The sequence below is a fragment of the Streptomyces sp. WG7 genome, from assembly GCF_049975785.1.
GTDB lineage: Bacteria > Actinomycetota > Actinomycetes > Streptomycetales > Streptomycetaceae > Streptomyces.
On sequence record NZ_JBNGGE010000003.1, the window covers coordinates 287,243 to 330,195 of the forward strand.

Sequence of the window (42,953 nt, forward strand, 5' to 3'; positions counted from 1 at the left end):
CGTCGGGGGTGCCGCGGCCGGTTCCTCCTGCACCAGAGTGATCCCGCCCACGCGCCGCTCCCCTCGTCACACCTGCTCACAATTGCCGCCAGATGCGACAACTGCGAACAAGTGCGAAAAGTTACGGCGCGCAACGGTATCCCGCGGGGATCACTCGAACCGGTGAGGCCGCCGACGGCCGCTCAACGACCGTACGCGGCTTGCCCTTTGGCTACTTCTCGACCTCGGCGGCGAGCTTGGCCAGCATCGCGTCGTAGATCCGGGCGAGCCCCTTGGGCGCGAAGGTCTTCTCGAAGAAGCCGCCGATGCCGCCGGCACCCTGCCAGGTGGTGGCGACGACCACCCGGGACCTGCCCTCCCCGGCAGGGGTGACCCGCCAGGTGGTGACCATGGAGGAGTTGCGGTCCCTCTCGACGAGTTCACCGTCGGTCGGCTCGGTGACCTCCAGCAGGCAGTCGCGGACGCGCTTGCTGGTGGCCTGGAGCTTCCAGTGCACGAGGGTGCCCTCGCCGTCGCCGCCCTCGCGGACCTCGTACTCGCTGAAGTGCTCGGGCAGCAGCTTCGCGCGGGTGCCGCTGTAGTCGGCGAGGGTGTCGAACACCGTCTCCGCGTCCGCCGCGACGATCCGCTCCGTCTCCGCCTCGACCTGCGCCATCGGGTTCCTCCAGGGCCTGGTTCTCGGGGTCGGGGCAAGCCAACCACCCCACCGCCCGGCCACCAAATCGGGGGGCGCGAAGCGGCTCCGCGCGACTCGTCCGCACGATCAAGGGAACATGTGTTCTATTGTGTGGGCGCAGTACTACCGAGGAGGCGCCATGCGCTGGGAGAACCTCACGGACTCCGACCACGCCCGGGCCGCCGACCCCGCGCTTTTCGGCGCGGACGCGGTCACCACCCGCACGTTCGACACGCCCGAGTTCCGCGGCATCACCTTCCACGAGGTGCGGGCCCGCTCGATCCTCAACCGCGTGCCGGGCGCCTCGCGCATGCCGTTCGAATGGACGGTGAACCCCTACCGGGGCTGCACGCACGCGTGCGTGTACTGCTTCGCGCGCAAGACGCACGGCTATCTGGACCTGGACACGGGACTCGGTTTCGACTCCCAGATCGTCGTCAAGGTGAACGCGCCCGAGCTGCTACGACGCCAGCTGGCGTCGCGCCGCTGGCAGGGCGAGCACGTGGCGATGGGCACCAACGTCGACTGCTACCAGCGCGCCGAGGGCCGCTACCGGCTGATGCCGGGCATCATCACGGCCCTCACCGAGCGGGCCAACCCCTTCTCGATCCTGACCAAGGGCACGCTGATCCTGCGCGACCTGGACCTGCTGACGCGGGCGGCACGGGTGACGGACGTGGGGATCTCGGTCTCGGTCGGCTTCACCGACCCCGAGCTGTGGCGCACCGTGGAACCGGGGACGCCCGCGCCGGAACGCCGCCTGGAGGTCGTACGGACCCTCGGCGAGCACGGCATCGGCTGCGGGGTGCTGATGGCACCGGTCATCCCGTTCCTGAGCGACGAGCCGGCCCAACTGCGCGCGACGGTGCGGGCGATCGCCGCCGCCGGCGCCACGTCGGTGACGCCCCTGGTGCTGCATCTGCGGCCGGGCGCCCGGGAGTGGTTCATGGCCTGGCTCGGACAGCACCACCCGCACCTGGTACGCCGGTACGAGCGGCTGTACGCGGAGGGCGCCTACGCCCCGAAGTGGTACCAGCGCCGAGTCACGCGCCAGGTGCACGACCTGGCCCGGGAGTACGGCATCGGACCCACGCGCGCGGGGACGCCGCGGCGGATCACGCCGCCGGAACCTGAGGCCGAGCCCACGCCGGCCGAGCCGGTCCAGCTCTCCCTCATCTGAGAGCGGACACCCCGGCGCGTGGCCGCACGCCACGGCAGGCGCACCACTTTCCGCGGCGGTCCCTCCGCACCGGGCCGGTCGTTCTTCCGCGTCGCGGACCAGGAGCGGCCGGCAGGCCGTCAGGCCCGCGATGCGGCGACGGCCTCCTGTCCTGCTGTCCTGCTGTCCTGCTGTCCTGCTGTCCTGCTGTCCTGCCACCTTCGCCCCGGCCTCCGCCACCAGGGCGACGCCAGGGGGCAGGCCGGGCCCCGACGCGAACGGCCATCCGCGTCCCGCGCGCCCGACCACGGCCTCACCCCCGGCGGTCGCGTACCGGCGCTCCCCGGTGTTCAAAGGGTGGGAACACATCTGGACGGCAACCCGGTCGAAACCGCCGTAGTCGTCGAAGTCGGCGGCGTGGCCGCCGAGCTGCCGGTCTCCGCCGGTCCACCATGGACGCATGAGTGAACTGACCAGGATTCCCGCCCCCGAGGGCGTCGCGCCCGCCGCCCAGTACACCCATGTCGTCCTCGGCACCGGGCGGTTCGTGGCCGTCTCCGGCCAACTCGCGCTGGACGAGGACGGCAAGCTCGTCGGCGAGGACGATCCGGCGGCTCAGGCCCGCCAGGTCTTCGAGAACCTGCGGCGGTGTCTGGCGGCGGCCGGGGCGACCTTCGACGACGTGGTGAAGCTGACCTTCTTCGTCACGGACATGGCACACATGTCCGCGATCCGCGCGGCCCGCGCCGAGCACATACCCGACGACCGGCTCCCGGCCGCGTCGGCGGTACAGGTCGCCTCACTGGTCCGGCCGGATTTCCTGATGGAGATCGAGGCGTTCGCGGTCGTGGCCCCGTGAGCGGGCCCCGGGCCCGGGTGCGGGAGATGGAGCTCGTCGACTGCGACCGCGTGTCCGCGATCCGCGTCCGTGGCTGGCAGACGGCGTACCGGGGCCTCGTGCCGCAGCCGTACCTGGACGGGCTCGACGTGAGCGAGGACGCCGAACGGCGCCGCGACTTCCTCACCCGTGCCCCGGACGGCGTGGTGAACCTGGTCGCCGAGGACGACACGGGCCAGGTCGTCGGCTGGGCCTGCCACGGTCCGTACCGGAGCGGCGAACCGCACCCTGCCGACGCGGAGTTGTACGCCCTGTACGTCGACACCGCGTGCTTCGGCACCGGAGTCGGACAGGCCCTGCTCCGGGAGTCGGTGCGCCGGAGCAAGGCCGCCGGGCACGCCCGCATGCTGCTGTGGGTGCTCGAGGGCAACGCCCGCGCCCGGCGCTTCTACGAACGGGCGGGTTTCCGCGCCGACGGTGCCGAGGAGCCGTTCGAGGTGGAGGGGGTCTCGGTACCCGAGGTGCGGTACACCAGAGACCTGACCGGCTGACGGCTCACCGCTGCCCCGGAATGCGCGCCAGCGCCCGCACCGCCGCCTCGGCCAGCGCCGGGTGGGCGAGCGCGTCGTTCAGGACGGGGCCTGCCCGGTCGTCGCCGAGGGTACCGAGGCCCTCGACACAGGCGAGCGCCACGCGCCGGTACGGGTCGTGCGGGCGCAGCCGTCGCTCCAGCGTGGTGATGAGGGCGGGCACGGACTCGGGAGCCCGCAGTTCGACCAGCAGCCGCACCGGGTGCAGGGCGTAGGCGACCCGTAGTTCGTTGGTGGCGAGGGCGGCGGCGGCGCGGGCGGTGCGGGGGTCGCCGAGCCGGGCGAGGGCGTGGGCGGCGGAGGCGCAGCGGGGTGGGTCGCGGTGGTTCAGCAACAGCACGAGGGACTCGAAGGCCCGCCGGTCCCCCGCCACGCCCAGCCGGAACGCGGCCAGTTCCCGGGCCCACAGCGGGTGTCCGGGCTCGGTGAGCACCGCGGCCAGCTCGTCCGGGTCCCCGGTCGCCACGAGACGGTCGTACGCCGCCGGGGCACCCGGCGCGTCGACCGACTCGGCCCGTAAGCGCTCCGTGAGCGCTCGCAACTCTTCGTCCATGACACCGAGGTTAGGGGCGTCACAGGGCGCGTGGGACGTGCATCACGAACACCGGGGGCTGGCGCGCTCGTTACCCGCGAGTTAAGCTCAGACGAGCGAGTTACCCACTCGCCGCAACTCCTCCCGGTGGCCTGGTGACGCAGCCGCCGTGAGAGCAGTCGGTTCGGTATCCGGGTGTCCCCGGTACCGCAGTACGACTCGGCCTCGGGACAGGGCCGGTCGGAAACCGCCGTCGGACGGCGTGTGCACGCCCTCCGACGCGGCACCGGGCGTGTGCGCCAGTCGGCCCGGCACCACCCGCACTTCCTTCCTCACGCACCCGGTACGCCCCTTCGCGTACCCGGGCGTGTTCCCGTCGTCACCCTCATTCCTGGAGTCCCGCGATGGCCACTCCCCTGTCCGACACCCCTCTGTCCCCGCTCCGGACCATCGCCGTCGTCGGCCTCGGCACCATGGGCACCGGCATCGCCGAGGTCCTGGCCCGGGCCGGCCGTGACGTCGTCGGCATCGACATCAGCGAGGCGCAGGCCGCGACGGCCGTCGCCGCGCTGGAGTCCTCCACCGCCCGCGCCGTCGAGCGCGGACGCCTCACCGAGCGGGAGCGCGCCGACGCCCTCGCCCGGATCCGCACCTCCACCGACCTGCGGGCGGCCGCCGACGCCGACCTGGTGATCGAGGTGACCCCGGAGTCGTACGAGATCAAGCAGCAGGTGTTCCGGGACCTGGACGGGATCGTGCGTCCCGGGACGATCCTGGCGACCGGCACCAACGCGCTGTCCGTGACGCGGCTGGCCGCCGACTCGGCCCGCCCGGAGCGGGTGCTGGGCCTGCACTTCTTCAACCCGGCCCCCGCGATGAAGCTGGTGGAGGTCGTTTCCTCGGTGCTGACCGCGCCGGGCGCCGTCACGGCGGTCACCGACCTCGCGCTGGACCTCGGCAAGGAGCCCGTCGCGGTCGGTGACCGGCCCGGGTTCGTCGCCGACGGCCTGCTGTTCGGGTACCTCAACCAGGCCGCGGCGATGTACGAGGCGAACTACGCCTCCCGCGAGGACATCGACGCCGCGATGCGGCTCGGCTGCGGCCTGCCGATGGGGCCGCTGGCCCTGCTGGACCTGATCGGCGTGGACACCGCGCGTACGGTCCTGGAGGCCATGTACGCCGCCTCCCACGACCGTCTGCACGCCCCGGCGCCGATCCTGAGGCAGCTCAGCGAGGCGGGTCTGACGGGCCGCAAGGCGGGGCGCGGCTTCTACACCTACGAGGCGCCGGGCAGCGCGGCCGTCGTGCCGGACGCGCTGACCCCGAGCGCGGGTGGCGGTCCGGTGACCGGCCGTCCCGTCCGCGCGGTGGGCGTCGCGGGCTCGGGCACCATGGCGTCCGGCATCGCCGAGGTGTTCGCGAAGGCCGGCTACGAGGTCGTGCTCGCCGCCCGCAGCGCGGAGAAGGCGGTGACGGCCAAGGCCCGGATCGGCAAGTCCCTGGCCCGCAGCGTCGACAAGGGCAGGCTGACCGCCGAGGCCGCCGCGCGGACGCTGGAACGGATCACGCCGACCGGTACGTACGACGACTTCGCCGACGTCGACCTGGCGCTGGAGGCGGTCGCCGAGGACCTGGAGGTCAAGCGGCAGCTGTTCGCCACGCTGGACAAGGTCTGCAAGCCGGGCGCGGTGCTGGCCACCACCACCTCCTCGCTGCCCGTGGTCGCCTGCGCCCGCGCCACCTCGCGTCCGCAGGACGTGATCGGCATGCACTTCTTCAACCCCGCGCCGGCCATGAAGCTGGTCGAGGTGGTCCGCACCGTGCTGACGGCGGACGACGTGCACGCCACCGTCCGCGAGGTCTGCGCGAAGATCCGCAAGCACGCCGTGGACTGCGGCGACCGGGCCGGGTTCATCGTGAACGCGCTGCTGTTCCCGTACCTCAACAACGCCGTGAAGATGGTCCAGGAGCACTACGCGACGCTCGACGACATCGACGCGGCGATGAAGCTGGGCGGTGGCTATCCGATGGGCCCCTTCGAGCTGCTGGACGTGGTCGGTCTGGACGTCTCGCTCGCCATCGAGAAGGTCCTGCACCGCGAGTTCCGCGACCCGGGCCTGGCCCCGGCGCCGCTGCTGGAGCACCTGGTGGCCGCGGGCTGCCTCGGCCGCAAGACGGGCCGCGGCTTCCGCGAGTATGCCCGCCGCTGAATCCGGCCCCGGCGACCGGTTCCGGTCCGGGGAGGACTGGGGCGGACTGCTCGGTCCGGGCGGGTTTCCGCCGCCCTCCCCGGGCGGGTCTCCCCCGGCCTCCCCGGGCGGGTCTCCCCGGCCCTCCTCGGGCCGGGGAATCCCCGGTCACGCGCATGATTGCGGGCACATGCAGTACGTTCATGGCATGTCCCAGCCCGCCAAGTCCTCACGTACACCAGCCACGCCCGACGCGCCGGAGAGCGCGGCCGGCAGCCGAGCCGCCGCGCAGCGGCTCAAAATGCGCCGGGAGCTGGCGGCGGCGGCGATGGAGCTGTTCGCGACCAAGGGGTACGAGGCGACCACCGTCGACGAGATCGCGGCGCAGGCCGGGGTCGCCCGCCGCACCTTCTTCCGTCACTTCCGCTCCAAGGAAGAGGCGATCTTCCCGGACCACGACGACACCCTGGTCCGCGCCGAGGCGGTGCTCAACGCGGCGCCCGCGCACGAGCACCCGCTCGACACGGTGTGCCGGGGTATCAAGGAAGTCATGAAGATGTACGCGGCCCGGCCGGAGATCTCGGTCGCCCGCTACAAGCTGACGCGTGAGGTACCCACCCTGCGCGAGGCCGAGATCGCGTCGGTGGCCCGCTACGAGCGCCTGTTCACCCGCTATCTGCTCGGCCACTTCGACGAGCACGCGCACGACGACGACGCCAACGACGACCCGCTGCTGGCCGAGGTCGCCGCGTCCGCCGTGGTCACCGCCCACAACCACGTGCTGCGGCGCTGGCTGCGGGCGGGCGGGCAGGGGGACGTGGAGACCCAGCTCGACCACGCTTTCGCGATCGTCCGCAAGACGTTCGGCACGGGCATCGGTGCCGGGCGCGGCACGGCCTCCGCCGCGCGGCCGGCCGCCTCGTCGGCCTCCGTGCAGGGCGAAGTGCTGGTGACCGTCGCGCGTACCGACGCGCCACTGCACGAGGTGATGCGCACCATCGAGCAGGCACTCAAGGAGCGCTGAACCCGCTTCGTCCACTGTGACAACGGCCACCCGTCGGGTGGCCGTTTTTGCGTGCCCGCGCCCCTTTTAGGCGGCCCCCTGACCCCTGCCCGATCGATCATCGCTCATCTGTCGCGTAAAGATTTCATCTGAGAGCATTTTCTGGCACTCAGTGCCTTGCGGGGTGACACGGGGTGTCATACGTTGAAGGTGTTCGGGCTGTCCCCGCACCTCATCCCCTGCGCGCCCGAGCGCCTGCGTCACAGGCACCCTCACCCACCCTCATCAGCACCGACGTACCCCCCAGCGCCCCTCCCTCGGGGCGCTCACCGCCGGAGGCAACACCGTGACCGTGAAGGACATCCTGGACGCGATCCAGTCGACCGACTCCACGCCGGCCGACATCGCCGCCCTGCCGCTGCCCGAGTCGTACCGCGCGATCACCGTGCACAAGGACGAGACCGAGATGTTCGCGGGCCTCGAAACCCGCGACAAGGACCCGCGCAAGTCGATCCACCTGGACGAGGTGCCGGTGCCCGAGCTGGGCCCCGGCGAGGCCCTGGTGGCCGTGATGGCCTCCTCGGTCAACTACAACTCGGTGTGGACCTCGATCTTCGAGCCGCTGTCCACGTTCGGGTTCCTGGAGCGCTACGGCCGCACCAACGAGCTGGCCAAGCGCCACGACCTGCCGTACCACATCATCGGCTCCGACCTGGCGGGCGTCGTCCTGCGCACCGGGCCGGGCGTCAACGCCTGGCAGCCCGGCGACGAGGTCGTCGCGCACTGCCTCTCCGTCGAGCTGGAGTCGTCCGACGGCCACAACGACACGATGCTCGACCCCGAGCAGCGGATCTGGGGCTTCGAGACCAACTTCGGCGGTCTCGCCGAGATCGCGCTGGTGAAGTCCAACCAGCTGATGCCGAAGCCGGACCACCTCAGCTGGGAGGAGGCCGCCGCCCCCGGCCTGGTCAACTCCACCGCCTACCGCCAGCTGGTCTCCCGCAACGGCGCCGGCATGAAGCAGGGCGACAACGTGCTCATCTGGGGCGCGAGCGGCGGCCTCGGCTCCTACGCCACCCAGTTCGCGCTGGCCGGCGGCGCCAACCCGATCTGCGTCGTCTCCAGCGAGCAGAAGGCGGACATCTGCCGGGCGATGGGCGCCGAGGCGATCATCGACCGCAGCACCGAGGGCTACAGGTTCTGGAAGGACGAGCAGACCCAGGACCCCAAGGAGTGGAAGCGCTTCGGCAAGCGCATCCGCGAACTCACCGGCGGCGAGGACATCGACATCGTCTTCGAGCACCCCGGCCGCGAGACCTTCGGTGCCTCCGTCTTCGTCACCCGCAAGGGCGGCACCATCACCACCTGCGCTTCGACCTCGGGCTACATGCACGAGTACGACAACCGCTACCTGTGGATGTCCCTGAAGCGCATCATCGGCTCCCACTTCGCCAACTACCGCGAGGCGTGGGAGGCCAACCGCCTGATCGCCAAGGGCAAGATCCACCCCACCCTCTCCAAGGTGTACTCCCTGGAGGACACCGGGCAGGCCGCCCACGACGTCCACCGCAACGCCCACCAGGGCAAGGTCGGCGTGCTCTGCATGGCCCCCGAGGAGGGCCTGGGCGTGCGCGACCAGGAGAAGCGCGCCCAGCACCTCGACGCCATCAACCGCTTCCGGAACATCTGAGGACGGCGGAGGCCACACATGACTGAGCGTCAGAAGGACCGGCCGTGGCTCATGCGGACCTACGCCGGTCACTCCACGGCCGAGGCGTCCAACGAGCTGTACCGGCGCAACCTCGCCAAGGGGCAGACCGGTCTGTCGGTCGCCTTCGACCTGCCGACCCAGACCGGCTACGACTCCGACCACGTCCTCGCCCGCGGCGAGGTCGGCCGGGTCGGCGTGCCGATCGCGCACCTCGGTGACATGCGCCGGCTCTTCCAGGACATCCCCCTGGAGCAGATGAACACCTCGATGACCATCAACGCCACGGCCATGTGGCTGCTGGCGCTCTACCAGGTCGTCGCCGAGGAGCAGGGGGCGGACATCACCCAGCTCAGCGGCACGACCCAGAACGACATCGTCAAGGAGTACCTGTCCCGGGGGACGCACGTCTTCCCGCCGGCGCCCTCGCTCCGCCTGACGACGGACATGATCGCGTACACGGTCTCCCACATCCCGAAGTGGAACCCGATCAACATCTGCAGCTACCACCTGCAGGAGGCGGGCGCCACGCCGGTCCAGGAGATCGCGTACGCGATGTCCACCGCGATCGCCGTGCTCGACGCCGTGCGCGACGGCGGCCAGGTGCCCGAGGAGCGCATGGGCGACGTGGTCGGCCGCATCTCCTTCTTCGTGAACGCGGGCGTCCGCTTCGTCGAGGAGATGTGCAAGATGCGGGCCTTCGGCCGGATCTGGGACCGCGTCACGCGCGAGCGCTACGGCATCGAGAACCCCAAGCACCGCCGCTTCCGCTACGGCGTCCAGGTCAACTCCCTGGGGCTGACGGAAGCCCAGCCCGAGAACAACGTCCAGCGGATCGTCCTGGAGATGCTGGCCGTCACCCTCTCCAAGGACGCCCGCGCGCGTGCCGTGCAGCTGCCGGCCTGGAACGAGGCGCTGGGACTGCCCCGGCCCTGGGACCAGCAGTGGTCGCTGCGCATCCAGCAGGTGCTGGCGTACGAGAGCGACCTGCTGGAGTACGGCGACCTCTTCGAGGGCTCGAAGGTGGTCGAGGCGAAGGTCGACGAGCTGGTCGGGGAGGCGTTCGCCGAGATCGAGCGCATCCAGGAGATGGGCGGCGCTATGGCCGCCGTCGAGTCCGGCTACCTCAAGTCGCAGCTGGTCGCCTCGCACGCCGAGCGCCGGGCCCGGATCGAGTCCGGCGAGGAGAAGATCATCGGGGTCAACGCCTTCGAGGGCACGGAGCCGAACCCGCTGACCGCCGACCTGGACACCGCCATCCAGACGGTCGACCCGGCGGTGGAGGCCCGCGTCATCGCCTCCCTCCAGCACTGGCGCGACACCCGCTACCAGCCGCCCTTCAACCACCCGCGCCCCTGCAAGGCCCTGGACAAGCTGAAGGAGGCCGCCAAGGGCACCGACAACCTCATGGAGGCCACCCTGGAGTGCGCCCGCGCCGGCGTCACGACCGGCGAGTGGGCCGGGGCGCTGCGCGAGGTGTTCGGCGAGTTCCGCGCGCCGACCGGGGTGTCCTCGGCGCCGGTCGCGGTCGCCGCCGAGGAGGGCTCCGCCCTGTCCGGGGTGCGCCGGAAGGTGGACCTGACGGCGAAGGACCTCGGCGTCGGCAAGCTGCGCTTCCTGGTCGGCAAGCCCGGCCTGGACGGTCACTCCAACGGCGCCGAGCAGATCGCCGTGCGGGCCCGCGACGCCGGGTTCGAGGTGGTCTACCAGGGCATCCGGCTCACCCCGGAGCAGATCGTGGACGCCGCCGTCGCCGAGGACGTGCACGCGGTGGGCCTGTCCATCCTCTCCGGCTCGCACGCCCAGCTCGTCCCGGACGTGCTGGAAAGGCTCCGTGTGGCCGGTGCCACAGATATACCGGTGATCGCCGGTGGCATCATCCCGAACGGTGACGCCGAAGAACTGCGGGCCGCGGGAGTGGCCGCGGTCTTCACCCCGAAGGACTTCGACATCACCGGAATCATCGGCCGGATCGTCGACGAGATCCGGAACGCGAACAAGCTCGACCCCCTGGAGGTCCCCGCATGACGACAGTCGACCGCCTTCGCCCCCGCCGCTCCTGCCTGGCGGTCCCGGGAAGCAACCCGCGCTTCCTGGAGAAGGCCCAGGGCCTCCCGGCCGACCAGGTCTTCCTGGACCTGGAGGACGCCTGCGCGCCCCTCGCCAAGCCGGAGGCCCGGCACACCATCGTCAAGTTCCTCAACGAGGGCGACTGGACCGGCAAGACCCGCGTCGTGCGCGTCAACGACTGGACGACCGAGTGGACGTACCGCGACGTCGTGACCGTCGTCGAGGGCGCCGGCCCGAACCTCGACTGCATCATGCTGCCGAAGGTCCAGGACGCCCAGCAGATCGTCGCCCTCGACCTCCTCCTCACCCAGATCGAGAAGACGATGGGCTTCGAGGTCGGCCGCATCGGCATCGAGGCGCAGATCGAGAACGCGCGGGGCCTGAACAACGTCAACGAGATCGCGCAGGCCTCCCCGCGCGTGGAGACCATCATCTTCGGCCCGGCCGACTTCATGGCGTCCATCAACATGAAGTCGCTGGTCGTGGGCGAGCAGCCGCCCGGCTACCCGGCGGACGCCTACCACTACATCCTGATGAAGATCCTGATGGCCGCCCGCGCCAACGACCTCCAGGCGATCGACGGCCCCTACCTCCAGATCCGCAACGTCGACGGCTACCGCGAGGTCGCCCAGCGCGCCGCCGCCCTCGGCTTCGACGGCAAGTGGGTGCTGCACCCGGGCCAGGTCGAGGCGTCCAACGAGATCTTCTCGCCCTCCCAGGAGGACTACGACCACGCCGAGCTGATCCTGGACGCGTACGACTACTACACGTCCGAGGCGGGCGGCAAGAAGGGCTCCGCGATGCTCGGCGACGAGATGATCGACGAGGCCAGCCGCAAGATGGCGCTGGTGATCTCCGGCAAGGGACGTGCGGCCGGCATGCGGCGCACCAGCAAGTTCGAGATCCCGGAGGGCTGAGGGCGATGCAGTTCGGACGCACCTACGAGGAGTTCGAGGTCGGGGCGGTGTACAAGCACTGGCCCGGGAAGACGGTCACGGAGTACGACGACCACCTCTTCTGCCTCCTCACCATGAACCACCACCCGCTCCACATGGACACGAACTACGCCGAGACGACGACGGACTTCGGCAAGAACGTGGTGGTCGGCAACTACGTCTACTCGCTCCTGCTCGGCATGTCGGTCCCGGACATCTCCGGCAAGGCGATCGCCAACCTGGAGATCGAGTCGCTCAAGCACGTGGCGCCGACCTTCCACGGCGACACGCTCTACGGCCAGACCACCGTCCTGGACAAGTGGCCGTCGAAGTCGAAGAACGACCGCGGCATCGTGCACGTCGAGACCAAGGGCTACAAGCAGGACGGCACGCTGGTCTGCGTCTTCCGCCGCAAGGTGATGGTGCCCACCGAGACGTACGTCAAGGAGCGCGGCGGCGAGCAGCCCGGCCGGCCCGAGCTGAAGGAACAGGGGAAGTAGATGAGCCGCCTCGCCCAGACCCACGGCCTCACGGACGTCCAGCGGGAGATCCTCTCCACCGTCCGCGACTTCGTGGACAAGGAGATCATCCCGGTCGCCACCGAGCTGGAGCACCGGGACGAGTACCCGCAGGACATCGTCGACGGACTGAAGGAGCTCGGCCTGTTCGGCCTGATGATCCCGGAGGAGTACGGGGGCCTGGGCGAGTCGCTCCTCACCTACGCGCTGTGCGTGGAGGAGATCGCCCGGGGCTGGATGTCGGTGTCCGGCATCATCAACACGCACTTCATCGTGGCGTACATGCTCAAGCAGCACGGCACGCAGGAGCAGAAGGACCACTTCCTCCCCCGTATGGCCGCCGGGGACATCCGGGGCGCCTTCTCGATGTCCGAGCCGGCGCTCGGCTCGGACGTGTCGGCGATCTCCTCGAAGGCGGTGAAGGACGGCGAGGAGTACGTCCTGAACGGCCAGAAGATGTGGCTGACGAACGGCGGCACGTCGTCCCTGGTGGCCGTTCTCGTGAAGAGTGACGAGGGTCACCCCGAGGGCACGGCCCCGTACAAGTCGATGACGACCTTCCTCGTGGAGAAGGAGCCCGGCTTCGGCGAGGTCCGGCCCGGACTGACCATCCCGGGCAAGATCGACAAGATGGGCTACAAGGGCGTCGACACCACCGAGCTCATCATGGACGGCCTGCGCATTCCGGCCAATCGCGTGCTCGGCGGAGTCACCGGCCGAGGTTTTTACCAAATGATGGACGGTGTCGAGGTCGGCCGCGTCAATGTGGCGGCACGTGGTTGCGGCGTCGCCCAGCGCGCCTTCGAGCTGGGTGTGCGATACGCCCAGCAGCGTCACACTTTCGGCAAGCAGATCGCCCAGCACCAGGCCATTCAGTTCAAGCTCGCGGAGATGGCTACCAAGGTGGAGGCGGCTCATGCGATGATGGTGAATGCTGCACGCAAAAAGGACTCGGGCGAACGAAACGACCTGGAAGCGGGTATGGCCAAGTACCTCGCTTCCGAATACTGCAAGGAGGTCGTGGAGGACGCTTTCCGAATCCACGGCGGGTACGGCTTCTCCAAGGAGTACGAGATCGAGCGCCTCTACCGCGAGGCCCCGATGCTGCTCATCGGTGAAGGCACCGCCGAGATCCAGAAAATGATCATCGGCCGCCGACTGCTCGAAGAGTATCGATTCCAGGGTTAGATGTCCGGATACGGGGTGTTTTCTTGGAGAAGAAGGTCACACCCCGTAGGCACTGTTCGGCCGCCGACTCGGCTTCCTGGCTTACCCAGTTGCGGCAGGAAGCCGCTACGATCGCCGGAAAGCCGCCGTCCCCCGTCGAAGCGCGGCATCATCCGCTACGAAGGTCATCCATGCCCCACAGCCAAACCTCTGCATCTCGCGACAGCCTGGCCGGCGTACGCCTCGCGCGTGGAGCATCGCCGTGGCTTCTGCCGACCGTCGCCACCGCAGCCGTCAGCCTTCTCCGTGCCCGCCGTTCCGGCGCCGCCAAGGCCGTCGCCGTCCCCGCCACCGCGCTCGCGGCGGGGATGCTGTGGTTCTTCCGTGACCCCGAGCGCGAGATCACCCAGGGCCGGGTCATCTCGCCCGCCGACGGTGTGGTGCAGAGCATCATGCCGTGGAAGGACGGCCGTACCCGCGTCGCGATCTTCATGAGCCCGCTCAACGTCCACGTGAACCGGGCGCCGCTGGCCGGCGAGGTCACGTCGGTCGAGCACGTTCCCGGTGGTTTCGTTCCGGCCTTCAACAAGGAGAGCGAGAACAACGAGCGGGTGGTGTGGCACTTCGACACCGAGCTCGGCGACATCGAGATGGTCCAGATCGCCGGCGCGGTGGCCCGCCGCATCGTCCCGTACCTGCCGCAGGGCACGAAGGTCGAGCAGGGCGACCGGATCGGTCTGATCCGCTTCGGCTCGCGCGTCGACCTGTACCTGCCGGAGGGTGTGGAGGTCGCGGTCGAGGTGGGTCAGAAGACGGTGGCTGGGGTGACTCGAATTGACCGTGATTGATCCACAGACCCAGGCCGGGTGGGTGCCCGAGGCCGACGAGGTGGACGACGAGGAGGAGATGCCCCTCTCGCTCCGGCTGTCGATAGCGGACACGCTCACCCTCGGCAACGCCACGTGCGGCTTCATGGCGGTGTACTTCACCACCACCGGCATCCTCATCCCGCACCTCATGGGCAGCGAGGAGTCGGGCATGGCCCGGCACAGCGCGGCCACCGCGGTCATCCTGATGCTGTGCGCGGCGATCTTCGACCTGTTCGACGGCCTGGTGGCGCGCAAGCTGCGCAGCTCGCCGATGGGCGCCGAGCTGGACAACCTCTCCGACCTGATCAGCTTCGGGCTGGCGCCGGCGTACTTCGTCCTCGTCTACGGCATGGTCGCGGACGACGCGTACCAGCGGGTGGCGGCGGTGGGGGCGATCGTGGTGCTGCTGGCGGTGGTGCTGCGGCTCGCGCGGTTCTCCTGCGTCACCGTCAAGGACGGCACCTTCCAGGGCATGCCGTCGCCGTTCGGGGCACTGACGGTGGTGTCGATCGTCCTGCTGGAGCTGCCCTTCGTGGCGACGCTGCTGGCGATCATCGGTACGGCCTGGCTGATGGTGAGCCGGGTCGAGTACCCGAAGCCGCGGGGGCGCCTCGCCGTGGCGATGCTGTCGTGGATCGTCCTGTCGATGGGGCTGCTGGCCGGCTGGGCCTTCGACGCGCCGAGCGGGCAGCTGCTGCTGCAGACCGGGTGCGCGCTGCAGTTGGTGATGGGCGCGGTGATTCCGCTGTTCGCCACGGCGCGGCGGGTGAACAACTTCCGCGACAACCGACGGGAGGCGCGGGCGGCGCAGCTGCCGTGACGCTCCGCCGAGTGGGCCCCGGACCCGGGTTGGGTTCGGGGCCCTTTCGTTCGTCCGCGCCCGGCGCGGGGCCTTACTCGGGGCTGGGCCTTACTCGGGGCGGGGCCTTACTCGGGGCGGGGCCTTACTCGGGGCTCCGCCCCCAGCCCCCCGCCCTAGGCCCACCACCGCCCGACTCGGCCGGGACAGGGGCGAGGTCTCCGGCCTGTCCGGCGATCGGAGCACCCGAGTCGGTACGGGAAGGGGCGGGCGGGGCGAGGGACTCGTCCGGCTAGGCCAGGAAGTCCCGCGCGATGCGCTCAGCGACCCGCTCCAGGATCGGCCCGGCGTCGGCGATGCACTTCGCCACGTCCGGCTCGACGTCCGTCAGCGGGTACGCCCGCCGGATCCCGGCCCGCCCGAGCGCCTCGGCCGGCAGCGCGAGCCGCCCGCACACCGCGACGACCTCCTTGCCCGCCGCCCGTGCCGCCGCGGCGACGCCCGCCGGGGCCTTCCCGTGCAGCGTCTGCTCGTCCAGCGAGCCCTCCCCCGTGATCACCAGGTCCGCCCGCGCCAGTGCCGGCGCGAAGCCGAGCACGTCCAGCATCACCTCGATACCGGGCCTGAACCGCGCCCCGAGCAGCATCGCGCCGAAGCCGATGCCGCCCGCCGCTCCGGCGCCCGGCGAGGCGGCGTACTCGGCGGCGCGCGCGCCCACGGTCTCCGTCCCCTCCAGCACCTTCGCGAAGTGCGCGAGGGCCGCGTCCAGGGCGTCCACGTCCTGTGGGGAAGCACCCTTCTGCGGACCGTAGACCGCCGGGGCGCCCTTCGGCCCGGTCAGCGGATTGTCGACGTCGCTCGCGAGTACCAGCTCGACGCCGGACAGCCGCGGGTCGAGGCCCGACAGGTCGGCCGAGGCCAGGTCGGCGAGGCCGCCTCCGCCCGGCGCGACCGGCTCCCCGTCCCGGCCGAGGAACCGCGCGCCCAGCGCGGACAGCATCCCGGCGCCGCCGTCGGTGGTCGCGCTGCCGCCGACCCCGAACACGATCGTCCGCGCCCCGGCGTCCAGGGCGGCCCGCAGCAGTTCTCCGGAGCCGTACGTGGACGCGGTCAGCGGTGCGAGGACGCCGGCCGGCAGCCGCTGCAGGCCACTGGCCTCCGCCATCTCCACGACCGCGGTGTGCTCGCGCACCGCGAACGCGGCCGTCACCTCGTCGCCGAGGGGCCCGGCGACCCGTACCTCCCGGCGTTCGAACCCGGCCGCGACCGCGGCGGCGACGGTGCCGTCACCGCCGTCGGCCACGGGCAGGGCCTCGACACCGAGGTCCGGCACGACGCGGCGCAGACCGGCCGTCACCCGCTCGGCGACCTCGACGGCCGTCAGCGACCCCTTGAACTTGTCCGCGGCGACGAGTACCCGCCGGGCCCCGTCGACTGCAGCGTCAGCCACCTTGCTCTCCCCTTGCTCTCCGAGCCTTGCGCACGTCAAGGCAGTCGCGCCGCTGCGACCTTAACCGGAGGACGGCCGGACCGTCATGCCCCTGCCCACAAGGTGGAACCGCCGCTACTTGGCGAGGAAGGACAGCAGGGCGTCGGTCACCTCCTGGGCGTGGGTCCACAGCAGGCCGTGCGGGGCGCCCTCGACGACGACGTACTCGGCCTGCGGAAGCGCGGCGTGGAACCGCTCCCCCGTGGCCTCGAGGGGCAGGATGCGGTCGGCGGTGCCGTGCAGGATCAGCGTCGGCACGTCGATCTTGGGGATGTCGGCGCGGAAGTCGGTGGTCCAGGTCGCCACGGCCGCCAGGGACGCGTACCAGGAGGCGCCGGCGGCGACGTTCCAGCTGTTGCGGACGGCCTCCTCGCTGATCCGGGTGCCGAGGTTCTCGTCGAGGTTGTAGAAGTCCTCGTAGAACGAGGTGAAGTAGGCGTAGCGGTCGGCGGTGACGGCCTGCTCGATGTCCCTGAAGATGTCTCCGTCGACGCCTTCGGGGTTGTCGTCGGTCTTGAGCAGGAAGGGTTCCAGGGAGGCCAGGAAGGCGGCCTTGGCGATACGGGCGGAGCCGTAGGTGCCCAGGTAGCGGCCGACCTCGCCGGTGCCCATCGAGAAGCCGACGAGGACGGCGTCGTGCAGGTCCAGGGTCTCCAGGACGGTGTTGAGGTCGGCGGCGAAGGTGTCGTAGTCGTAGCCCGTGGCGGGCTGGCTCGAGCGGCCGAATCCCCGCCGGTCGTAGGTGATGACGCGGTAGCCGGCCTTCAGCAGGGCCGCGGCCTGCTTCTCCCAGGAGTGGCCGTCCAGCGGGTAGCCGTGGATGAGCACGACCGGCTGCCCGGTGCCGTGGTCCTCGTAGTACAGCTCGATGTCGGTGGAGTTCTCCTGGCCGACGGTGATGAACGCCATGGTGGTAGCTGCCTTCCGGTGGACGGGACGGATGAGTACTTCGGCCGGCGAGGCGGTGCTGTTTCGCCGACACGGAGAAACATAGCCACCAACTTGGTTGTGCGCAACTAGTTTGCGTACAACTCACTTGGTTTCGGCCCGGGTTCCCCCCGCGCCCGCCCGCGGGCTCGTTACGCTTCCGGGATGACCACTCCTGACTACGCCACCTACATCGCCGGTCTCCCCCGTGTCCTCGCCGGTGCGGCCGCGGTCTTCCGGGACGCGGAGGGACGGGTGCTCCTCGTCGAGCCCAACTACCGCGAGGGTTGGGCGTTGCCCGGCGGGACGATCGAGTCCGACGACGGCGAGACCCCGCGGCAGGGCGCGTGGCGGGAGACCGTCGAGGAGATCGGGCTGGACGTCCGGCTCGGCCGGCTGCTGGCGGTGGACTGGGTGCACGGGGCGGGCCGGCCCCCGATCGTGGCCTATCTGTACGACGGCGGGGTCCTGACCGAGGACGAGCTCAAGGCGATCCGGTTGCAGGAGGAGGAGCTGCTGTCCTGGCGGCTGGTGCGACGCGAGGAGCTGGGCGACCACCTGCGCGGCACCCTGCACGGCCGGGTCCTCGCCGCGCTGGACGTGCTGGCGGACGGGTCCGGAACGGCCGAGCTGGAGAACGGCGTCCGGGTCGACCGATAACCGTTCGCCGGTCGCGCACCGTCGCCCTACCCTCGACCGCATGACCAGCAAGCCCCTCGTCGCCATCCTGAGCGGTGCCGGCGTCTCGACCGACTCCGGCATCCCGGACTACCGCGGCCCCAGCGGGCTGTGGCGGCGCGATCCGGAGGCCGAGAAGCTCGTCACGTACGAGTACTACATGGGCGATCCGGAGATCAGGCGCCGCTCCTGGCTGATGCGGCGCGACAGCGGGGCGCTGCGGGCCGAGCCGAACGCGGCGCACCGCGCGGTGGCCGAGCTGGAGCGGTCGGGGGTGCCGGTCCGGGTGATCACGCAGAACGTGGACGGACTGCACCAGCTCGCCGGGCTGACCGCCCGCAAGGTCCTCGAACTGCACGGCACCGCGCGCCGTTACGTGTGCACGGGCTGCCGTGCCCGGGGTCCGATGGAGGACGCGCTCGCCCGGGTCGCGGCCGGTGAGGACGACCCGCCGTGTCTGGAGTGCGGCGGCATCCTGAAGCCGGCGACCGTGATGTTCGGCGAGCACCTCGACCCGGTGGTACTGGGCGAGGCGGTCGCCATCAGCAAGGCGTGCCAGGTGTTCGTCGCCGTCGGCACCAGCCTCCAGGTGCACCCCGCCGCCGGACTGGCCGACGTGGCCGTCGGCCACGGGGCCCGTCTGGTCGTCGTGAACGCCGAGCCGACGCCGTACGACGACCTGGCCGACGAGGTGGTCCGGGAGCCGATCGGCACCGCCCTGCCCGAGCTGCTGCGCGGGCTGGGCCCCGGCACCGCCCAGGGTGACTAGAAGAGCGCCGAGCCTCGTTCGAAGTCCAGCAGCCGCCGCTTGCGTTCCAGGCCGCCGCCGTAGCCGGTGAGGCTGCCGCTCGCGCCGATGACGCGGTGGCAGGGGACGATGATGCCGATCGGGTTGCGGCCGTTGGCGAGGCCGACGGCGCGGGAGGCGTTCGGGGTGCCGAGGGCGGCGGCGAGTTCGCCGTAGGTGCGGGTCTCGCCGTACGGGATGCGGCGCAGCTGGTCCCAGACGGTGCGCTGGAACGGGGTTCCGTTCAGGCGCAGGTCGAGGGTGAAGTCCTTCAGCTCACCGGCGAAGTAGGCCGTCAGCTGTTCCTCCGCCTCCGCGAACGGCCCGTCGTCGGCCGCCCCGAAGGTCTCCTCCGGTGGGCGGTGGCGCTGGTCGGTCATGTAGAGGCCGCACAGGGCGCCGTCCTCCGCGACGAGGGTGAGCGCGCCGTACGGGCTGTCGATCACGGTGTGCTGTTTCAGGGATCCCACGGATTGTTCCTCACACGGGCAGGAAGTTGATCGGGTGGCTGTCGGTCGCCCACAGGTACTGGACGGCGTACGCCCGCCAGGGCCGCCAGGCCGCCGCGCGGGCGGTGAGCGCGGCCGGGGTCGAGGGCAGGCCCAGTTCGGCGGCGGCGCGGCGGATGCCGAGGTCGGTGGGGAGGAAGGCGTCGGGGTCGCCGAGGGCGCGCATCGCGATGACGTCGGCGGTCCAGGGGCCGAAGCCGGGGAGGGCGAGGAGCCGGGCGCGGGTCTCGGCCCAGTCGCACTCGACGCCCAGGTTGAGCGAGCCGTCGGCCAGGTGGGACACGAGGGTGGTGAAGGTCGTGCGGCGGGTGCGGGGCATGGCCAGGGTGTCGGGGTCCACCTCCGCCAGCGCCGCCGCCGACGGGAAGAGGTGGGTCAGACCGCCCTCGGGGTCGTCGACCGCGTCGCCGTGTGCCGTGACCAGCCGGGCGGCGTGGGTACGGGCGGCGGCGGTGGAGACCTGCTGGCCGAGCACCGCCCGTACGGCGAACTCCGCCTCGTCCACCGTGCGCGGGACACGCCGGCCGGGCGCCTTGTCGACCAGCGGCGCGAGCAGCTCGTCGGTGCGCAGCTGGTCGTCGACGGCCTGCGGGTCGGCGTCCAGGTCGAGCAGGCGCCGGCAGCGGCTGATGGCGACGGTCAGGTCGCGCAGGTCGCTCAGGGTGAGGCGGCAGGCGATGTGGTCGGGGTTCGGGGTGAGGGCCACGATGCCGTGACCGTACGGGAGGCGCAGGGTGCGCCGGTACGCGCCCTCCCGCCACTCCTCCACGCCGGGTACGGAGGTGGCGGCGAGGTGGCCGAAGAGGTTGTCGGGGTTGAGGGGGGCGCGGAAGGGGAGGCGGAGGGAGAGGGCGCCCGGGGTGGTGCGGGCGACGCTGCTCTGCGGCACGCGGGTGCGCAGCTCGCTCGGGGAGAGCGCGAAGACCTCGCGGACCGTGTCGTTGAAGGTCCGGACGGAGGAGAAACCGGCCGCGAAGGCGATGTCCGCCATGGGCAGCGGGGTCGTCTCGACGAGCAGGCGGGCGGTCTGCGCGCGTTGCGCGCGGGCGAGCGCGAGCGGGCCCGCGCCCAGCTCGGCGAGCAGCTGGCGTTCGACCTGCCGGGTGCTGTAGCCGAGCCGGGCGGCGAGGCCGGGTACGCCCTCTCGGTCCACGACGCCGTCGGCGATCAGCCGCATGGCGCGGGCGGTGAGGTCGGCGCGCCGGTTCCACTCCGGGGAGCCGGGGCTGGTGTCCGGGCGGCAGCGTTTGCACGCCCGGAACCCGGCCTGCTGGCAGGCCGCCGCGCTCGGGTGGAAGGTCATGTTCTCTGGCTTGGGCGGCACCACCGGGCAGCTGGGCCGGCAGTAGATCCCGGTCGTCACGACCGCCGTGAAGAACCAGCCGTCGAAGCGCGCGTCCTTCGACCGGACGGCGCGCACGCAGCGCTCGGTGTCGGTGTGCATTCCCGTCTGCATGCGTCCAGGATGGACCACCGGCCGGGCCGGGTCTGGCGGGAATCCGACATCGACGTCGCGCTTCCTGGGCTTCGCCGGATCGCCCTGGTCACCAGGGCCTCCCCGGTCACTCGCGTCGCCATGCCGACTCGCGCAGCAGCCGCAGCCCGTTGAGGCCGACCAGCACGGTCGAGCCCTCGTGGCCGGCGACGCCGAGCGGCAGCGGCAGGTGTCCGATCAGGTCCCACAGGACGAGGACGGTGATGAACGTACCGGCGATGACCAGGTTCTGCAGCACCAGCCTGCGCGCGCGCCGGGACAGCGCCACGACGGCGGGTACGGCCGCCAGCTCGTCGCGCACCACGACCGCGTCCGCCGTCTCCAGGGCCAGGTCGGAGCCGGCGCGGCCCATGGCGACCCCGGTGTGCGCGGCGGCGAGCGCGGGGGCGTCGTTGACGCCGTCGCCGACGAAGAGCACCTTGCGGCCGGCCCGTTCCCGTTCCCGTACGGCTTCGACCTTGTCCTCGGGCAGCAGGTCCGCGCGGACGTCGGTGATGCCGGTCGCGGTGGCGACGCGGGCGGCGGCGGCCGCGTTGTCGCCGGTGAGGAGGGTGGGGGCGGTGCCGGTGAGGGCGGTGAGCGCGGCGGTGGCCCCGGCGGCGTCGACGCGGAGGCGGTCGGTGAGGGCGAGGGTGCCGACGGGGGTGCCGTCGCGGGTGACCTGGACGGTCGTTTCGGCGCCCTCGGGTGTCTGGGCGCGGCCGACCCGCACCTCGTGGCCGTCGACCGTCGCCGTGACGCCGTGGCCCGGGGTCGCCGTGAAGTCCTGTGCGGACGCGATGTTCAGGCCGCGGGCGCGGGCGGCGGCCACGATCGCGCGGGCCAGCGGATGTTCGCTGGGGTGCTCGGCCGCGGCGGCGAGCGCGAGGAGGGCGTCCTCGTCGAGGCCGGAGCCGGGCAGCGGCCGTACGGCGGTCACCTCGGGAGTGCCCTCGGTGAGGGTGCCGGTCTTGTCGAGGGCGGCGGCGTCGATCTCGCCGAGGCGTTCCATGGCGACCGCCGACTTCACCAGGACGCCGTGCCGGCCGGCGTTGGCGATGGCGGAGAGCAGGGGCGGCATGGTCGCGAGGACGACCGCGCAGGGCGAGGCGACGATCATGAAGGTCATGGCGCGCAGCAGGGCGTCCGTGAGGTCGGCGCCGAAGGCGAGCGGGATGCCGAAGACCGCGAGGGTGGCGGCCACCACGCCGACCGCGTAGCGCTGCTCGATCTTCTCGATGAACAGCTGCGTCGGCGCCTTGGTGCGGGACGCCTCCTCGACGAGGGTGACGATGCGGGCGATGACCGAGTCGGCGGGGTCGCGTTCGACGCGGACGCGCAGCGCGCCGGTGCCGTTGAGGGTGCCGGCGAAGACGTCGTCGCCGGGGCGCTTGAGGACGGGGACGGATTCGCCGGTGATGTTCGCCTGGTCGACCTCTCCGGCGCCGTCGACGACCGAGCCGTCGGCGCCGATCCGCTCCCCCGGCCGGACCAGGAGCACGTCGCCGACGGCGAGGTCGGCGGTGGGGACGGTCTCCTCGCGGTCGCCCCTCACGCGGGTCGCGGTGGTGGGGGCGAGGTCGAGCAGGCCGCGTACGGAGTCGGCGGTGCGGGCGGTGGCCAGGGCCTCCAGGGCGCCGGAGGTGGCGAAGATGACGATCAGCAGGGCGCCGTCGAGGACCTGCCCGATGGATGCCGCGCCGAGCGCCGCGACGATCATCAGCAGGTCGACGTCCAGGGTCTTCTCGCGCAGCGCCCGCAGGCCCTCCAGGGCGGGCTCCCAGCCGCCGGCGGCGTAGGCGACCGCGTACAGCGGGCCGTACGTCCAGGCGGGGGCGCCGCCGAGGTCGAGGGGGAGCGCGAGCGGGAACGCGACGAGGGAGACGAGCGCCCAGCGGGCCTCGGGCAGGGCGAGGACGCGGGTGCGGCGACGGGGTGCCGTCCGGGCGGGTGCGGGGACGGGAGCGGGGGCGAGTGTGGTGGACACGCGGCACACCATACAGGAACAGATGAAGACTCATTCATGCTTTCATGTGTGGTGAGTAGGATGAGCGCATGGGTCACGGAGCCGCCACCACCGCGCAGGACGCCGCCGCACGCGTGCGTCTGGACGCGGACAACGTCGCCAACGTCGCCACCACGCTCCAGGCCCTGTCGACGCCGTCCCGGCTGCTGATCCTGGCCCGTCTGCGTGAAGGCCCGCTGCCCGCCACCGAGTTGGCGGCGGAGGTCGGGATGGAGCAGTCGGCCTGCTCGCACCAGCTGCGGCTGCTGCGCAACCTGGGCCTCGTCGTGGGTGAGCGGCGCGGCCGTTCGGTGGTGTACGCGCTGCACGACCACCATGTCGCCGAGCTGCTCGACCAGGCCGTGTACCACGTGGAGCACCTGCGGCTGGGGATCAGCGACGCGACGGAATGACCCGCCGCCGCACACGGGCGGCGACGGGTCGGGTACGGGATGCGGACGGTGCTATTCGGTCGCCGTGGGCCGCCGCGAGGCCGCCATCGCGTCCTTCACGTCCGTCAGCGGGCGCAGCCGGTACGTGTACGAGTAGTCGCGGTCGGCGAAGAGCTTGAACTCGTCGTGCGTGTGCGCGCCCCAGCTGTTGTCACCGCCGACGCCCATCTGACGGTGGTTCAGGCGCAGGACGACCTCGTCCCTCGGCGTCAGCTGGTAGTCGTGGCGCACGCCGGCCGACAGGTCCTCCGGCGTGAAGAAGGAGGCGTTGGCCTCCAGCAGGGGTTCGCCCGACGCGAGCAGGCCGACGCCGTGCCGGTCGGTGAGGGCGATCCAGCGGACGTCGGTCTTGTTGCCGTTCTCCTGCGGGCGGATGTACGGCGTCCACTGCTCGGCGACGGTCCCGGAGTACAGGCCGACGTCGGTGCCGGTGTTGCGGTCCCAGTGGTTCTCCTCGGGGCCGCGGCCGTAGTAGTGCAGGCGGTCCAGCCGGCGCGGCAGGAAGAGCAGGGTGCCGACCTCGGGGATGTAGGGCAGGTTCGCGGCGCCGGGGTGCAGGGTGTTGTCGACCTTGATCTCGCCGTTGCCGAACACCGTGTACGTGGTGGTGTACGCCGACTCCACCGTGGTGGGCAGCGTGCCGGAGACCTTGATCTCGACGGCCCGGTCGCCCAGGGCCCGCACGGTCACGTCCGTCACCTTCCGCCGGGCGCCGGCGTCGCGCCAGGTCTGGTTGCGGGTGTGCTGGCCGTTGCCCTTGTCGTTGTCGGTGGGCGCCCGCCAGAAGTTGGGCGCGGGCCCGGAGGTGAGCAGCCGGGTGCCCTTCGCCTCGTAGGAGGTGATGGTGCCGGTGCGCTTGTCGACGGTGACCGAGAAGCCCCTGCCGCTGATCCTGACGTCCTCGTCGCGGTCGTCGTGGCGCAGCGCCGGGACGCTCTCCAGGCGTACGGGGGTCACGTCGGGGCCGCCGGTCTCGACGGGGAGCTGCTGCCGGGCCACCTCGAAGCCGGCCTTGGCCCACGGCGTGGACTCCCTGGTGGTGAAGGAGAGCTCCAGGAAGTACTCCGTGCCCGGGTCGGGGTCGTCCGGCAGCCGGACGGGGACGGTGATGTCCTTGCTCGACTGCGGCGCCACGTCCAGCTGGTTCCGGGTCAGCCTGCCGCGCCGTACGGCCTTGCCGTCGGCGACGAGTTCCCAGCGGCCGTCGAACTCGCGCACGTTGGTGAACAGGTACTCGTTGGTGAGGGTGACGGCGCCGGGGCCGCCGCCCGGGGTGCGGGTGGCGTTGACGGCCTGGTAGACGCGCTTGACCTCGACGGCCTTGCCGGTGTGCCCGCGGTCGGCGGTGACGATGCCGTCCGCGACGAAGGCCCCGTCGTTGGGGTTGTCGCCCCAGTCGCCGCCGTACGCGAGGAACCGCTTGTCCCTCGGCCGCTTCTCGGTGGCCTTGACGGTCGCGGCGTCGAACCAGAACCGCACGCCGTCGTCCCCGGGACCGCGGCCGTCGGAGGCGAGTTCGGCGGCGCCGAGCGCGCGGGCGTAGACGCGGGCGCGGCGGATGGTGCCGCTGAACTCGCGGGTCTGGGCGTCGGCGTCGGTGGCGAGCGCGAGGGGCGCGGTGTTGCTGCTGGGCCGCCGGTCGGTGGTGCGGGTGGCCCGCGCCGCGCCGTCGACGTACAGGGTCAGGGTCCCGGCGTCCGCGTCGAAGACGCCCGCGATGTGGTGCTCCCGGCCCGTCCAGTCGTCCGGCACGGTCCAGCTCGCGGTGATCCACTGGCCGCCGGAGTGGATGAAGAACTCCAGTCGCCGGTCGGTCTGCTTCAGCGCGTACTGGGTGTCGCCCTTGGCGAGGATGGGCTGGTGGTAGCCCGTGACGTGCGGGGTGACCCAGGCCTCCAGGGTCAGCGAGTCCGTCAGGTCGAGGCTGTCGTCGCGTTCGAAGACCGTGATGCCGGACAGGCCCTTGTCGCGGTCGAGCCTGCCGCGGGTGGCGAGGATCTCGCCGCGCAGCCCGGCCGGACCGGCCTCGGTCAGCAGGGTGCGGGCCGGTACGGGCGTGTACAGCGACTGGTCGACGAAGTCCCAGATCCAGCCGCCCTGGAGCACGTCGTGGCTGCGCACGATGTCCCAGTACTTCTTGAAGTTGCCGTTGGAGTTCCCCATCGCGTGGGCGTACTCGATCATGACGTACGGCCGGGTGTCGGAGGTGTCCTTCGCCCGCTGCTCGACGCGCTGCGGGCTGTCGTACATCTCGGAGCGGATGTCGCTGATGCCCGGGCGGTCGTCGCCCTCGTACTGGATGACGCGGGTGGGGTCGTAGGAGCGGATCCAGTCGTGCATGGCGGTGAAGGTGCTGCCGCCGCCGGCCTCGTTGCCGAGCGACCAGATGACGACCGAGGCGTGGTTCTTGTCGCGGTGGACCATGTTCTGGGCGCGGGCGACGCAGGCCTCGGTCCAGTCGGGGTGGTCGCCGGGGTACTCGTCGCGGATGCCGTGGGTCTCGAGGTTGGTCTCGTCGACGAGGTAGAGGCCGTACTCGTCGGCGAGTTCGTACCACAGGGGGTTGTTCGGGTAGTGCGAGGTGCGGACGCTGTTCATGTTCATCCGCTTGATGATCCTGATGTCCTCGACCATGTCCTCGCGGGTGAGGGCGGTGCCGCGGGCCGGGTGCATCTCGTGGCGGTTGGTGCCGCGGAAGGAGACGGGCCTGCCGTTGATCCGCATCAGCCCGTCCTTGAGCGCGAACTCGCGGAATCCGACCCGGTGGGACAGGGTCTCGATCACCTTGCCCGCCGGGTCCCGCAGGCGCAGGACGGCCGTGTAGAGGTCGGGGTGCTCGGCCGACCACAGCCTGGGTTTCGGTACGGCCTTCGCCGCCCGTACGGTCACGTCCTGACCGGCACCGGCCGTGCCGAGGTCGGCGGACTGCTCCAGCGGCCGGGACCAGACGGCGTGGCCGCGCGCGTCGTACAGCTGGGTCTCGACCGTGTACCGGCCGGACTCGCCGTCACCGTACGCCCGCACGCTCGCGGTGACCGCCAGCTCGGCGTCCGTGTACGTGTCGTTGAGCGGGGTGTCCAGCTTGAAGTCGCGCAGGTGCACGGCCGGGGTGGAGTAGAGGTAGACCGAGCGGAAGATGCCGCTCAGCCGGATCATGTCCTGGTCCTCCAGCCAGTCGCCGTCGGCGTAGCGGTACACCTCCACGGCGATCTGGTTGGTGCCGGGCCTGAGGTGGTCGGTGACATCGTACTCGGAGGGCGTGTAGGAGTCCTCGTCGTAGCCGACCAGTTCGCCGTTGATCCACACGTAGTGGGCGGACTTGACGCCCTCGAAGTGGAGGAAGGTGCGGCGGCCCTTCCAGTCGCGCGGGACGGTGAAGGTGCGCCGGTACTGGCCGACCGGGTTGTAGCGGGTCGGGGCGGCGGGCGGCTGCGGGTCCTCGCCGAGGCCGTTGGGGCCCCAGTAAGGGTAGGTGATGTTCAGGTAGATCGGGAAGTCGTGGCCGTGCAGCTGCCACACGGACGGGACCGGGATCGTCTCCCAGTCGCCGTCGTCGGTGTCGGTGCGGTGGAAGTCGGCGTCCCGGTCCTCCGGACGGTCGGCATAGGCGAACTTCCACGCGCCGTCGAGGCTCTGCCGGTACGGCGAGCGGGTGCGGTCGCCGGCGAGGGCCGCTCTCACGTCCGGGTAGGGCATGAGCGTGGTGTGCGGCGGTTCGGTGCCGACGCGGAAGACGCCGAAGTCGTTCCACTCCGGGGGCTCGTCGGCCGCCGCCCGCCGGCCGGCCGGGTGCGCCACGACGGGCGACGCGGACGACAGGGTGAGCGCGCCGAGAACGGCGGCACCGCCCTCCAGGAGACGGCGGCGGCTGACGACCGGGCGGGCGGGGCGGGCCGGGGATCCGGCGGGTGACACGGGCGAGTGCGGCATGACCGTGGCCTTCCGTGGGCATCGGGGGCGGCTCAACACACGGTGCTGTGAGGGCAGTTGATGTTGAGGTGAAGCGCAACTGCCGGTGACGCAGCGACTACTGAGTCAGCCCACACCCTAGGACCCGAACACAACCGAATCAATTACCCCGTCGGACTTTGTTGGTTCCTGATGGAGGGCGGCCGGCCCCGGATCCGGGGCCGGCGCCCGCCGCTCGGACGGCCTGCGCCCAGACGGCCCGGACTCAGGCGGCCCGGACTCGGGCGGCCCGGACTCAGACGGCCTGGACTCCCGGCACGCCCGCCTCGATCACGAACGACTTGTCGGTACGGACCGGGGCGCCCGGCCGGGTCACGTAGTCGACCACCCGGTAGTCGGCGGTGTACTGCTCCTTGGACACGGTGCAGCTCACGTATCCTCGGCGGCTGCTGTAGTACTTGGTGTGCGGGTTCTCGTCCCAGTACACCTGGCCGGGATCGTGGGTGGCCGAGCCGTCGCCGCCCGAGGTGATCGACGTGGTGACGAACTCGCTGCCCAGCAGCCGGGTCTCGGGGCGCTCGAAGTCGCGGCGCAGGTCGTTGGTCCAGTTGTTGTGCACGTCGCCGGTGAGCACCACGAAGTTGTCGATGCCGCGCTCCTCGACGTAGCCGAGCACCCGGTCGCGGGAGGCGCGGTAGCCGTCCCATCCGTCGTTGTAGCCGCCGTCGTCCGGGCCGGCGACGGCGTCCCAGTTGGCGAAGTAGATCTGCTGCGGCAGCACGTTCCAGGTGGAACGCGACCGCGACAGGCTCCGCTCCAGCCAGGCGTGCTGCTCGCCGCCGAGGATGGTGGCCTTCGGGTCCCACTGCTCGGGTCCGGAGACCTGCCACTTGTCGCCGTAGGGCTGGTTGGTGCGGTACTGGCGGGTGTCCAGCACGCTGAAGGTCGCGGTGGCCCCGAACTCCAGGCGCCGGTACAGCGGCAGCTCCGTGTCCACCGGCTTGCGCAGGCGGCGCAGCGGCATGTGCTCCCAGTACGCCTGGTAGGCGGCCCGGCGGCGGGCGGCGAAGCGGGCGGTGGTGTCGTTGCCCTGGCCGGCGTCGCTGTTCTCCGGGCTCAGGTCGGCGTAGTTGTTGTCGGTCTCGTGGTCGTCCCAGGTGACGACGAACGGCGCCGTCGCGTGCAGCAGCCTGAGGTCGGGGTCGGTCTTGTACTGGGCGTGCCGCGCGCGGTACTCGGCGAGGGTGTTCATCTCGTCGCCGTGGTGCGTGCGCACCTTGCCGTTGACGCCGGCGGCGTACTCGTAGAGGTAGTCGCCGAGGTGGAAGACCACGTCGGGGCGCTCCTCGGCCATGTGCCGGTACGCCGTGAAGTGGCCCTGCTCCCAGTTCGCGCAGGAGGCGAACGCGAAGTCGACGGTGGGCGCGGTGCCGGGGGCCGGGGCGGTGCGGGTGCGGCCGACCGGCGAGACCGCGTCGCCGGCGCGGAAGCGGTAGTAGTACTCGTGGTGGGGCCGCAGGCCGCGCACGTCGGCGTGGACGGTGTGCGCCTCGGCGGGCACGGCGTGCTCCACACCCCGCCTGACGATCTTCCTGAACCGCTCGTCGAGGGCGACCTCCCACCGCACGGCGACGGGGCGCCGGGGCATGCCGCCGTCGTCGTCGAGCGGCTTGGGCGCGAGGCGGGTCCAGAGCACGACGCCGTCGGGGAGCGGGTCGCCGGACGCGACGCCCAGCTGGAACGGGTCGCCCGGGACACGGCCCGGCGCGGCCGCGACGGGTGCGGCGCCGGTGCCGAGCAGCACCGCGCCGGCGCCGGCGGCGCCCGCGATGCCGAGGAAGCCCCTTCTCTTCAGGGAGTTCGCAGAGGTGGTGCGCGGCGGGGTCATCGAACCTCCAGAGGACGGATGGCCGGACGACAACCAGGCAATCGGCACCGGGTGAACCCCGACTGCTGCGCTCGTGGACCGCGCTTGACCGATACATGTCCATGAGGATGATCGGCGGGGAGCGCTCAGGGACGTGTCAGGGTGCCCCATTCGACGGTGCGGTCGCACCAGCGGTCGAGGAGGACCCGGTCGTGGCCGACGGCCAGCAACCCCGCGCCGGTGGCGGCACGGTAGTCCTCCACGACCCGGACCAGGGCGGCGGTGGTCGAGGCGTCCAGCATCGCCGTCATCTCGTCGCACACCAGCCAGCGCGGGCGCAGCACCAGGGCGCGGGCGAGGCAGGCGCGCTGCAGCTGGCCGTCGCTGACCTCGTGCGGACGCCTGCTCAGCAGGTCGGCGGTGAGGCCCACGGTGGCGGTGAGTTCGGCGACCCGGTCGGTGACGTCCTCGCGCCGGCCGGTGGCGCGCAGGGGTTCGGCGATCAGGTCGCTGAGCGTCAGCCTGGGGTCCGCGGAGAGCCGGGCCTGCTGGAAGACGACGCCGAAGGCGGTGCGCAGTTCGCGCGGGGCGCGGTGGCGCCAGCGCCGTACGGGTGTGCCGTCGACGGTCAGGGACCCGGCCCGGGGGTGGTGCAGCAGGGCCGCGACACGCGCGAGGGTGGACTTGCCGCAGCCGCTGGGGCCGAGCAGCCCGACGGCCTCGCCCGGTGCGACGGACAGGGAGACGTCCCGGATCACGGGCGCGTTCCTGTCGTACCCGGCGGTGATGGCGCGTAGGTCAAGCACGGTCGGCGGCCTCCGTGAGCGCTGCGTGCGGGTGGTGGCAGGCGACCGTGGCGGTCAGCGGCGGCAGCGCGGCGCAGACGTCGGTCGCCCGGTCGCAGCGGGCGGCGAAGGCGCAGCCCTCGGGGAGGGCGCCGAGTTCAGGCGGCAGCCCGGGGATGGGGGTGAAGGCGCGGTCGGGCAGGGCGTCGAGCAGGCCCCGGCTGTAGGGGTGGCGGGGGCCGGGGGTGCCGAAGAAGTCGCGGGCGTCGGCCAGTTCGACGATCCGGCCCGCGTACATCACGGCGATCCGGTCGGCGATGCGTTCGGCGGCGGCCAGGTCGTGGGTGATCATCAGCAGGGCCCGGTCCGCGCCGGCCCCGTCCCCGGCCGCACCGTTGTCGACATGCCGCCTCAACTCGTCGACGGTGCGGTCCACCAGGTCCCGGTCGAGGCCGGTGGTCGGCTCGTCGGCGAGCAGCAGCGGGGCGTCGCCGACGAGGGCGAGGGCGGTGGCGGCGCGCTGGGCCAGGCCGCCGGAGAGTTCGTGCGGGTGGTGGTCGAGGTGGTCCACCGGGAACGCGGCGCGCTCGGCGGCGGCCTCGGCGGCCGTGCGCAGGGCCGCGCGGCCACGGACGGCGGTGAGTTCCGCGACCGTCTCCTCCAGCTGCGAGCGGATGGTGCGGACCGGGGTGAGGTGGGCGGCCGGGCTCTGCGGGACCAGGCCGATCATCCGTCCCCGTACGGTGCGGGCGAAGGTCCGCTCGTCGGCGGCGAGCAGGTCCAGGTCGCCGAGGAGCGCGCCGCCGGCGGTCCGCGCGTTGCCGGGCAGCAGCCCGAGCAGGGCGGAGGCGAGGACGGACTTGCCGCAGCCGCTCTCCCCGATCAGGGCGAGGCACTCGCCGGCCGCCACGTCGAAGTGGGCGTCGGTGACGGCGGCGATCCGGCGCCCGCCCGGCATCAGGAAGCGCACCGACAGACCGCGTACCGACAGCACGGGGGCTCGCTCGGTCACAGCATCAGCTCCGATCGGCGACGGGGGTTGATCCGCTCCCGCCAGGCACCGGCGAGACCGGCGACGGCGAGGGTGGGGACGATGATGAACAGGCCGGGGAAGAGGGTCGGCCACCACTGCCCGGCGAGCAGCGAACCCCGCGCCTCCTGGATCAGGTTGCCGAGGCTCGCGGTGTGGGTGGGCAGCCCAAGACCGAGGAAGGACAGCGCCGACTCGTGCCACATGGCGTGCGGCACCATCAGTACGGCGGCCAGCGCGGCCTGCGGCAGCACGCCCGGCAGCAGGTGCCGTACGGCCACCCGCCACCGGGACGCGCCGCCGGAGACGGCCGCGTCGACGTAGGGGCGCGAGCGCAGGGACAGCACCTCGGCGCGGACGATGCGCGCGGTCGACAGCCAGTGGGTGAGCGCGACGGAGATCACCACCGGCCAGACGCCCGGCCGGAACATCGCGACGATGAAGATGCCCATCAGCAGGTGGGGCACGGAGGACAGGGTGTCGACGACCCGCATGACGGCGCGGTCGACCCAGCCGCCCAGCGCCCCGGCGGTGGCGCCCACCGCGGTGCCGACCACGGTGGCCGTCAGCGCCGCCGCCACCCCGACGAGCAGGGAGACGCGCAGGCCGTACACGCAGCGCAGCAGCAGGTCCCGGCCCACGTCGTCGGTGCCGAACGGATGCTCCCAACTGGGGGCCCGCAGCTTCGCGGCGAGGTCGACGGCCTGCTGGTCGAGCTGCGCCAGCGGCGGCACGAGCAGGACGGCGAGGACGGTCACGGTCAGCAGCGCGGCGGAGACGCGCAGGCGCAGCGTGCGGGTGGAGCGGCGGTCGGCGCCGTGGGAGCGCCACGCGGGGCCGGCCTTCTCGGCGGCGGCGTCAGCCATGGGAGTCACATTTCACTGAGCTTCACCCTCGGGTCGAACAGTCCGTAGAGCAGGTCGGCGAGCAGGTTGCCGGCGAGTACGGCGGCGGTGGCGAGGGTGGTCAGGGCGGCCAGCAGCGGGAAGTCCACGGCGGTGGCCGCCTCGACGGTGGCCGCGGCGATGCCGGGCCAGCTGAACACGGTCTCCACCAGCAGGGCGCCGGTGATGAGTTCGGGAACACGGGAGCCGATCAGGGTGAGTACCGGCAGCAGCCCCGACCGCAGGGCGTGCCCGAACAGGACGGTGCCCTCCCCGATGCCGCGGGCCCGCGCCCCGCGCACCGGGTCCTCCGCGAGGGCGTCACCGACGCCCTGACGTACGTAGAGGATGAACCAGGGCAGCTGGGAGACGGCGAGCACCCCGGCGGGCAGCACGATGTGCCCGGCGACCTGTCCGAAGGTGACCTGTTCACTCGCGGTGTCCGTCAGGCCGCCGGCCGGCAGCACGTCCCACTGGAGGGCGAACAGCCACACGGCGAGCAGCGCGATCCAGAAGACCGGCGCCGCCTCCAGGGTGTACGCGAGCGAGGTGACGGCCCGGTCGAGCATCGAGCCGGGGCGGCGGGCGGCCAGCACACCGAGGAGCGTGCCGGCCAGGACGGCGACGGCGAAGGCGACGGTGCACAGCAGGGCCGACCAGACGAGGCGTTCGCCGATGACCTGCGCCACCGGCTGGCGCATCACCCCGGAGTGGCCGAGGTCGCCGGTGGCGGCGGAGGTCAGCCACTCCCACCAGCGGACGACGAACGACTGGTCCACGCCCAGGTTGTCCCGCAGCCGGTCCAGGGTCTCCTGGTCGGCGCCGAGCGCGGCGGTTCCGGCGTACGCCTTGACGGGGTCGAACGGTGAGGCGGCGGCGATGGCGAAGACGCCGAAGGTGACGACGAGGACGATGGGCAGGGCGAACAGGGCCCGCCGCCCGGCCAGCCGTGCCATCGCGCCCCAGGGCAGTCGCCGAGGAGACCGGGTCACTTCTTCGGCTGCCAGTCCTCGATGTTCCACCAGGGCCCGCTGGCGAAGCCGTGCTCGTGCGGCTCCAGCTGGGTGGTCAGTCCGTCCCAGCGGTCGGCGAGGACGTACAGGTGGTCGATGTGGGTGAGGAAGGTGTAGCCGGGGTTCTCCACGAGCGCCTGCTGGATCTTCTCGTAGGCGGCGCCGCGCACCTTCGGGTCCTGGCTGCGGCGGCCGGCGTCGAGGGCATCGTCCACGACCGGGTTGTCGTAGTGGGCCATGTTGTTGAAGCCGTCGCCGGCGAGGGAGGAGTGCAGCAGGGTGTAGAGGCCGAAGTCCGGGTCGCCGACGCTGCCGAAGCCCGCCAGGACCGCGTCGCTCTTCATCCGGGGCTCGATGACCTCCCAGGTGGCGCCCTCCACCTTCACCTCGATGCCGGCCTTCTTGGCGTCGGAGGCGTAGGCGAGGGCGTGGTCCTGGCGGACCTTGTCGCCCGAGGGGTAGTACAGGGTGAACGAGGCGCGCTGTCCGTCCTTGGCGCGGATGCCGCCGGAGCCGGGCTTCCAGCCCGCCTCGTCCAGGATGCGCTCCGCCTCGGCGAGGTCGCGCGGGCGCTCGATGCCGCGCGCGTAGGCGGGGTCGTCGACGGGCAGCGGCCCGTACGCCGGCCGGCCCGCGCCGTCGAGGATCTTGTCGACCATGGCCTGGCGGTCCACGGCGGCGTCCAGGGCCCGCCGGATCGCGCGGTCGCCGGTGACCTTGCCGGCGGTGGGCAGGGTGACGGCCCGGAAGTCGTAGGACTTCGCCCGGTACGTGCGCCGGCCGTCGTCCTTCTCGAAGGTGGCGGCGAGGTTGGGCGGCAGGACGGCGCCGTCGAGGTCGCCGGAGCGCAGGCGGGTGGCGCGTACGTTGTCGTCGGCGATGACCGCCATGGTGAACGACTTCACCGCGGGCTTGCCGCCCCAGTAGTGGGGGTTGGCCTTGAAGGCGAGCTTCTCGCCCTTGCTCCAGTTAGTGAGGACGTACGGACCGGTGCCGACGGGCTTGGTGTTGAAGTCGCCGGTGTTGGGGTCCTGTCCGCCCGCCACGTGCTCGGGGACGATGGGCAGCACCGTGCGGGCGGCGAAGGCCGCGTACGGGTACTTGAGGGTGAAGACGACGGTGTCGTCGCCGTTCGCGCGGACCTCCTTGATCGCGTCCAGTTCGCTGCGGGCGGTGCTGTTGGTCTTCGCGTCCAGGACGGTGCGGTACGTGTAGACCACGTCCTGGGCCGTCAGCGGTTCGCCGTCGCTGAACTTCACGCCGTCCCGCAGGGTGTACGTGTACGTCCGGCCGTCGTCGGCGATCTTCGGCAGCGCGCTCGCCAGCGCGGGCTTCAGCTTCAGGTCGGTGTCGCGGGCGAGCAGCCCGTCGAAGATCTTGGAGTTTCCGTCCTTGCCGTAGCCGAGCAGTGGGCTGAGCGTGTCCGGCTCGGAGCCCACCCCGATCACGACGGACTCGGCCGCCTTGGCCTCGCCGTCACCCGTTCCGCCTCCGGGTGCGGAGCAGGCGGTGACGCCGGCGGCGATCGCCGCCGCGGCGGCGGCACTTCGTATCCGACGGGTCGTCATGTCTCCCCCACACTTGCTGCCAGTACGGGGTTATTGCACATCAGTCGCAATTGAAGCGTCAAGCCAGGTGGGGAAGCATCTCGGCGGCTGGGCCGGGTGAGCCCGGTTCCGTCAGCCGGTCCGGGCGGCGAACGCGCCGTACGCGCGGTCGTCGAACAGGACGAACCGGACCTCCGCCACCGACGTCGCGGCGCTGCGCACCGTCTCGACGGCGATACGGGCAGCGTCGTCCATCGGCCAGCGGTAGACGCCGGTGGAGATCGCCGGGAAGGCGACCGTGCGGGCGCCCAGTTCGTCGGCGACCCGGAGCGACTCGCGGTAGCAGGAGGCGAGGAGTGCCGAACGGTCCTCGGTCGCGCTGTGCACCGGTCCCACCGTGTGGATCACCCAGCGCGCCTCCAGTGCGCCGGCGGTGGTGGCGACCGCCTGGCCGGTGGGCAGCCCCTTGCCGTAGTGGCCGCGCCGGAGCTCGCGGCAGGCCTCCAGGATCGCGGGGCCGCCCCGCCGGTGGATGGCGCCGTCGACGCCGCCCCCGCCGAGCAGGGAGGAGTTGGCCGCGTTGACGATCGCGTCGGCGCTCTCGCGGGTGATGTCGCCCCGGACGAGCGTGATGGCGGTCATGTCCGGTCCCCCGGGTGGCTCGGTTCCGTGGTCATGTCTGCCGCAGACTGCGCCAGACGGCCTTCGCCGCGTTGTGTCCCGACATGCCGTGCACTCCGGGGCCGGGCGGCGTGGACGACGAGCAGATGAAGACGGCCGGGTGCGGGGTCGTGTACGGGAACAGGGACAGCTTGGGCCGCAGCAGGAGCTGGAGGCCGGAGACCGCGCCGGAGGCGATGTCGCCGCCGACGTAGTTGGCGTTGCGGGCGGCGAGTTCGGGCGGGCCGGCGGTGGCGCGGGCGAGGACGCGGTCGCGGAAGCCGGGGGCGAAGCGCTCCAGCTGGCGTTCGATCGCGTCGGTGAGGTCGCCGGTCCAGCCGTTGGGGACGTGTCCGTACGCCCAGAAGACGTGCTTGCCCTCCGGGGCGCGGGTGGGGTCGGCGACGCTGGGCTGCGTGGTGATGAGGAACGGCGCGTCGGGTGCGCGGCGCTCCCGGGAGGCGGCGTTCAGCGCGGCGCCGATCTCCGCGCTGTCGGCGCCGATCTGGACGGTGCCGGCGGTGCGGGGCTCCTGGGCGGTCCACGGGACCGGCCCGTCCAGCGCGTAGTCGATCTTGAAGACGCCGGGGCCGTAGCGGTAGTTCGCGTAGTGGTTGCCGAGGCCGGCGATGCGCGCCAGGGCCGTGGGCGAGGTGTCGAAGACGTAGGCGCGGGCGGGCGGCAGGTCGTCGAGGCGCTTGACCTCGTAGTCGGTGTGGACGGTGCCGCCGAGGTCCTTCAGGTGGGCGGCGAGTGCGTCGGAGATGGCCTGCGAGCCGCCGCGGGCCACGGGCCAGCCGCGGGCGTGCGCGGCGAGGGCGAAGACCAGGCCTATGGCACCGGTGGCGAAGCCGCCGAGCGGGGCCATGACGTGCGCGACGAGGCCGGCGAAGAGGGTCTTGGCCCGGTCGTCGCGGAAGCGGCGCATCAGCCACGTCGACGGGGGCAGGCCGACCAGGCCGAACCGGGCGAGGGTGACCGGGTCGCGGGGCAGCGCGGTGAGCGGCAGGGACATGAAGTCCCGGGCCAGGGTGTCCCACTTGGGGAGGAAGCGCTCGACCAGCCTGCGGTACGTGCCCGCGTCGCGCGGCCCGAAGGAGGCGGCCGTCTCGCCGACCGACCGGGACAGCACGGCGGCCGAGCCGTCCGGGAAGGGATGCGCCATGGGCAGCGGGGCGTGCAGCCACTCGAGTCCGTACCGCTCCAGGGGCAGGCCGCGGAACGCGGGCGAGTTGATGCCCAGCGGGTGCGCGGCGGAGCACGGGTCGTGCCGGAAGCCCGGCAGGGTCAGCTCCTGGGTCCGCGCCCCGCCGCCCACGGTGCCCCGCGCCTCGAACACGGCGACGGAGAAACCCCGGCGGGCCAGCTCCACGGCGGCGGTCAGTCCGTTCGGCCCCGCACCCACTACGACCGCATCGAGCATCGACGGCACCTTCGGACCCCTTCGTCAGCCGATGGCCACTGGGGTTCAGGATATGCCCGGGCGGCGGCAGGCCGCGGTCGCGGGTGGAGCGGACGGCACGGACGCGGCGGCCGGATAGAGTCCGGCGAATGACGCGACGGACACGCTTCCCCGGGCCCCGGGAGGGGCTCCGGCTCTGGTACGAGATCGGCGAGGACGGGCATGCGCTGCGGCTGGCGGCGTTCGACCGGTCGCTGCCGGTCCCGCACGCCGGGGACCTCTTCCCCCACACGGAGGAGATCACCGACGGCGGCGCGTCGGTGGCGGCGTCCCGCGACGATCTCCACTCGGCGCTCGAACGGTTCGGGCCGGACGGCGTACGGTTCTACGAAACCGTGTACGGCGTGCTGACGGACGGCCCGGTCGAGGTGCCGCCCGGTGCCGAGGACGTCACCGGCGCCGAGTTCGAACGGGCCTGGGACACGGCGAGGCGGCACCGGCGTTTCATGCGCCACCGCACGGGCCCGCTGCCCGAGGGGTCGCCGGTCACCGGTACGGTCACCGCCCTGCCGTGGGGCCCCGGCCGGACGGGGCTGGTGGTGGACATCGGCCGGCCCGGACGGGCCTTCGTGGACTTCGGACAGCTGCCCGCGCGCGGCGAGGACTGGCCGCCCGTCGGCACCGTGACCGAGTTCGAGGTCGTCCAGATCCGCTTCGACGTCCGGCCGGAGCGCCCCGACCTGGAGATCAGGCTCCGTCCGACAGCAGTGCCACCACCTGGCGGGCCGTGGCCGCGTCGCGGGCCGCGGTGAACGGCAGCTCGTTGCCGCCCGTGATCCGGAAGGGCTCGCCCGTGCGGGTCAGGTGGGTGCCGCCCGCCTCCTCGACCAGGAGGATCCCCGCGGCGTGGTCCCACGCGGCCTCCCAGGAGAAGGCCGTGGCGTCGGACTCACCCTGGGCGACGGCGAGGTACTCCAGTCCGGCCGAGCCGCAGGCGCGGGGTGCCACGCCCGGGGTGCGCAGGCCGAGCAGGGCCTGCTTCTGCTCGTCGGTCGTGTAGTCCGGGTGGGACGTGGCGACCCGCAGGTCGCGGCCGGGCTCGGGCGGGCCGGCGTAGAGCCGCTCACCGTCCAGGAAGGCGCCCCGGCCGCGTACGGCCGTGGCGAGCCGGTCGTCGGCGGGGGCGTAGGTCCAGGAGGCGTGCACGACTCCGTGGTGGGCGAGCGCCACCAGCGTGCAGAAGCCCGGGTCACCGTGCACGAACTGCCGCGTCCCGTCGACGGGGTCGACGATCCACACCGGCGCCTCGCCGCGTATCGCCTCGTACGAGGCGGGATTGTCGTGCACCGCCTCCTCGCCGACCACGACCGAGCCGGGCAGCAGGGCGGCCAGGGCCTCGGTGAGGTACAGCTCGGCCTTGCGGTCGGCGTCCGTCACCAGGTCGTGCGGGCCGGCCTTCTCGTCGACCTCGTGTGCCGCGAGCCGGCGCCAGCGCGGCATGATCTCCAGGGCCGCCGCCTTGCGGACGGCGTCCTCCACCTCGTCGGCGTGCCGGGCGAGAAACTCGTCGATGGTTTCGTTGTTCTCGATCATGACTCCATGAGAGCACGCCCCACTGACAATCCCCACCCGGGTGGTGTACTCCGGGTGGAATCGGTACGAACATGAGGTTCGGGGGTCCGCGATCACGTGGTCGTGAGTCCACGCACACGGGGTCCGGGTGTCAGCGGCCGACCGCGTACCCCTGCATTCCGCGCGGGTTCGCCGCCGCCGACAGCACACCCGTCTCCGGGTTCCGCGCGACGGCGCACAGCCGCCCCTCCGACCAGGCCCCGCCGACCGTCACGTCGTGCCCGCGACGTCGCAGCTCCTCGACGACCTCCGCCGGCATGCGCGACTCCACGGTGACGCCGCCCGCCCGCATGCCGCGCGGGAAGAAGGAGCCGGGGAAGCTGTCGTTGTGCCAGTTCGGGGCGTCGATCGCGCCCTGGAGGTCGAGGCCGCCGCGCACGTGCGCACGCAGCGCGACCGCGAGGAAGAAGTGCAGCTGCCACTGGTCCTGCTGGTCGCCGCCGGGCGTGCCGAACGCCATGACGGGAACCCCGTCGCGCAGGGCCATGGAGGGCGTGAGCGTGGTGCGGGGCCGGCGGCCGGGGGTGAGCGAGTTGGGCAGGCCCTCCTCCAGCCAGGTCATCTGGAGCCGGGTGCCGAGCGGGAAACCCAGTTCGGGCACGACGGGATTGGACTGGAGCCAGCCGCCGCTGGGCGTGGCCGAGACCATGTTGCCCCAGCGGTCCACGATGTCGAGGTGGCAGGTGTCGCCGCGGGTGCCCCCGTCGCCGGCGACGTCCGGTTCGCCCGGTACCGGGGACGTCGGGCTCTTGGCGACCGTCGGCTCGCCGACCCCCAGGGCGTCGAGGCCCTCTCCCTCGACGGCCGCCACGCGCGCGTGGGCGCTGAGCCGCGGGGTGCGCCCGCCCGGGCTGCCGGGCCGCAGCTCGAAGGAGGCCGTGTCGCCGACGAGCTCGCGGCGTGCCGCGTTGTACCGGGGCGACAGCAGGTCGCCGAGCGGCACCCCGGCCGCGCCGTCCGCGTCCCCGTACCAGGCCTCCCGGTCGGCCATGGCGAGCTTGCACCCCTCGACCAGCAGGTGGACGTAGTCGGCGGAGCCGTAGCGGGGCAGTTCGGGCGGGAGCAGCGCCAGCTGCTGGAGCAGGACGGGCCCCTGACTCCACGGGCCGGCCTTGCACAGGGTCCAGCCGTTCCAGTCGTACGTCGCCGGGGCCTCGTAGGCCGCGGACCAGCCGGCGAGGTCGGCGGCGGTCAGCGTGCCGGTGTGGCGCTCGCCGCTGGTGTCCATGGTGGGCCGCCCGGCCTGCCGTACGAGGGCCTCGGCGACGAACCCGGTGCGCCAGACCTCCCGCGCCGCGTCGATCTCCGCCTCCCGGCCCCCCGCCCCGGCGGCCTCGGCGAGCAGCCGTTTCCAGGTGGCGGCGAGGGCGGGGTTGCGGAAGGGCTCGCCGGGGCGCGGCGGACGGCCGTCCGGGAGGTAGACCTCGGCCGAGGTCGTCCACTCCGTCACGAACAGCTCCCGCACGGTCTCGACGGTCTCCGTCACGCGCTCCACGGGCGGGTGCCCGTGCTCGGCGTAGCCGATGGCGTACTTCAGCACGTCGGCCAGCGGCTTGGTGCCGTGGTCGCGCAGCAGGAGCAGCCACGCGTCGAAGGCACCGGGGACGGCGGCGGCGAGCGGTCCGGTGCCGGGGACGAGGTCCAGGCCGAGGCCCTTGTAGTGCGCGACCGTCGCCCCGGCGGGTGCCACCCCCTGTCCGCACAGCACCCGCACCTCGCCGCCGGCCGGGGCGAGCAGGATGGGCACCTCACCGGCGGGCCCGTTGAGGTGCGGCTCGACGACGTGCAGGACGAAGGCCCCGGCCACGGCGGCGTCGTAGGCGTTGCCCCCGTCCTCCAGCACCGCCATGGCCGACTGCGAGGCCAGCCAGTGGGTGGACGACACCATGCCGAAGGTGCCCTGGAGGGTGGGACGGGTGGTGAACATGGGGGCCTCTCACCTCGCTGTCTACGTGCGGCGGCCCGGTTGACGGGCGGTCAGGAACGCGTCCTGGAGGGAGTCCGGGGAGTGCGAACCCTGCTCCGTTCGCTCCCGCAGCAGGCTATCGACCGCCCTTCGCCGCTCCTCCCCCGCCTCCCCGCTCCCCGCCTCCCTGCTTCCCTGCTTCCGGCACGGCGTGGTGCTTCGCCACGAGGGCGCGGGGTGTCCGAGCGTGGACCGACCGCTGTCCGTCCGCCGCCCGGCGGGGCCGGAACCCGGTCGTGACGCGGTGCGGCTGCCGAGCCCTGCGGATGAGCCGACATGGCGGATGAGCCGACATGGATGACATGGATCCACAATCTTCGGTTTTCAACCATTTACCCTGCGGCCATCCTCCTGCCGTGCGCGAGTGGCCGGCGTGACGCCCGCTCTCCGCCTGCTTTCGTGACCATGTCATTTCGTCCACACCGACGGAAGCGGCGGCGGCCCAGCCGGCGGATGCGCGCCGGAAACGCCCCGCTCCTCGACAAGGAGGCTGTTCGTGCACGCGTTCAGAAGAAGTCGTTCCGGTGCTGTCGCAGTGGCCGCGACCCTGGCGATCGCCGCCGCGATGGCGGCTGCGCCCTCGGGAGCGGCAGCGTCCGACGAACCGCCCGCGGTCGTCCCCCGGGCCGAGACCGCCGCGATGTTCGACGACGACGAGGGTGGCAACGCCAACGCGGACGACCCGGCGATCTGGCGCAACCCGGCCGACCCGGACGCCAGTCTCGTCGTCGCCACCGCCAAGGAGGGCGGCCTGCGGGTCTACGACCTCGACGCCCGGGAGGTGCAGTCGGTCCCCGCGCCCGGGGCACCGGGTCCCGGCAACGCTCCGGGCCGCTTCAACAACGTCGACCTCGTCCACGGTATGGAACTGGGCTCCCGCTCCGCGGACCTGGCCGTCACCAGCGACCGCGGCAGCGACAAGCTGCGCGTCTACCGCATCGACGGGGACAGGCCCGGCGCCCCGCTCACCGACGTCACGGACCCCTCCGCACCGTGGATCTTCTCCGGCTCCCAGGAGGAGGTCGACGAGGAGAGCACCGCGTACGGCCTGGCCACCTACACCGACGCGGCGACGGGCAGGTCCTACGCGCTGGTCAGTCAGAACGCGACCACCCGGATCGCGTTGCTGGAGCTGACCGCGACCCCCGGCGGTACGGTCTCCTACCGTCAGGTCCGCACCCTGGACCTGCCGGACACCTTCACGATGCCCGACCGCACCCGGTGGTCCCCCTGCGGCGAGCCCGGTGAAGGACCGCAGGTCGAGGGGATGGCCGTCGACCCGGAGACGGGCACGCTCTTCGCCGGGCAGGAGGACGTCGGCATCTGGCGTCTGCGGGCCGACCTGAGCGGCAGGCCCGTGCTGCAGGACAAGGTCCGCGAGTACGGCGTCCCCGCCACGTACGACGAAGCGTCCGACGAGTGCCTGCCGGGCAGGGACCCCGGCTTCGGAGGCGAGCACGTCTCCGCGGACGTCGAGGGCCTGACCCTGCTGAAGCAGGACGACGGTGACGGTTACCTGCTCGCCTCCAGCCAGGGCGACGACACCTTCGTCGCCTACGACCGGGAGCGGTCCGACGACTACGAGCACGAGGGCGGCTTCCGGGTGACCGCCGCGTCCAAGGCGCTGGACGGCTCCGAGGAGTGCGACGGCGCGGACGTGCTCGCCGAGCCGCTGGGCGCCAAGTACCCGAACGGCCTGCTCGTCGTCCAGGACGGCCACATGGCTCCCGAAGACGGCGACAGGGAAGCCACGGGCTTCAAGTTCGTCGACCTCGCCGACGTCCTGGACGCCCTCGACGACTGACGGGCGCACCCCGCCGGCGAGGGCACCGCACGCGCCCGGCCACGCATCCGGGTCGGCGACGGAGACGTCGCCGACGGGCCGGCACGACGGGGCGTCGGGGCGTCGGGGCGTAAGGCAGCCGCGTCCGTACCCCGGCGTGGTCAGGGGCTCCGGGGCTCTTCGTGCAGAGGCTCTTCGTGTACGGGCGTGAGGGCGGTCGGCCCCGCGTCCTGGGGTCCTGGGCCGGCCGGGTCCGGTGTGCGGCCTGGGACGCCCTCTTCGGCACGGCGGCGGGCGGCGTCCTCGTCGGTTCGGGCGTCGTAGCTGATCAGCTTGGGCAGCGCGGCGGTGAGCAGGCCCACCGCGGCGACGCAGGCGAGCCCGCCGGTCCAGATCGCCGGGCGGGCGCCGGTCCAGCCGGCCATCGCCCCGGCGCGGACCTGGCCGAGCTGCGGGCCGACGCTGTAGGACAGGACCTCGATGCCGGCCAGCCGGCCGCGCAGCCGGTCGGGAATGGTCTGGTTCCAGATGGTGGAGCGGCCCAGCCCGCTGACCATGTCACCCGCTCCTGCCAGAGCGAGGCACACCAGGACCAGCCAGACCTGTGACGTCCAGCCTGCCGCTGCCATGGCCAGTCCCCAGCCGGCGGCGCCGAACACCACCAGCAGGCCGTGCCGTTGCGTGCGGGACGCCCAGCCGCTGGTCAGGCTGACCACCAGCGATCCGACGGCTCCCGCCGAGTACATCAGGCCCAGCGACCAGTCGGCGTCGAGCTCGTCGGCGAGGAAGGGGAAGATGGTGTTCGGGAAGGCGAAGAACATCGCCGCCAGGTCGATCGCGTACGTGCCCAGCAGCACCGGCCTGGACCAGGCGTACCGGGCTCCTTCGGCGATGCCGCGCCATGACGGCTTGGCCGCCTGCTCGGCGGGCGGCACCGGCGAGAGCCTGCGGCACATCAGGATGGAGACGGAGAAGCAGACCACGGTGGTGGGGGGGGCGGGGGGGGGGGGCCCGATAGCCACGAAAAAGGGCCCCCCCCCCGGCCCCGCCAGCGCGCCCGCCGAGCCGAGCCGCGCGGGGGGGGCAGCCGCCGCCCCGGGG

General features: G+C 72.2%; 37 protein-coding genes (1 of these 37 cut by a window edge). 17 read left to right on the forward strand and 20 right to left on the reverse strand.

The genetic code is table 11. The features are described 5' to 3' along the window. Both ACP4J0_RS05750 and ACP4J0_RS05755 read right to left on the reverse strand, forming a co-directional pair. Positions 1 to 51: the 5' portion of an MFS transporter gene (locus ACP4J0_RS05750; protein ID WP_426597492.1), read on the reverse strand. 2,349 nt of this gene lie to the left of the window's left edge; only the first 51 of its 2,400 coding nucleotides appear in the window; its start codon is at positions 49 to 51; its stop codon lies off the left edge, out of view. Positions 52 to 211: 160 nt separating this feature from the next. Beyond that, positions 212 to 655 carry an SRPBCC family protein gene (locus tag ACP4J0_RS05755; RefSeq protein WP_426597493.1) on the reverse strand — a complete coding sequence of 148 codons (444 nt, stop codon included), beginning with the start codon at positions 653 to 655 and terminating at the stop codon, positions 212 to 214. A 160-nt stretch (positions 656 to 815) separates the two neighbouring features. Here ACP4J0_RS05755 and ACP4J0_RS05760 point away from each other — a divergent pair, with 160 nt between their 5' ends. The 3 genes from ACP4J0_RS05760 (at position 816) to ACP4J0_RS05770 (ending at position 3,224) form a co-directional block, all read left to right on the forward strand. Continuing rightward, on the forward strand, positions 816 to 1,856 hold the full coding sequence (locus ACP4J0_RS05760) for an Rv2578c family radical SAM protein (protein WP_426597494.1): 1,041 nt from the start codon (positions 816 to 818) through the stop codon (positions 1,854 to 1,856). 439 nt (positions 1,857 to 2,295) lie between these two features. After that, the gene (locus ACP4J0_RS05765) at positions 2,296 to 2,694 is read left to right on the forward strand and encodes a RidA family protein (RefSeq protein WP_426597495.1); all 399 of its coding nucleotides are present in this window, start codon (positions 2,296 to 2,298) and stop codon (positions 2,692 to 2,694) included. 26 nt (positions 2,695 to 2,720) lie between these two features. Further along, complete coding sequence (locus ACP4J0_RS05770; protein WP_426597530.1) at positions 2,721 to 3,224, forward strand: N-acetyltransferase family protein; 504 nt, start codon at positions 2,721 to 2,723, stop codon at positions 3,222 to 3,224. Between the two features lie 4 nt (positions 3,225 to 3,228). Here the strand turns inward: ACP4J0_RS05770 and ACP4J0_RS05775 are convergent, their stop codons facing one another. Further along, on the reverse strand, positions 3,229 to 3,816 hold the full coding sequence (locus ACP4J0_RS05775) for an adenylosuccinate lyase (protein ID WP_426597496.1): 588 nt from the start codon (positions 3,814 to 3,816) through the stop codon (positions 3,229 to 3,231). Between the two features lie 383 nt (positions 3,817 to 4,199). Here ACP4J0_RS05775 and ACP4J0_RS05780 point away from each other — a divergent pair, with 383 nt between their 5' ends. The 9 genes from ACP4J0_RS05780 to pssA all read left to right on the forward strand — a co-directional run bounded on the left by ACP4J0_RS05780 (position 4,200) and on the right by pssA (position 15,074). Next, positions 4,200 to 6,005, forward strand: a complete 1,806-nt coding sequence (locus ACP4J0_RS05780; RefSeq protein WP_426597497.1) for a 3-hydroxyacyl-CoA dehydrogenase family protein — start codon at positions 4,200 to 4,202, stop codon at positions 6,003 to 6,005. Between the two features lie 187 nt (positions 6,006 to 6,192). Continuing rightward, complete coding sequence (locus ACP4J0_RS05785; RefSeq protein WP_426597498.1) at positions 6,193 to 7,008, forward strand: TetR family transcriptional regulator; 816 nt, start codon at positions 6,193 to 6,195, stop codon at positions 7,006 to 7,008. Between the two features lie 325 nt (positions 7,009 to 7,333). After that, positions 7,334 to 8,677: a crotonyl-CoA carboxylase/reductase gene (gene ccrA, locus ACP4J0_RS05790; RefSeq protein WP_426597499.1), complete on the forward strand. Its 1,344-nt coding sequence runs from the start codon at positions 7,334 to 7,336 to the stop codon at positions 8,675 to 8,677. 18 nt (positions 8,678 to 8,695) lie between these two features. After that, a complete protein-coding gene (locus tag ACP4J0_RS05795; RefSeq protein ID WP_426597500.1) occupies positions 8,696 to 10,723 on the forward strand; it encodes a protein meaA in 2,028 nt (675 codons plus the stop codon). Then, positions 10,720 to 11,682, forward strand: a complete 963-nt coding sequence (locus ACP4J0_RS05800; protein WP_426597501.1) for an HpcH/HpaI aldolase/citrate lyase family protein — start codon at positions 10,720 to 10,722, stop codon at positions 11,680 to 11,682. The genes ACP4J0_RS05795 and ACP4J0_RS05800 overlap by 4 nt, the downstream gene beginning before the upstream one ends. A 5-nt stretch (positions 11,683 to 11,687) precedes the next feature. Then, a complete protein-coding gene (locus ACP4J0_RS05805; RefSeq protein WP_426597502.1) occupies positions 11,688 to 12,200 on the forward strand; it encodes a MaoC family dehydratase in 513 nt (170 codons plus the stop codon). After that, positions 12,201 to 13,406, forward strand: coding sequence for an acyl-CoA dehydrogenase family protein (locus ACP4J0_RS05810; RefSeq protein ID WP_426597503.1), 1,206 nt, complete (start codon positions 12,201 to 12,203; stop codon positions 13,404 to 13,406). A gap of 170 nt (positions 13,407 to 13,576) precedes the next feature. Beyond that, on the forward strand, positions 13,577 to 14,233 hold the full coding sequence (locus ACP4J0_RS05815; protein WP_426517822.1) for a phosphatidylserine decarboxylase: 657 nt from the start codon (positions 13,577 to 13,579) through the stop codon (positions 14,231 to 14,233). A 22-nt stretch (positions 14,234 to 14,255) separates the two neighbouring features. Beyond that, entirely contained in the window at positions 14,256 to 15,074 is an 819-nt protein-coding gene (gene pssA, locus ACP4J0_RS05820; protein WP_426517824.1) for a CDP-diacylglycerol--serine O-phosphatidyltransferase, read from the forward strand. Positions 15,075 to 15,345: 271 nt separating this feature from the next. Here the strand turns inward: pssA and ACP4J0_RS05825 are convergent, their stop codons facing one another. Continuing rightward, positions 15,346 to 16,503 (reverse strand): glycerate kinase, encoded by a 1,158-nt coding sequence (locus ACP4J0_RS05825; protein ID WP_426597504.1) that lies wholly within the window; start codon positions 16,501 to 16,503, stop codon positions 15,346 to 15,348. Between the two features lie 114 nt (positions 16,504 to 16,617). Next, the gene (locus tag ACP4J0_RS05830; RefSeq protein ID WP_426597505.1) at positions 16,618 to 17,451 is read right to left on the reverse strand and encodes an alpha/beta fold hydrolase; all 834 of its coding nucleotides are present in this window, start codon (positions 17,449 to 17,451) and stop codon (positions 16,618 to 16,620) included. A 183-nt stretch (positions 17,452 to 17,634) separates the two neighbouring features. On the opposite strand from ACP4J0_RS05830, the gene ACP4J0_RS05835 reads away from it, so the two are divergent. Further along, the gene (locus tag ACP4J0_RS05835) at positions 17,635 to 18,129 is read left to right on the forward strand and encodes an NUDIX domain-containing protein (RefSeq protein ID WP_426597506.1); all 495 of its coding nucleotides are present in this window, start codon (positions 17,635 to 17,637) and stop codon (positions 18,127 to 18,129) included. Between the two features lie 40 nt (positions 18,130 to 18,169). Then, on the forward strand, positions 18,170 to 18,916 hold the full coding sequence (locus ACP4J0_RS05840) for an SIR2 family NAD-dependent protein deacylase (protein ID WP_426597507.1): 747 nt from the start codon (positions 18,170 to 18,172) through the stop codon (positions 18,914 to 18,916). Here the strand turns inward: ACP4J0_RS05840 and ACP4J0_RS05845 are convergent. The 3 genes from ACP4J0_RS05845 to ACP4J0_RS05855 form a co-directional block, all read right to left on the reverse strand. Beyond that, entirely contained in the window at positions 18,913 to 19,395 is a 483-nt protein-coding gene (locus ACP4J0_RS05845; protein WP_426597531.1) for a methylated-DNA--[protein]-cysteine S-methyltransferase, read from the reverse strand. The genes ACP4J0_RS05840 and ACP4J0_RS05845 overlap by 4 nt on opposite strands. 19 nt (positions 19,396 to 19,414) lie before the next feature. Beyond that, entirely contained in the window at positions 19,415 to 20,887 is a 1,473-nt protein-coding gene (locus ACP4J0_RS05850; RefSeq protein WP_426597532.1) for an AlkA N-terminal domain-containing protein, read from the reverse strand. Positions 20,888 to 21,005: 118 nt separating this feature from the next. After that, the gene (locus tag ACP4J0_RS05855; RefSeq protein WP_426597508.1) at positions 21,006 to 22,916 is read right to left on the reverse strand and encodes a heavy metal translocating P-type ATPase; all 1,911 of its coding nucleotides are present in this window, start codon (positions 22,914 to 22,916) and stop codon (positions 21,006 to 21,008) included. Positions 22,917 to 22,972: 56 nt separating this feature from the next. Between ACP4J0_RS05855 and ACP4J0_RS05860 the strand changes: the two genes are divergently transcribed. Beyond that, the gene (locus tag ACP4J0_RS05860; protein WP_426597509.1) at positions 22,973 to 23,335 is read left to right on the forward strand and encodes an ArsR/SmtB family transcription factor; all 363 of its coding nucleotides are present in this window, start codon (positions 22,973 to 22,975) and stop codon (positions 23,333 to 23,335) included. 51 nt (positions 23,336 to 23,386) lie between these two features. On the opposite strand, the gene ACP4J0_RS05865 is transcribed toward ACP4J0_RS05860, so the two are convergent. From ACP4J0_RS05865 to ACP4J0_RS05905, 9 genes are all read right to left on the reverse strand, one after another. Next, positions 23,387 to 27,304, reverse strand: a complete 3,918-nt coding sequence (locus ACP4J0_RS05865) for a glycoside hydrolase family 2 TIM barrel-domain containing protein (RefSeq protein ID WP_426597510.1) — start codon at positions 27,302 to 27,304, stop codon at positions 23,387 to 23,389. Positions 27,305 to 27,578: 274 nt separating this feature from the next. Next, positions 27,579 to 29,171 (reverse strand): alkaline phosphatase D family protein, encoded by a 1,593-nt coding sequence (locus ACP4J0_RS05870; protein WP_426597511.1) that lies wholly within the window; start codon positions 29,169 to 29,171, stop codon positions 27,579 to 27,581. A 125-nt stretch (positions 29,172 to 29,296) separates the two neighbouring features. Beyond that, positions 29,297 to 29,956 carry an ABC transporter ATP-binding protein gene (locus ACP4J0_RS05875; RefSeq protein ID WP_426597512.1) on the reverse strand — a complete coding sequence of 220 codons (660 nt, stop codon included), beginning with the start codon at positions 29,954 to 29,956 and terminating at the stop codon, positions 29,297 to 29,299. Beyond that, the gene (locus ACP4J0_RS05880; RefSeq protein WP_426597513.1) at positions 29,949 to 30,947 is read right to left on the reverse strand and encodes an ABC transporter ATP-binding protein; all 999 of its coding nucleotides are present in this window, start codon (positions 30,945 to 30,947) and stop codon (positions 29,949 to 29,951) included. Before ACP4J0_RS05880 ends, ACP4J0_RS05875 begins: the two co-directional genes overlap by 8 nt. Continuing rightward, the gene (locus tag ACP4J0_RS05885; RefSeq protein WP_426597514.1) at positions 30,944 to 31,831 is read right to left on the reverse strand and encodes an ABC transporter permease; all 888 of its coding nucleotides are present in this window, start codon (positions 31,829 to 31,831) and stop codon (positions 30,944 to 30,946) included. The genes ACP4J0_RS05880 and ACP4J0_RS05885 overlap by 4 nt, the downstream gene beginning before the upstream one ends. A gap of 5 nt (positions 31,832 to 31,836) precedes the next feature. Beyond that, positions 31,837 to 32,805, reverse strand: a complete 969-nt coding sequence (locus ACP4J0_RS05890; RefSeq protein ID WP_426597533.1) for an ABC transporter permease — start codon at positions 32,803 to 32,805, stop codon at positions 31,837 to 31,839. A 32-nt stretch (positions 32,806 to 32,837) separates the two neighbouring features. After that, positions 32,838 to 34,430: an ABC transporter substrate-binding protein gene (locus ACP4J0_RS05895; protein WP_426597515.1), complete on the reverse strand. Its 1,593-nt coding sequence runs from the start codon at positions 34,428 to 34,430 to the stop codon at positions 32,838 to 32,840. Positions 34,431 to 34,541: 111 nt separating this feature from the next. Then, positions 34,542 to 35,051, reverse strand: coding sequence for an O-acetyl-ADP-ribose deacetylase (locus ACP4J0_RS05900; protein WP_426597516.1), 510 nt, complete (start codon positions 35,049 to 35,051; stop codon positions 34,542 to 34,544). 31 nt (positions 35,052 to 35,082) lie between these two features. Beyond that, positions 35,083 to 36,492: a phytoene desaturase family protein gene (locus ACP4J0_RS05905; RefSeq protein ID WP_426597517.1), complete on the reverse strand. Its 1,410-nt coding sequence runs from the start codon at positions 36,490 to 36,492 to the stop codon at positions 35,083 to 35,085. Between the two features lie 128 nt (positions 36,493 to 36,620). Here ACP4J0_RS05905 and ACP4J0_RS05910 point away from each other — a divergent pair, with 128 nt between their 5' ends. Then, positions 36,621 to 37,283: a hypothetical protein gene (locus tag ACP4J0_RS05910; RefSeq protein ID WP_426597518.1), complete on the forward strand. Its 663-nt coding sequence runs from the start codon at positions 36,621 to 36,623 to the stop codon at positions 37,281 to 37,283. On the opposite strand, the gene ACP4J0_RS05915 is transcribed toward ACP4J0_RS05910, so the two are convergent. Together ACP4J0_RS05915 and ACP4J0_RS05920 are read right to left on the reverse strand one after the other, a co-directional pair. Beyond that, positions 37,219 to 38,064, reverse strand: a complete 846-nt coding sequence (locus ACP4J0_RS05915) for an inositol monophosphatase family protein (RefSeq protein WP_426597519.1) — start codon at positions 38,062 to 38,064, stop codon at positions 37,219 to 37,221. The two genes, ACP4J0_RS05910 and ACP4J0_RS05915, sit on opposite strands and share 65 nt — an antisense overlap. A 130-nt stretch (positions 38,065 to 38,194) precedes the next feature. After that, positions 38,195 to 40,030, reverse strand: a complete 1,836-nt coding sequence (locus ACP4J0_RS05920) for a gamma-glutamyltransferase family protein (RefSeq protein ID WP_426597520.1) — start codon at positions 40,028 to 40,030, stop codon at positions 38,195 to 38,197. A gap of 535 nt (positions 40,031 to 40,565) precedes the next feature. Between ACP4J0_RS05920 and ACP4J0_RS05925 the strand changes: the two genes are divergently transcribed. Beyond that, positions 40,566 to 41,873 carry a phytase gene (locus ACP4J0_RS05925; protein WP_426597521.1) on the forward strand — a complete coding sequence of 436 codons (1,308 nt, stop codon included), beginning with the start codon at positions 40,566 to 40,568 and terminating at the stop codon, positions 41,871 to 41,873. Positions 41,874 to 42,013: 140 nt separating this feature from the next. On the opposite strand, the gene ACP4J0_RS05930 is transcribed toward ACP4J0_RS05925, so the two are convergent. Continuing rightward, positions 42,014 to 42,953 (reverse strand): MFS transporter (locus ACP4J0_RS05930; RefSeq protein ID WP_426597522.1); only part of this gene is annotated, 940 nt, incomplete at its 5' end.

Bases quoted from the DNA above. Each gene is read 5' to 3' on its own strand.
- ACP4J0_RS05755 (WP_426597493.1), bottom strand. From the start codon at position 655: ATGGCGCAGGTCGAGGCGGAGACGGAGCGGATCGTCGCGGCGGACGCG.
- ACP4J0_RS05760 (WP_426597494.1), top strand. From the start codon at position 816: ATGCGCTGGGAGAACCTCACGGACTCCGACCACGCCCGGGCCGCCGAC.
- ACP4J0_RS05765 (WP_426597495.1), top strand. From the start codon at position 2,296: ATGAGTGAACTGACCAGGATTCCCGCCCCCGAGGGCGTCGCGCCCGCC.
- ACP4J0_RS05770 (WP_426597530.1), top strand. From the start codon at position 2,721: ATGGAGCTCGTCGACTGCGACCGCGTGTCCGCGATCCGCGTCCGTGGC.
- ACP4J0_RS05775 (WP_426597496.1), bottom strand. From the start codon at position 3,816: ATGGACGAAGAGTTGCGAGCGCTCACGGAGCGCTTACGGGCCGAGTCG.
- ACP4J0_RS05780 (WP_426597497.1), top strand. From the start codon at position 4,200: ATGGCCACTCCCCTGTCCGACACCCCTCTGTCCCCGCTCCGGACCATC.
- ACP4J0_RS05785 (WP_426597498.1), top strand. From the start codon at position 6,193: ATGTCCCAGCCCGCCAAGTCCTCACGTACACCAGCCACGCCCGACGCG.
- ACP4J0_RS05795 (WP_426597500.1), top strand. From the start codon at position 8,696: ATGACTGAGCGTCAGAAGGACCGGCCGTGGCTCATGCGGACCTACGCC.
- ACP4J0_RS05800 (WP_426597501.1), top strand. From the start codon at position 10,720: ATGACGACAGTCGACCGCCTTCGCCCCCGCCGCTCCTGCCTGGCGGTC.
- ACP4J0_RS05805 (WP_426597502.1), top strand. From the start codon at position 11,688: ATGCAGTTCGGACGCACCTACGAGGAGTTCGAGGTCGGGGCGGTGTAC.
- ACP4J0_RS05810 (WP_426597503.1), top strand. From the start codon at position 12,201: ATGAGCCGCCTCGCCCAGACCCACGGCCTCACGGACGTCCAGCGGGAG.
- ACP4J0_RS05815 (WP_426517822.1), top strand. From the start codon at position 13,577: ATGCCCCACAGCCAAACCTCTGCATCTCGCGACAGCCTGGCCGGCGTA.
- ACP4J0_RS05830 (WP_426597505.1), bottom strand. From the start codon at position 17,451: ATGGCGTTCATCACCGTCGGCCAGGAGAACTCCACCGACATCGAGCTG.
- ACP4J0_RS05835 (WP_426597506.1), top strand. From the start codon at position 17,635: ATGACCACTCCTGACTACGCCACCTACATCGCCGGTCTCCCCCGTGTC.
- ACP4J0_RS05840 (WP_426597507.1), top strand. From the start codon at position 18,170: ATGACCAGCAAGCCCCTCGTCGCCATCCTGAGCGGTGCCGGCGTCTCG.
- ACP4J0_RS05850 (WP_426597532.1), bottom strand. From the start codon at position 20,887: ATGCACACCGACACCGAGCGCTGCGTGCGCGCCGTCCGGTCGAAGGAC.
- ACP4J0_RS05855 (WP_426597508.1), bottom strand. From the start codon at position 22,916: ATGGTGTGCCGCGTGTCCACCACACTCGCCCCCGCTCCCGTCCCCGCA.
- ACP4J0_RS05860 (WP_426597509.1), top strand. From the start codon at position 22,973: ATGGGTCACGGAGCCGCCACCACCGCGCAGGACGCCGCCGCACGCGTG.
- ACP4J0_RS05865 (WP_426597510.1), bottom strand. From the start codon at position 27,304: ATGCCGCACTCGCCCGTGTCACCCGCCGGATCCCCGGCCCGCCCCGCC.
- ACP4J0_RS05870 (WP_426597511.1), bottom strand. From the start codon at position 29,171: ATGACCCCGCCGCGCACCACCTCTGCGAACTCCCTGAAGAGAAGGGGC.
- ACP4J0_RS05885 (WP_426597514.1), bottom strand. From the start codon at position 31,831: ATGGCTGACGCCGCCGCCGAGAAGGCCGGCCCCGCGTGGCGCTCCCAC.
- ACP4J0_RS05890 (WP_426597533.1), bottom strand. From the start codon at position 32,805: ATGGCACGGCTGGCCGGGCGGCGGGCCCTGTTCGCCCTGCCCATCGTC.
- ACP4J0_RS05895 (WP_426597515.1), bottom strand. From the start codon at position 34,430: ATGACGACCCGTCGGATACGAAGTGCCGCCGCCGCGGCGGCGATCGCC.
- ACP4J0_RS05900 (WP_426597516.1), bottom strand. From the start codon at position 35,051: ATGACCGCCATCACGCTCGTCCGGGGCGACATCACCCGCGAGAGCGCC.
- ACP4J0_RS05905 (WP_426597517.1), bottom strand. From the start codon at position 36,492: ATGCTCGATGCGGTCGTAGTGGGTGCGGGGCCGAACGGACTGACCGCC.
- ACP4J0_RS05910 (WP_426597518.1), top strand. From the start codon at position 36,621: ATGACGCGACGGACACGCTTCCCCGGGCCCCGGGAGGGGCTCCGGCTC.
- ACP4J0_RS05915 (WP_426597519.1), bottom strand. From the start codon at position 38,064: ATGATCGAGAACAACGAAACCATCGACGAGTTTCTCGCCCGGCACGCC.
- ACP4J0_RS05920 (WP_426597520.1), bottom strand. From the start codon at position 40,030: ATGTTCACCACCCGTCCCACCCTCCAGGGCACCTTCGGCATGGTGTCG.